52 protein-coding genes and 8 tRNA genes (1 of these 60 running past the window's edge) are annotated in these 56,495 nt (G+C 71.7%); 18 read left to right on the forward strand and 42 right to left on the reverse strand.

What is annotated here, in order from left to right:
• Positions 1-142 precede the first annotated feature (142 nt).
• Genes ruvX through ACGFWJ_RS28630 form a run of 4 tightly spaced genes read right to left on the reverse strand, consistent with a single transcriptional unit; the run spans position 143 to position 4,211 of the window.
• Positions 143-631, reverse strand: coding sequence for a Holliday junction resolvase RuvX (gene ruvX, locus ACGFWJ_RS28615; RefSeq protein WP_387642913.1), 489 nt, complete (start codon positions 629-631; stop codon positions 143-145).
• Positions 628-3,294, reverse strand: coding sequence for an alanine--tRNA ligase (gene alaS, locus ACGFWJ_RS28620; RefSeq protein ID WP_387642914.1), 2,667 nt, complete (start codon positions 3,292-3,294; stop codon positions 628-630). Before alaS ends, ruvX begins: the two co-directional genes overlap by 4 nt.
• A complete protein-coding gene (locus ACGFWJ_RS28625) occupies positions 3,294-3,728 on the reverse strand; it encodes a DUF6167 family protein (RefSeq protein WP_387642915.1) in 435 nt (144 codons plus the stop codon). Before ACGFWJ_RS28625 ends, alaS begins: the two co-directional genes overlap by 1 nt.
• Positions 3,729-3,734: 6 nt before the next feature.
• Complete coding sequence (locus tag ACGFWJ_RS28630; RefSeq protein WP_387861619.1) at positions 3,735-4,211, reverse strand: DUF948 domain-containing protein; 477 nt, start codon at positions 4,209-4,211, stop codon at positions 3,735-3,737.
• Between the two features lie 263 nt (positions 4,212-4,474).
• Between ACGFWJ_RS28630 and ACGFWJ_RS28635 the strand changes: the two genes are divergently transcribed.
• A complete protein-coding gene (locus ACGFWJ_RS28635) occupies positions 4,475-6,520 on the forward strand; it encodes an ATP-binding protein (protein ID WP_392954765.1) in 2,046 nt (681 codons plus the stop codon).
• Positions 6,521-6,577: 57 nt separating this feature from the next.
• On the opposite strand, the gene rpsD is transcribed toward ACGFWJ_RS28635, so the two are convergent.
• The 8 genes from rpsD to ACGFWJ_RS28675 form a co-directional block, all read right to left on the reverse strand.
• Positions 6,578-7,192: a 30S ribosomal protein S4 gene (rpsD, locus tag ACGFWJ_RS28640; RefSeq protein WP_035860039.1), complete on the reverse strand. Its 615-nt coding sequence runs from the start codon at positions 7,190-7,192 to the stop codon at positions 6,578-6,580.
• A gap of 306 nt (positions 7,193-7,498) precedes the next feature.
• Positions 7,499-8,848: a replication-associated recombination protein A gene (locus tag ACGFWJ_RS28645; RefSeq protein WP_387643039.1), complete on the reverse strand. Its 1,350-nt coding sequence runs from the start codon at positions 8,846-8,848 to the stop codon at positions 7,499-7,501.
• A 237-nt stretch (positions 8,849-9,085) separates the two neighbouring features.
• Entirely contained in the window at positions 9,086-9,697 is a 612-nt protein-coding gene (locus ACGFWJ_RS28650) for a hypothetical protein (RefSeq protein ID WP_392954768.1), read from the reverse strand.
• 73 nt (positions 9,698-9,770) lie between these two features.
• Positions 9,771-10,559: a polyphosphate kinase 2 gene (gene ppk2, locus ACGFWJ_RS28655; protein ID WP_387643040.1), complete on the reverse strand. Its 789-nt coding sequence runs from the start codon at positions 10,557-10,559 to the stop codon at positions 9,771-9,773.
• A gap of 150 nt (positions 10,560-10,709) precedes the next feature.
• On the reverse strand, positions 10,710-11,216 hold the full coding sequence (locus tag ACGFWJ_RS28660; protein ID WP_392954770.1) for a GNAT family N-acetyltransferase: 507 nt from the start codon (positions 11,214-11,216) through the stop codon (positions 10,710-10,712).
• Positions 11,217-11,382: 166 nt separating this feature from the next.
• On the reverse strand, positions 11,383-13,173 hold the full coding sequence (gene aspS / locus ACGFWJ_RS28665; RefSeq protein WP_392954772.1) for an aspartate--tRNA ligase: 1,791 nt from the start codon (positions 13,171-13,173) through the stop codon (positions 11,383-11,385).
• On the reverse strand, positions 13,170-14,441 hold the full coding sequence (hisS, locus tag ACGFWJ_RS28670; protein WP_392954774.1) for a histidine--tRNA ligase: 1,272 nt from the start codon (positions 14,439-14,441) through the stop codon (positions 13,170-13,172). The genes aspS and hisS overlap by 4 nt, the downstream gene beginning before the upstream one ends.
• Before the next feature lie 11 nt (positions 14,442-14,452).
• Positions 14,453-15,160, reverse strand: a complete 708-nt coding sequence (locus ACGFWJ_RS28675) for an MBL fold metallo-hydrolase (protein WP_392954776.1) — start codon at positions 15,158-15,160, stop codon at positions 14,453-14,455.
• Positions 15,161-15,385: 225 nt separating this feature from the next.
• Here ACGFWJ_RS28675 and ACGFWJ_RS28680 point away from each other — a divergent pair, with 225 nt between their 5' ends.
• Both ACGFWJ_RS28680 and ACGFWJ_RS28685 read left to right on the forward strand, forming a co-directional pair.
• Positions 15,386-16,135: a peptidylprolyl isomerase gene (locus tag ACGFWJ_RS28680; protein WP_392954778.1), complete on the forward strand. Its 750-nt coding sequence runs from the start codon at positions 15,386-15,388 to the stop codon at positions 16,133-16,135.
• A 205-nt stretch (positions 16,136-16,340) separates the two neighbouring features.
• Positions 16,341-17,570, forward strand: coding sequence for a DUF349 domain-containing protein (locus tag ACGFWJ_RS28685; protein ID WP_392954780.1), 1,230 nt, complete (start codon positions 16,341-16,343; stop codon positions 17,568-17,570).
• Positions 17,571-17,633: 63 nt separating this feature from the next.
• On the opposite strand, the gene ACGFWJ_RS28690 is transcribed toward ACGFWJ_RS28685, so the two are convergent.
• The 17 genes from ACGFWJ_RS28690 to pgsA form a co-directional block, all read right to left on the reverse strand.
• A complete protein-coding gene (locus ACGFWJ_RS28690; protein WP_392954782.1) occupies positions 17,634-18,425 on the reverse strand; it encodes a hypothetical protein in 792 nt (263 codons plus the stop codon).
• Positions 18,426-18,514: 89 nt separating this feature from the next.
• Positions 18,515-20,806, reverse strand: a complete 2,292-nt coding sequence (locus ACGFWJ_RS28695) for a RelA/SpoT family protein (protein ID WP_387642926.1) — start codon at positions 20,804-20,806, stop codon at positions 18,515-18,517.
• 202 nt (positions 20,807-21,008) lie between these two features.
• The gene (locus tag ACGFWJ_RS28700) at positions 21,009-21,563 is read right to left on the reverse strand and encodes an adenine phosphoribosyltransferase (RefSeq protein ID WP_387861608.1); all 555 of its coding nucleotides are present in this window, start codon (positions 21,561-21,563) and stop codon (positions 21,009-21,011) included.
• Between the two features lie 26 nt (positions 21,564-21,589).
• Complete coding sequence (secF, locus tag ACGFWJ_RS28705) at positions 21,590-22,690, reverse strand: protein translocase subunit SecF (protein ID WP_387642928.1); 1,101 nt, start codon at positions 22,688-22,690, stop codon at positions 21,590-21,592.
• 3 nt (positions 22,691-22,693) lie between these two features.
• Positions 22,694-24,478 carry a protein translocase subunit SecD gene (gene secD / locus ACGFWJ_RS28710; protein ID WP_392954785.1) on the reverse strand — a complete coding sequence of 595 codons (1,785 nt, stop codon included), beginning with the start codon at positions 24,476-24,478 and terminating at the stop codon, positions 22,694-22,696.
• Between the two features lie 154 nt (positions 24,479-24,632).
• On the reverse strand, positions 24,633-25,034 hold the full coding sequence (gene yajC, locus ACGFWJ_RS28715; protein ID WP_387642930.1) for a preprotein translocase subunit YajC: 402 nt from the start codon (positions 25,032-25,034) through the stop codon (positions 24,633-24,635).
• Positions 25,035-25,218: 184 nt separating this feature from the next.
• Positions 25,219-26,292, reverse strand: coding sequence for a Holliday junction branch migration DNA helicase RuvB (ruvB, locus tag ACGFWJ_RS28720; protein ID WP_387642931.1), 1,074 nt, complete (start codon positions 26,290-26,292; stop codon positions 25,219-25,221).
• 83 nt (positions 26,293-26,375) lie between these two features.
• Positions 26,376-26,987, reverse strand: coding sequence for a Holliday junction branch migration protein RuvA (gene ruvA, locus ACGFWJ_RS28725; protein ID WP_387642932.1), 612 nt, complete (start codon positions 26,985-26,987; stop codon positions 26,376-26,378).
• Positions 26,988-27,024: 37 nt separating this feature from the next.
• Positions 27,025-27,699 (reverse strand): crossover junction endodeoxyribonuclease RuvC, encoded by a 675-nt coding sequence (gene ruvC / locus ACGFWJ_RS28730; protein ID WP_392954788.1) that lies wholly within the window; start codon positions 27,697-27,699, stop codon positions 27,025-27,027.
• 121 nt (positions 27,700-27,820) lie between these two features.
• A complete protein-coding gene (locus tag ACGFWJ_RS28735) occupies positions 27,821-28,576 on the reverse strand; it encodes a YebC/PmpR family DNA-binding transcriptional regulator (RefSeq protein ID WP_014134592.1) in 756 nt (251 codons plus the stop codon).
• Positions 28,577-28,667: 91 nt separating this feature from the next.
• The gene (gene pdxT / locus ACGFWJ_RS28740) at positions 28,668-29,276 is read right to left on the reverse strand and encodes a pyridoxal 5'-phosphate synthase glutaminase subunit PdxT (RefSeq protein ID WP_387642934.1); all 609 of its coding nucleotides are present in this window, start codon (positions 29,274-29,276) and stop codon (positions 28,668-28,670) included.
• 123 nt (positions 29,277-29,399) lie between these two features.
• Complete coding sequence (pdxS, locus tag ACGFWJ_RS28745) at positions 29,400-30,311, reverse strand: pyridoxal 5'-phosphate synthase lyase subunit PdxS (RefSeq protein ID WP_073817016.1); 912 nt, start codon at positions 30,309-30,311, stop codon at positions 29,400-29,402.
• Positions 30,312-30,470: 159 nt separating this feature from the next.
• Entirely contained in the window at positions 30,471-31,016 is a 546-nt protein-coding gene (locus ACGFWJ_RS28750) for a hypothetical protein (RefSeq protein ID WP_387642935.1), read from the reverse strand.
• Between the two features lie 20 nt (positions 31,017-31,036).
• Positions 31,037-31,399, reverse strand: coding sequence for an isomerase (locus tag ACGFWJ_RS28755; RefSeq protein ID WP_387642936.1), 363 nt, complete (start codon positions 31,397-31,399; stop codon positions 31,037-31,039).
• Between the two features lie 27 nt (positions 31,400-31,426).
• Positions 31,427-32,599, reverse strand: a complete 1,173-nt coding sequence (locus ACGFWJ_RS28760; RefSeq protein WP_392954791.1) for a glycosyltransferase family 4 protein — start codon at positions 32,597-32,599, stop codon at positions 31,427-31,429.
• On the reverse strand, positions 32,596-33,501 hold the full coding sequence (locus tag ACGFWJ_RS28765) for a phosphatidylinositol mannoside acyltransferase (protein ID WP_387642938.1): 906 nt from the start codon (positions 33,499-33,501) through the stop codon (positions 32,596-32,598). The genes ACGFWJ_RS28760 and ACGFWJ_RS28765 overlap by 4 nt, the downstream gene beginning before the upstream one ends.
• Positions 33,498-34,154, reverse strand: coding sequence for a phosphatidylinositol phosphate synthase (gene pgsA, locus ACGFWJ_RS28770; RefSeq protein ID WP_387643041.1), 657 nt, complete (start codon positions 34,152-34,154; stop codon positions 33,498-33,500). The genes ACGFWJ_RS28765 and pgsA overlap by 4 nt, the downstream gene beginning before the upstream one ends.
• A 127-nt stretch (positions 34,155-34,281) precedes the next feature.
• Between pgsA and ACGFWJ_RS28775 the strand changes: the two genes are divergently transcribed.
• The gene (locus ACGFWJ_RS28775) at positions 34,282-36,297 is read left to right on the forward strand and encodes an elongation factor G (protein WP_392954794.1); all 2,016 of its coding nucleotides are present in this window, start codon (positions 34,282-34,284) and stop codon (positions 36,295-36,297) included.
• 4 nt (positions 36,298-36,301) lie between these two features.
• Here ACGFWJ_RS28775 and ACGFWJ_RS28780 read toward each other — a convergent pair whose 3' ends face one another.
• Complete coding sequence (locus ACGFWJ_RS28780) at positions 36,302-36,724, reverse strand: thiol-disulfide oxidoreductase DCC family protein (RefSeq protein ID WP_392954796.1); 423 nt, start codon at positions 36,722-36,724, stop codon at positions 36,302-36,304.
• A 165-nt stretch (positions 36,725-36,889) separates the two neighbouring features.
• Here ACGFWJ_RS28780 and ACGFWJ_RS28785 point away from each other — a divergent pair, with 165 nt between their 5' ends.
• Positions 36,890-38,533, forward strand: coding sequence for a hypothetical protein (locus ACGFWJ_RS28785; protein WP_392954797.1), 1,644 nt, complete (start codon positions 36,890-36,892; stop codon positions 38,531-38,533).
• Positions 38,534-38,607: 74 nt separating this feature from the next.
• Here the strand turns inward: ACGFWJ_RS28785 and ACGFWJ_RS28790 are convergent, their stop codons facing one another.
• Together ACGFWJ_RS28790 and thrS are read right to left on the reverse strand one after the other, a co-directional pair.
• A complete protein-coding gene (locus ACGFWJ_RS28790) occupies positions 38,608-39,165 on the reverse strand; it encodes an HIT domain-containing protein (RefSeq protein WP_043908607.1) in 558 nt (185 codons plus the stop codon).
• An 82-nt stretch (positions 39,166-39,247) separates the two neighbouring features.
• Positions 39,248-41,227, reverse strand: coding sequence for a threonine--tRNA ligase (gene thrS / locus ACGFWJ_RS28795; RefSeq protein ID WP_387861598.1), 1,980 nt, complete (start codon positions 41,225-41,227; stop codon positions 39,248-39,250).
• 257 nt (positions 41,228-41,484) lie between these two features.
• Between thrS and ACGFWJ_RS28800 the strand changes: the two genes are divergently transcribed.
• Positions 41,485-42,258, forward strand: coding sequence for a 3'-5' exonuclease (locus ACGFWJ_RS28800; protein ID WP_392954800.1), 774 nt, complete (start codon positions 41,485-41,487; stop codon positions 42,256-42,258).
• A gap of 62 nt (positions 42,259-42,320) precedes the next feature.
• Here ACGFWJ_RS28800 and ACGFWJ_RS28805 read toward each other — a convergent pair.
• Positions 42,321-42,392, reverse strand: a tRNA-Val gene (locus tag ACGFWJ_RS28805).
• A gap of 213 nt (positions 42,393-42,605) precedes the next feature.
• Positions 42,606-42,677 (reverse strand) — tRNA-Val (locus ACGFWJ_RS28810).
• Between the two features lie 398 nt (positions 42,678-43,075).
• Here ACGFWJ_RS28810 and ACGFWJ_RS28815 point away from each other — a divergent pair.
• The 3 genes from ACGFWJ_RS28815 to ACGFWJ_RS28825 all read left to right on the forward strand — a co-directional run bounded on the left by ACGFWJ_RS28815 (position 43,076) and on the right by ACGFWJ_RS28825 (position 44,876).
• Positions 43,076-43,489: an SsgA family sporulation/cell division regulator gene (locus tag ACGFWJ_RS28815; protein WP_030056266.1), complete on the forward strand. Its 414-nt coding sequence runs from the start codon at positions 43,076-43,078 to the stop codon at positions 43,487-43,489.
• Positions 43,490-43,748: 259 nt separating this feature from the next.
• Positions 43,749-44,330 carry a CGNR zinc finger domain-containing protein gene (locus ACGFWJ_RS28820; RefSeq protein WP_387642944.1) on the forward strand — a complete coding sequence of 194 codons (582 nt, stop codon included), beginning with the start codon at positions 43,749-43,751 and terminating at the stop codon, positions 44,328-44,330.
• A 57-nt stretch (positions 44,331-44,387) separates the two neighbouring features.
• A complete protein-coding gene (locus ACGFWJ_RS28825) occupies positions 44,388-44,876 on the forward strand; it encodes a DsbA family protein (protein WP_392954802.1) in 489 nt (162 codons plus the stop codon).
• Positions 44,877-44,930: 54 nt separating this feature from the next.
• On the opposite strand, the gene ACGFWJ_RS28830 is transcribed toward ACGFWJ_RS28825, so the two are convergent.
• From ACGFWJ_RS28830 to ACGFWJ_RS28840, 3 genes are all read right to left on the reverse strand, one after another.
• Complete coding sequence (locus ACGFWJ_RS28830; protein WP_392954804.1) at positions 44,931-45,773, reverse strand: GNAT family N-acetyltransferase; 843 nt, start codon at positions 45,771-45,773, stop codon at positions 44,931-44,933.
• 62 nt (positions 45,774-45,835) lie between these two features.
• Complete coding sequence (locus ACGFWJ_RS28835) at positions 45,836-46,654, reverse strand: aminotransferase class IV (protein ID WP_392954806.1); 819 nt, start codon at positions 46,652-46,654, stop codon at positions 45,836-45,838.
• Between the two features lie 20 nt (positions 46,655-46,674).
• Positions 46,675-47,691: a chorismate-binding protein gene (locus ACGFWJ_RS28840; RefSeq protein WP_387643042.1), complete on the reverse strand. Its 1,017-nt coding sequence runs from the start codon at positions 47,689-47,691 to the stop codon at positions 46,675-46,677.
• Positions 47,692-47,993: 302 nt separating this feature from the next.
• Between ACGFWJ_RS28840 and ACGFWJ_RS28845 the strand changes: the two genes are divergently transcribed.
• The 6 genes from ACGFWJ_RS28845 (at position 47,994) to ACGFWJ_RS28870 (ending at position 48,639) form a co-directional block, all read left to right on the forward strand.
• Positions 47,994-48,066, forward strand: a tRNA-Gly gene (locus tag ACGFWJ_RS28845).
• A gap of 65 nt (positions 48,067-48,131) precedes the next feature.
• Positions 48,132-48,205: transfer RNA gene (locus tag ACGFWJ_RS28850), tRNA-Cys, on the forward strand.
• Positions 48,206-48,242: 37 nt separating this feature from the next.
• Positions 48,243-48,314: transfer RNA gene (locus ACGFWJ_RS28855), tRNA-Val, on the forward strand.
• 35 nt (positions 48,315-48,349) lie between these two features.
• Positions 48,350-48,424 (forward strand) — tRNA-Val (locus ACGFWJ_RS28860).
• 33 nt (positions 48,425-48,457) lie between these two features.
• A tRNA-Val gene (locus ACGFWJ_RS28865) sits at positions 48,458-48,529 on the forward strand.
• A gap of 35 nt (positions 48,530-48,564) precedes the next feature.
• Positions 48,565-48,639, forward strand: a tRNA-Val gene (locus tag ACGFWJ_RS28870).
• A 240-nt stretch (positions 48,640-48,879) separates the two neighbouring features.
• Here ACGFWJ_RS28870 and ACGFWJ_RS28875 read toward each other — a convergent pair.
• Positions 48,880-49,062 (reverse strand): hypothetical protein, encoded by a 183-nt coding sequence (locus ACGFWJ_RS28875; RefSeq protein WP_387642948.1) that lies wholly within the window; start codon positions 49,060-49,062, stop codon positions 48,880-48,882.
• A gap of 471 nt (positions 49,063-49,533) precedes the next feature.
• Between ACGFWJ_RS28875 and ACGFWJ_RS28880 the strand changes: the two genes are divergently transcribed.
• The 3 genes from ACGFWJ_RS28880 to ACGFWJ_RS28890 all read left to right on the forward strand — a co-directional run bounded on the left by ACGFWJ_RS28880 (position 49,534) and on the right by ACGFWJ_RS28890 (position 52,491).
• Complete coding sequence (locus ACGFWJ_RS28880) at positions 49,534-51,438, forward strand: serine/threonine-protein kinase (RefSeq protein WP_392954808.1); 1,905 nt, start codon at positions 49,534-49,536, stop codon at positions 51,436-51,438.
• Between the two features lie 57 nt (positions 51,439-51,495).
• Positions 51,496-52,053, forward strand: a complete 558-nt coding sequence (locus ACGFWJ_RS28885) for a hypothetical protein (RefSeq protein WP_392954810.1) — start codon at positions 51,496-51,498, stop codon at positions 52,051-52,053.
• Positions 52,054-52,122: 69 nt separating this feature from the next.
• On the forward strand, positions 52,123-52,491 hold the full coding sequence (locus ACGFWJ_RS28890) for a hypothetical protein (protein WP_392954812.1): 369 nt from the start codon (positions 52,123-52,125) through the stop codon (positions 52,489-52,491).
• On the opposite strand, the gene ACGFWJ_RS28895 is transcribed toward ACGFWJ_RS28890, so the two are convergent.
• From ACGFWJ_RS28895 to cobT, 4 genes are all read right to left on the reverse strand, one after another.
• Entirely contained in the window at positions 52,488-53,303 is an 816-nt protein-coding gene (locus ACGFWJ_RS28895; RefSeq protein WP_392954935.1) for a hypothetical protein, read from the reverse strand. The genes ACGFWJ_RS28890 and ACGFWJ_RS28895 overlap by 4 nt on opposite strands.
• Positions 53,304-53,361: 58 nt before the next feature.
• Positions 53,362-54,165, reverse strand: a complete 804-nt coding sequence (locus ACGFWJ_RS28900; protein WP_387861591.1) for a TrmH family RNA methyltransferase — start codon at positions 54,163-54,165, stop codon at positions 53,362-53,364.
• Between the two features lie 213 nt (positions 54,166-54,378).
• On the reverse strand, positions 54,379-55,611 hold the full coding sequence (gene cobA / locus ACGFWJ_RS28905) for a uroporphyrinogen-III C-methyltransferase (RefSeq protein ID WP_392954814.1): 1,233 nt from the start codon (positions 55,609-55,611) through the stop codon (positions 54,379-54,381).
• Between the two features lie 101 nt (positions 55,612-55,712).
• Positions 55,713-56,495: the 3' end of a nicotinate-nucleotide--dimethylbenzimidazole phosphoribosyltransferase gene (cobT, locus tag ACGFWJ_RS28910; RefSeq protein WP_392954816.1), read on the reverse strand. It continues 3,042 nt past the right edge of the window; only the last 783 of its 3,825 coding nucleotides appear in the window; its start codon lies off the right edge, out of view — the gene reads right to left on this strand; it ends in the stop codon at positions 55,713-55,715.

A 56,495-nucleotide genomic window follows, 5' to 3' on the forward strand; every position in this document is an offset into this window, starting at 1 on the left:
GGGGGCGCTGTGGGGGCGGGGGGGGTGTGGGGGGGCGTTGTTGGGGGGGGTCTGGGTGGGGCCCCCGGGGGGGGGCAAACGTCGGGGGCCGGGGCGGCGGCGCGCCCGCCCGGGCCCCGATCGGGAACCTAGACCTGGCCGGTCAGGCCACCGGCTCGACACTCTCGCCGGGTGCGCGTCCGCTCACCCGTTCGGTCTCAAGCGCGGACTGGAGGATCACCACGGCCGCGGCCTGGTCGATCACCGAGCGGCCCTTCTTCGAGGACCGGCCGGAGGCGCGCAGCCCGGCGGCGGCGGTGACGGTGGTCATCCGCTCGTCCACCAGCCGCACGCCGACCGGGTAGGTCAGCATGGCCAGCCGGCCCGCGTACTCGCGGACCTTGGCGGCGGCCGGGCCTTCCTTGCCGCTCAGTGAGCGCGGCAGGCCGACGACGACCTCGATCGCGTCGTACTCCTCGACGATCGCCTTGAGCCGGGCCTGCGAGCGGCCCCCGGCGGGGACGGTCTCCACGGGTGTGGCGATCAGCCCGTCGGGGTCGCAGACCGCGACCCCGATCCGGGCGTCACCCACATCGACGGCGATCCGCCGGCCGCGCCGGAAGACCTTCTCTTCGGTGTGCTCCTCGCTCACGCGCGCTCGGCCACCAGTGCCCGGACGGCCTCGATCGCCTCGCCGACGGCGGCCGGGTTGGTGCCGCCGCCCTGCGCCACGTCGTCCTTGCCGCCACCGCCGCCGCCGAGCGTCTTCGCCGCGGTGCGGACCAGCTCGCCGGCCTTGATGCCGCGGGCGCGGGCGTCCTCGCTGGTGGCGATGACGGTCAGCGGGCGGTCATTGGCGACGGTGAACGCCGCGACCACGGCCGGGCGGTTGCCGAGCCGGGCGCGGACGTCCAGCACCAGCTTGCGCAGCTCGTCCGCACCGGTGCCGTCACCGACGCGGGCGGCGACCAGGGCCACGCCCTTGACGTCCTCCGCGCCCTCGGCGAGGCCCGCGGCGGCCTGCAGCACCTTCTCGGCGCGGAACTTCTCGATCTCCTTCTCGGCGTCCTTGAGCTTGGCGAGCATGCCGGAGATCTTCTCCGGGAGCTCCTCCGGACGGCCCTTGACCAGCTCGGTGAGCTGGGAGACCACGGTGTGCTCGCGGGCCAGGAACTTGTACGCGTCGACGCCGACCAGCGCCTCCACGCGGCGCACGCCGGAGCCGATCGAGGACTCGCCGAGCAGCTTCACCAGGCCCAGCTGGGCGGTGTTGCCGACGTGCGTGCCACCGCACAGCTCCTTGGAGAAGTCGCCGATGGTGACCACGCGGACCGAGTCGCCGTACTTCTCGCCGAACATCGCGATGGCGCCCTGCTTGCGGGCCTGGTCCATCGTCATGACCTCGGCGGTGACGTCCAGCTCGCGGGTCAGCACGTCGTTGATCTTCTGCTCGACGTCGACCAGCACGCTGCCGGGCACGGCGGCGGGCGAGCCGAAGTCGAAGCGGAAGCGGCCCGGCGCGTTCTCGGAGCCGGCCTGGGCGGCCGTCGGGCCGAGCGCGTCGCGCAGCGCCTGGTGGGTCAGGTGGGTCGCCGAGTGGGCGCGGGCGATGGCCCGGCGGCGCTCGGTGTCGATGGTGGCGTACGCGGACGCGCCGAGCACCACCTCGCCGAACAGCACCCCGCCGGAGTGCACGATGACGCCCGGCACCGGCTGCTGCACGTCGCGGATCTCGACGACCGCGCCGGAGTCCAGCCGGATCCGGCCGTGGTCGGCGAGCTGGCCGCCGCCCTCGGCGTAGAACGGGGTGCGGTCGAGGATCAGCTCGACCTCGTCGCCCTCACTGGCGGCCGGCGACGGGACGCCGTCCACCAGCAGGCCGACCACGGTGGCCTCGCCCTCGGTGTGGTTGTAGCCGGTGAAGACGGACGCGCCGGCGCTGTCGGCGACCTCGCGGTACGCGGCGACGTCGGCGTGGCCCATCTTCTTCGCCTTGGCGTCGGCCTTGGCGCGGTCCCGCTGCTCCTGCATCAGGCGGCGGAAGCCGGCCTCGTCGACCTGGAGGCCCTGCTCCTCGGCCATCTCCAGGGTCAGGTCGATCGGGAAGCCGTAGGTGTCGTGCAGCTTGAACGCCTGCTCGCCGGAGAGCACCACGCTGCCGCCGGCCTTGGTCTCGGTGACGGCGGCGTCCAGCAGGTTGGTGCCGGAGCGCAGGGTCTGCAGGAAGGCGTTCTCCTCGGCGACCACGACCGTCTCGATGCGCTTGCGGTCGGTCTCCAGCTCCGGGTACTGCGGGGCCATCGCCTTGATCGAGATGTCGATCAGGTCCTTGGCGACCGGCCCGGTGGCGCCGAGCAGGCGCATGTTGCGGATCGCGCGGCGCAGGATGCGGCGCAGCACGTAACCGCGGCCCTCGTTGCCGGGGGTGACGCCGTCACCGACCAGCATCAGCGCGGTGCGGAAGTGGTCGGTGACCACGCGCAGCGAGACGTCCGACTTGTGGTCGGCGCCGTAGGTGTGGCCGGTGAGCTCGGCGGCGCGGTCGAGGATCATCCGGCTGGTGTCGATCTCGAACAGGTTGTCGACGTCCTGCAGGACGGCGGCGAGGCGCTCCAGGCCGAGGCCGGTGTCGATGTTCTTGCTCGGCAGGTCGCCGAGGATCTCGAACCCGTCCTTGCCGTCGCCGTGGCCGCGCTCGTACTGCATGAAGACCAGGTTCCAGATCTCCAGGTAGCGCTCGCCGTTGACCGCCGGGCCGCCCTCCTCGCCGTACGCGGGGCCGCGGTCGTAGTTGATCTCCGAGCACGGGCCGCACGGGCCGGGAACGCCCATCGACCAGAAGTTGTCCTTCATGCCCAGGCGCTGGATCCGCTCGGACGGGACGCCGATGACGTCACGCCAGATCTGCTCGGCCTCGTCATCGTCCTTGTAGACGGTGATCCAGAGCTTCTCGGGGTCCAGGCCGTAGCCGCCGTCCGCGACGGAGCTGGTGAGCAGCTCCCAGGCGAACTTGATGGCGCCTTCCTTGAAGTAGTCGCCGAACGAGAAGTTGCCGCACATCTGGAAGAACGAGCCGTGCCGGGTGGTCTTCCCGACCTCCTCGATGTCCAGGGTGCGGACGCACTTCTGCACGCTGGTGGCGCGCGAGAACTGCGGCTTGACCTCGCCGAGGAAGTACGGCTTGAAGGGCACCATGCCGGCGTTGACCAGCAGCAGGGTGGGGTCGTCGGCGACCAGCGAGGCCGACGGTACGACGGTGTGGCCGCGCTCCTCGAAGAAGCGCAGCCAGCGGCGGCGGATCTCTGCCGACTCCATCAGTGGGGGTCCTTCCGATCGGTCGTGCTGCCCGGCAGCTCGCGCTGACGGGGCTTGGCAACGATTGTCTGGGGGGTGGTGCGGCGGGTGCCGCGGGACGTGGGCAGGGCGGCGGCCGGGGAGCCCGGGGCCGCCGAGATAGCTCGGCCACCGCTCGACCCGGCCGCGCCGCTGAGCGTGCGGCGGCGGGGCGGCTCGACGACCGCGGTGCCGTCCAGGCCGAGGTCGGCGCGCAGCTGCTGCTCGCGCTCGGCCATGCCGGCCTTCACGTCGCGGGCGAACTGCCGGGCGGCATCGCCGAGTTGGAGCGCGCCGCGGGCGGCGGTGCCGGACAGCGAGTCGGGCGTGAGGCGGTGCACCGCCTCGTTGGCCTTGTTCATGGCCCAGACGGTGGCGCCCGCGCCGACCGCCATCCAGAAGATTCTGCGCACCATCGCCGCTCAGCCCCTCACGGCCCGGCGGACCCGGGCCAGCAGCCCGCCGCGCGGCGCGGTCGCGGCCCGGACCTCGGCCCGGATCAGCCGGGCCAGCTCCTCGCGCTCACCGCTCTGCTGCGGCACCACGGGCCCGGCCTGCTGCCGGTTCACGGCCCGGCGCACGCCGTAGCTGAACGCGGCCAGCTTCACCAGCGGCCCGCCGACGGTGGCGGCCACCGTCGAGGACAGCGCCTTGGCGTCGGCCGCCGCGTCCTGGACGTTGGCGGTGATCTCGTCGACCCGCTCCAGCTGCTCGTGCGCGCTGCGGACGGCGGCGTTCGCGTCCTGCAGCAGCGGCACGGCCTGCTCGGTGACGGCGGAGACCAGGACGGTCGCCTCCCGCAGCACCTTGGACAGCCGGACCAGGACCACGGCGAGCAGGGTGACCAGGACCGCCCAGAAGACGGCGACCAGCAGCCCGGCCAGCTCTCCCACGGACACCTTCGCGCGCTCCCTCGCCTGTCGCTGCGACACTCTTGCAATCCGGGGTTGCGCAACTATCACAATCCCAGAGCTGAACCCTACCGTGGCGGCCGACCGCTCCCCGACCGGATATCGGCAGGTACGCCCGCCCCCGAACCGGTCGGATGTGCGAACACCGCGCGTAACCTACCGCCCGGTCACCTCGTTGGTGAGTTGGCTCGCGGAAGCGCGCGCCCACCGGTGAACGGGTTCCTAGCGACGGGGGCGTCCCTATGGATGGCATGGCGGCAGCGCCGAGAGAACCGGGCCGACTGCCCGCCGAAGCCACCGCGTTCATCGGCCGGGCCGCCGAACTCGAGTCCCTGACCGCCCTGTTGGGCCGCTCCCGGCTGGTCACCGTGACCGGCCCGGGCGGGGTCGGCAAGTCCCGGCTGGCGCTGCGGGCCGCCGCCCGGCTCGCCCCCGATTTCCCGGACGGCACGCGCCTCGCCGACCTCGCGCCGGTCCGTGATCCGCTGCTGCTCGGCCCCGCCGTACGGGCCGCCCTGGACCCCACCGGCCGGTTGCCGCTCGCCGAGCGCCGCGTGCTGCTGGTGCTGGACGGCTGCGAGCACCTGGTCGACGCCTGTGCCGAACTGGTCGACTCGCTGCTGCGCGCCGCGCCCGGGCTGCGGGTGCTGGCCACCTCCCGCCAGTCGCTGCGGGCGGCCGGCGAGCACCTGCTGCCGCTGGCCCCGCTGCCGGTCGAGCCGGGAGGCGGCGGGGCCGACTCGGAGGCGATGCGGCTGTTCGCCGACCGGGCCGCCGCCGCCCGGCCCGGCTTCCGCCTGGCGGGCGCCAACCGCGCCGAGGTGGCGCTGCTCTGCCGCCGCCTGGACGGCCTCCCGCTGGCCCTGGAGCTGGCCGCCGGCCGGTTGCGCGCGCTGTCCGTGGAGCAGCTGCTGGCCCGGCTCGACGACCGCTTCCGGCTGCTCACCGGCGGCGGCCGCACCGCCCCGTCCCGGCACCGGACGATGCGCACAGCGATCGGCTGGAGCCACGAACTCTGCACCATGCAGGAACGTTTACTCTGGGCCCGCCTGTCGGTCTTCGCCGGCGACTTCGACCTGGACGCCGCCGAATACGTCTGCGGCGGCCACGGGCTCGACCTCGACGACGTCCTCGCCCTGCTCGACTCGCTGGCCGACAAGTCCGTCCTCGAACGCCACGACGGCGAACCCGCCCGGTTCCGGATGCTCGACACCCTGCGCGACTACGGCGGCCACTGGCTGCGGGCCGGCGACGACCACCGGCGGCTGCTGCGCCGCCACCGCGACTGGTACCTGGGCGTCGCCACCTGGGGCGAGGTCGAGTGGTTCGGCCCCCGGCAGGCCGAGACCGCCGAACGCACCCGGCTCGCCCACCCGAACCTGCGCGCCGCCCTGGAGTTCTCGCTCGCCGAACCCGGCGAGGAACAGCCCGCCCTCACCCTGGCCGGCGCCCTCTGGTACTTCTGGCTCGGCACCGGCCTGCTCGGCGAGGGCCGCCACTGGCTCGACCGCGCCCTCGCCCGCGCCCCCGAACCCACCGACGCCCGCGCCAAGGCCCTCTGGGTCACCGGCCACCTCGCCACCCTCCAGGGCGACCCGGCCCGCGCCCGCCCCGCCCTCGACCGGTGCCACCGCCAGGCCCTGGCCACCGGCGACCGCCGGGCCCTCGCCCACGCCGTCCACCGCCAGGGCTGCGCCGCCCTGATCGGCGACGACCCGGCCCGCGCCGCCGAACTCCTCGACGAGGCACTGCGGCACTACACCGCCCTCGGCGAGCTCGACACCCACGTCCTGATGGCCATGGCCGAACTCGCCCTGGCCCACCTGTTCCTCGGCGACGGCCCGGGCGCCGCCGCCTGGGCGGAGCGCGTCCGGCAGACCTGCGAGGCGCACGGCGAGCAGTGGGCGCACGCCTACGGCCTGTACACGCTGGCCCACGCCCGCCGGCAGTCCGGCGAACCGCGGGCCGCCCGGGGCTTCGCCCGCGACTCGATCCGCCTCACCCACCCGCTGGGCGACCCGCTCGGCCTCGCCCTCGCGATGGACCTGCTGGCCCTGCTCACCACCGAGGACCCCGCCCCCGACCCGTACGAGGCGCGCGTCCTGCAGGGCGCCGCCCACCGGCTCTGGACGGCCCTCGGCACCCCGTTCCTCGGCTCCCGCACCTTCCGCGGCCCGCACCGCACCTGCGAGCAGCGCGCCCGCGCCGCCCTCACCGCGCAGCAGTACGAGGAAGCGTTCCGGCTCGGCACCCGCCTCGACCTGGACACCGCCGTCCACCGCGCCCTGAACACCTGACCGGAAACGGGAAACGCCCCCGCGGTCCGAAGACCGAGGGGGCGTTCCGCTCGCGGGTCAGCGCGAGTAGTACTCGACGACCAGCTGCTCGTCGCAGACAACCGGAACCTCGCGGCGCTGCGGCGCGCGGTCCAGGCGGAAGGCCAGGGCCTTCAGGTTGACCTCGAGGTACTTCGGGGTCTGGCCCTCGCCGGCGTTGCCACCCTCGCGAGCCACCTGGAAGGGGACCTTCTCCTTGGACTTTTCCTTCACCGTGACGACGTAGCCCGGCTTCATCTGGAACGACGGCTTGTTGACCTTCGAGCCGTTGACCTCGATGTGACCGTGCACGACCATCTGGCGGGCCTGGTAGATGGTGCGGGCGATGCCCGAACGCAGAACCAGGGCGTCGAGGCGGACCTCCAGCAGGGCGACGAGCGCCTCACCGGTCTTGCCCTCGACCTTCTTGGCGGCCTCGAAGGCACGCGCCATCTGCTTCTCGCTGAGGTCGTACTGCGCGCGCAGACGCTGCTTCTCGGTCAGACGGACCTTGTAGTCAGAGTTCTGCTTGCGGCCACGGCCGTGCTGGCCGGGCGGGTACGGGCGGGCCTCGAAGTACTTGACGGACTTCGGGGTCAGCGGAACGCCGAGAGCACGGGCGATCTTGACCTTGGGGCGCTTCTGGTTCGCCATGTTTCCTTTTCCTGTTCAGATACGGCTGTCACCAGGTGTTGACGGAGGACGCTTCTCGCGGCCCGGAGAAAAACCGTCCGTCGCCGGATGGTCAGCCGCTCTCCGCGACCGGGCACTATGTGCTTGCACACGAGACGCCCACCGACCGGGAAAGGTGGTGGGCTGCCCGCGACACCGAAAACCGGTGCGCGCCGCTCCTGGAGAACTCCCTTGCGGGAGGCCTCCGTTGGTTGCCCCGCTGGTGCGGCCGGTCGTTCCTCGCGGAACCCCGGGCCCGGGACACACTGCGGACAGTCTACAGGCTGTTCACTCGCCCTTGAGCCGGGCCCTGGTCCACTCCGCGATCTCCGCGTACCGGGCCTCGCCACCCCGCCTGGTCGGCTTGTAGTACTCCTTGCCGTGCACCGCGTCCGGCGCGTACTGCTGCGCCGCGATGCCCTCCGCCAGGTCGTGCGGGTACTGGTACCCCTTGCCGTGCCCGAGCTTCTTCGCCCCGCCGTAGTGCGCGTCCCGCAGATGCGGCGGCACCGCGCCCGCCAGCCCCTGCCGGACGTCCGCCAGCGCGGCGTCGATCGCCAGGTACGCGGCGTTCGACTTCGGCGCCAGCGCGAGCGCGATCGCCGCCTGCGACAGGATGATCCGCGCCTCCGGGAACCCGATCAGCGCCACCGCCTGCGCCGCCGCGACCGCCGTCGACAGCGCGGTCGGATCGGCCAGCCCGATGTCCTCGCTCGCCGAGATCATCAACCGGCGCGCGATGAACCGCGGGTCCTCCCCCGCCTCGATCATCCGCGCCAGGTAGTGCAGCGTGGCATCCACATCACTGCCCCGGATCGACTTGATCAGCGCACTCGCCACGTCGTAGTGCTGATCGCCGTCCCGGTCGTACCGCACGGCCGCCTTGTTCACGGCCGTCTCGGTCGCCGCCAGCGTCAGCACGCCCCCGCCCTGCTCCAGCGCCGCCCCCGCCGCCGCCTCCAGCATGGTCAACGCCCGCCGGGCATCACCCCCGGCCAACCGCACCAGGTGGTCCTCCGCCTCCTCCGCCAGCTCCACGCTCCCGCCGAGCCCGCGCTCGTCGGTGGTCGCCCGGCGCAGCAGGACGCGAATGTCCTCGTCGGTCAGCGACTCCAGGGTCAGCAGCAACGACCGCGACAGCAGCGGCGAAATGATCGAGAAGTACGGGTTCTCGGTGGTCGCCGCGATCAGCGTCACCCACCGGTTCTCCACCGCCGGGAGCAAGGAATCCTGCTGCGCCTTCGAGAACCGGTGGATCTCGTCCAGGAACAGCACCGTCTCCCGCCCGGTCATCCCGACCGCCCGACGCGCCCCCTCGATCACCGCCCGGACTTCCTTGACCCCGTGCGTGATCGCCGAAAGCTCGACGAACCGCCCCTCCACCGCCTGGCTGATCACATGTGCCAGCGTGGTCTTCCCCGTCCCCGGCGGCCCCCACAGAATCACCGAACTCGTCGCCGCCGGCCCCTTGGCACCCGCCACCAGCCGCCGCAACGGCGACCCGTCCTTCAACAGCTGCTGCTGCCCCGCCACCTCGTCCAACGTCCGCGGCCGCATCCGCACCGCCAGTGGGGCGCGCCCCGGCTCGGCACTCTGGCGTTCCTCGGCTGCATGCGTGAAAAGGTCGGGCTCGTCCACGGAACGCAACCCTATACGGTGCGAAATCAGGGGCGCGGGGAACTGCGCGAAGGGGAACGCGCCCACCAGCCAGATCGCGACGCAGGACAGCCACTTGCACGTGATCGCGACCTCGCGGACGTGATGTGCGCTTGTCGCGCAGTTCTCCCCCAGCCCTAGCGGGCCGGGAGGTACCCCCACGCGCCCCTGTTCTCGCGCCCCTCCGGATCGCGCCGGTCTCCCCGCGCCCGCCTGCTCTCAGCCCTCCGGCGGCCGGTGAAGCAGGACGACGTCGAACTCCTCCATCCCGTAGATCACTGTCCCCGAAGCCTTGCTCGCCGCCGCGCGCACCGCCGCCTGCGCCCCGCGCGAGGCCTCGAACGCCCCCCGGTCCGCGAAGATCGTCCCGACCACCCCTACCGACCGCCCGCGGTCGATGAGCATGGCGGCGCCCACATACCCGTCGATCTCCCTGATCGCCGGGAGGCCGCTCTCCTCGAAGCCCTTCACCACCCCGTCCAGCCCGGCCGCGTCGTACGCGAAGCGAGTCAGCCGGAAGCCCCCGTTCTCCACCGCGGGCCCGGGTTCCGCCGCGACAACGTCCCAGCGGTTGACGGCAACGGTCGCGGCGAACGGCACCAGCAAGGTGTCCCGCCGGTCGGCCAACGCAGTGTCACTCGCGGCTTCGTGTTCGGGGCTGTCCCACCAGGAGCCCATGGTGAGCGTGCCGAGCGCCCGGTTGGCGAACAGCCCGTAGCCGCGGTAGCCGGGCTGGGTGGAGAGGAGTTCGACAGCCTCGCCGCGCAGCGCGTCGAGGCTGTCCTCCAACAGGGCGGGGTCTCCGGTGGCGTAGACGGTACGGACATACATGGGAGTGCCTCCAGCCGTTGCGGGATCCCCTCCATCGCACGCCCGCCACGTCGGCCGGGTCAACCGGGGGCGGTCACCGGGCGAGCAGTGTCGCGGTGTGGTCGAAGACGTACTTCTGGAGGTCGCGCGGCGGCCGCTGGTACCCGCGCGGTTCGGGCCGGGCCGGAAGTGTGATCGCCGGGCGGACCACCTCGTGGTACGGGACGGAGGACAGCAGGTGGGCGATCATGTTGAGCCGGGCGCGGCGCTTGTCGTCGCTGTCGACGACGTTCCACGGGGATTCGGGGATGTCGGTGTAGACGAACATCTCGTCCTTGGCCCGCGAGTAGTCCTCCCAGCGGGTGATGGATTCGACGTCCATCGGGGAGAGCTTCCACTGCCGCATGGGGTCGTCGAGGCGGTCGCGGAAGCGGCGTTCCTGTTCGATGTCACTGACCGAGAACCAGTACTTGCGCAGCACGATGCCCGCTTCGATGAGCATCCGTTCGAAGGTGGGGCACTGGTGGAGGAACTGCCAGTACTCCTCCTCGGTGCAGAATCCCATCACCTTCTCGACGCCGGCCCGGTTGTACCAGGACCGGTCGAACAGCACCATCTCGCCGGCCGCCGGGAGCTGCTCGACGTAGCGCTGGAAGTACCACTGACCGCGCTGGCGTTCGGTGGGGGCGGGGAGGGCGACGATCCGGGCGATGCGGGGGTTGAGGTATTCGGTGACGCGTTTGATCGCGCCGCCCTTGCCGGCGGCGTCCCGGCCCTCGAAGATCACGACCATCCGGATGCCCTCGCTGCGCACCCACTCCTGCATCTTGACCAGCTCCTGCTGGAGCCGGAGCAGTTCGGGTTCGTAGATCCGCTTGGGGATGCGCGGGGCGCTCTTGGCGCCGCGGGGCTTCCTGCCTCGCTTGGGGTCCGCCACTTCATGTGCCTTTCTCACCGTGCCGCCGACGAGCACTCACGCTACGGGCCGCCGGTGGTCGACGCAGGTCGGCCGACGGCCAGTGGCGGGCGTCGGTCAGACTTCGTCGAACGGCGCCGCGTAGCGGCAGACGCCGTGCGGGGCGCTGTCCGCGCCGGACAGCAGGAGTGCCTGGAAGTACACGTCAGGGACGTCGTACGGGCCGCTGATGCGGTGTCCGGAGGCGGGCGCGAAGCCGAACCGCCCGTAGTAGCCGGGGTCGCCGAGGACCACCACGACGCGCTCGCCGGCTTCCGCGGCGGCGGTCAGCGCGGCCCGGACCACGGCGGTGCCGACGCCCTTGCGCTGCCATTCGGGGGCGACGGCGACGGGGGCGAGGGCGAGTCCCTTGCCGTTGCCGATCTTCAGCCGGGTGAGCAGGGCGTGGCCGATGACGACCTCGCGGTCGTCGACGGCGACCAGGGAGAGTTCCGGCAGCCAGGCGGGGTCACGGCGCAGCGCGTCCACCAGGTCCGCCTCTTCGGGGCCTGGGAAGGCCGCCATGTGCACGCGCCGGGTCTCGGCGGTGTCGGTGGGGAGTTCAACTCTGGTTCGTACGGTCATCCTTGACCCCTCTTGCGCCCTGCACCCCGTCGTGCAGCGTTCCGGCCCCGGGCGGTGCGAGCCTACTCCTGGTAGGCGGGCACCGGCCGGGGCCGGAACGAATCGTGATCTTTGTGATGTGCCGTCAGTTTTCGACGGTGCGTCAGACGATGCGTCAGACGGTGGGTCAGGCGGTGGGCTCGGCCTCCGCCTTGGCGCCGTCCTTGGCCTTCGGCTTGGCGTCCACGCCGGCCTCCCGGCGCTGGGCCGGGGTGATCGGGGTGGGGGCGCCGGTCAGCGGGTCGCCGCCGGTGGAGGTCTTCGGGAAGGCGATGACGTCCCGGATGGTGTCGTAGCCGCCCAGCAGGGTGACCACGCGGTCCAGGCCGAGCGCGATGCCGCCGTGCGGCGGCGGGCCGTAGTTGAAGGCGTCCAGCAGGAAGCCGAACTGCGAGGCGGCCTCCTCCTCGGACAGGCCGATCGCGTCGAACGCCCGCTTCTGCACGTCGCGCTGGTGGATACGGATCGAACCGCCGCCCAGCTCCGAGCCGTTGAGCACCAGGTCGTACGCGTTGGAGAGCGCGCTGCCCGGGTCGGTGTCGAAGGTGGCGAGCGACTCGGCGGTGGGCGCGGTGAACGGGTGGTGCACCGCGTGCCAGCCCTGGAACTCGCCCTTGTCGTCCTCGATCGGCTCGAACATCGGGAAGTCCACGACCCAGAGGAAGGCCCACTGGGACTCGTCGATCAGGTTGCAGCGGCGGCCGATCTCCAGGCGGGCGGCGCCGAGCAGCTCCTGCGAGGCGGTCTTGTTGCCGGCCGCGAAGAACACCGCGTCGCCGGGCTTGGCGCCGGCGGCGGCGGCCAGGCCGGCCAGGTGCTCCTCGGACAGGTTCTTGGCGACCGGGCCGCGCAGCTCGCCGGTCTCGGCGTCCACCAGGACGTACGCGAGGCCGCGGGCGCCGCGGGCCTTCGCCCAGTCCTGCCAGGCGTCGAGCTGCTTGCGGGGCTGCGAGGCGCCGCCGGGCATCACGACCGCGCCGACGTACGGCGCCTGGAAGACCCGGAACTCGGTGCCCTTGAAGTACTCGGTCAGGTCGGTGAGTTCCTGGCCGAAGCGGACGTCCGGCTTGTCGGAGCCGTAGCGCGACATGGCGTCGACGTACGTCATCCGCGGCAGCGGGTTGGGGATCTCGTAGCCGTGCACCTCGCGCCAGATCGCGGCGATGACCTTCTCGCCGAGGGCCAGGATGTCCTCCTGGTCGACGAACGACGCCTCGATGTCCAGCTGGGTGAACTCCGGCTGCCGGTCGGCGCGGAAGTCCTCGTCGCGGAAGCAGCGGGCGATCTGGTAGTAGCGCTCCATGCCGGCCACCATCAGCAGCTGCTTGAACAGCTGCGGGGACTGCGGCAGGGCGTACCAGTGGCCGGGCTGGAGGCGGACCGGGACCAGGAAGTCGCGGGCGCCCTCGGGGGTGGAGCGGGTCAGGTACGGGGTCTCGATGTCGAGGTAGTCGTTCTCCTCCATCACCGTGCGGATGATGTGGTTGACCTTCGAGCGCAGCCGCAGCGCGCGGGCCGGGCCCTCGCGGCGCAGGTCGAGGTAGCGGTAGCGGAGCCGCACCTCCTCGTTGACCGAACCGGGCTCGTACTCGGCGACCTGGAACGGCAGCGGCGCGGCCTCGGACAGCACCTCGATGGACTCGACGACGACCTCGACGGCGCCGGTCGGGATGTCCGGGTTCTCGTTGCCCTCGGGGCGGACCCGGACGTCGCCGATCACCTTCACGCAGTACTCGGAGCGCAGCCCGTGCACCGACTCCAGGTCGCGAACCACGACCTGCACGGTGCCGGAGGCGTCCCGCAGATCGATGAAGGCCACGCCGCCGTGGTCACGGCGGCGGGCCACCCAGCCGGCCAGGGTGACGGTGGTGCCGGCGTGCTCCGGTCGGAGCGTGCCCGCGTCGTGCGTGCGGATCACAGCTGCTTCTCCTTCAGGGTGGTGACGAGCGCCTCGAGGGCGACGGGGGTCTGCTCGCCGGACTCCATGTCCTTGAGCTGGACCACGCCCTCGGCGAGGTCCCGGTCGCCCGCGATCAGGGCGAAGCGTGCTCCGGACCTGTTCGCGGACTTCATGGCGTTCTTGATGCTCTTGACGCCGAACGCGAGGTCGGTGGCGACGCCGGCCCGGCGCAGCTCGACGGTCTTCGCGAACAGCACGTTCTTGGCTTCCTCGCCGAGCGCGACCGCGTACACCTCGGTGGTGACGGGCAGGTCGAGCTCGATGCCTTCGGCCTCCAGCGCGAGGAAGGTGCGGTCCACACCCAGGCCCCAGCCGACCGAGGGCAGCGCCGGGCCGCCCAGCATCTCGGACAGGCCGTCGTAGCGGCCGCCGCCGCCGATCGCGGACTGCGAGCCGAGGCCGCCGTGCACGAACTCGAAGGTGGTGCGGGTGTAGTAGTCCAGGCCGCGCACCAGCTTGGGGTCGTCGACGAACGCGACCCCGGCGGCGGTGAGCAGCTCGCGGACCTTCTCGTCGTACGCCTTGCAGTCCTCGCACAGGTAGTCGCGCAGCATGGGCGCGTCCACCAGCTGGGCCTGCACCTCCGGGCGCTTGTCGTCGAGGACGCGCAGCGGGTTGATCTCGGCGCGGCGGCGGGTGTCCGCGTCCAGCTCGAGGCCGGAGAGGAAGTCCACCAGCGCGGTGCGGTAGACCGGGCGGCACTGCTGGTCGCCGAGCGAGTTCAGCAGCAGCTTGTACTCGCGCAGGCCGAGCGAGCGGAAGGCGTCGTCGGCGAGGATGATCAGCTCGGCGTCCAGCGCCGGGTCCTCGGCGCCCAGCGCCTCCGCGCCGACCTGCGAGAACTGCCGGTAGCGGCCCTTCTGCGGGCGCTCGTAGCGGTAGAAGTTGCCGGAGTACCAGAGCTTGACCGGCAGGTTGCCGAGCTTGTGCAGGTTGGCTTCCAGCGTGGCGCGGACCACCGACGCGGTGCCCTCGGGGCGCAGCGCGAGGTCCTCGCTGCTCTCGGGGCGCTTGGCGAGGGTGAACATCTCCTTGGTGACGATGTCGGTGGACTCGCCGACGCCGCGGGAGAACAGCTTGACGTCCTCGAACACGGGGGTCTCGACGTAGCCGTACCCGGCGCGGCGCAGCGGCGCGGACAGCCGCTCGCGGATCGCCAGGTAGGCCGCGGAGTTGACCGTGGGCAGCAGGTCGTAGGTGCCCTTGGGGGCGGTGAAGGTGCTCAACTTCTCTTCCGTCACATTCCTCGTCGCGGGAAAGCCTGGGCGCCGACCGCCCCTGCTGCCTGCTGGAGGTAGGGGTTGGTGGCGCGCTCTCGGCCGATGGTGGTCTGCGAGCCGTGGCCGGAGAGCACCACGGTCGCGTCGTCGAGGGGCAGGCACACCCGGGCCAGTGAGCGCATGATCGCGCCGCTGTCTCCGCCCGGGAGGTCGGTACGCCCGATGGAGCCGGCGAACAGCAGGTCGCCCGAGAACAACACCGGCGGGATGTCCGGTGTGGCGGGCGTCCTGAACGTCACCGACCCCTTGGTATGGCCGGGGGCGTGGTCGACGGTGAGCTGCATGCCCGCGAGTTCCAGCACGCTGCCGTCGGTCAACTCGCGGACCTCGTCCGGTTCGCCGACGGTGATCGAGCCCATCAACTGCTGCCCGAGGGAGCGCCCGAGGCCCTTCTCGGGGTCGGCCATCATGTACCGGTCCTCGGGGTGGATCCAGGCCGGGACACCCTGCGCGCCGCAGACCGGGACCACCGAGGCGATGTGGTCGATGTGCCCGTGGGTGAGCAGCACCGCGACCGGCTTGAGCCGGTGCTCGCGGATCAACTCCTCGACGCCGCTTGCCGCTTCGTGCCCGGGATCGACGATCACGCACTCCTCACCTGCGGCGGGAGCGACCAGGTAACAGTTGGTGCCCCAGGCCCCGGCGGGGAATCCGGCGACGAACACGCGAGTCCTTCGTTTCGTAACGGTGGCGGTCTTGTTTCCCCCGCAGCCTACCGGCGGCACCGGGCCGCGGGCGAACCGGTTCCCGCGCGCGTTCAGGCCTTTCTCATGTGGCACTGATCCCCTGCTGACGCGCGGGGTCCCTACACTTGGCCGCCGACGGGTGCGACGATGCGCACACGACAGTCACAAGTCCCTCGCCCCACAGCGCATTAGGAGACACGTCCGGTGGTCAGCAGCGAACAGCGTCGGCGACAGCTCGCCCGCGAGAAGTACGAGCGCCAGATGCAGGCGCGCGCCGAAGCGGCGACCAAGCGCAAGAAGCGCAACGTCGTGGTGGCCTCGGTGGCGGCCCTGGTGGTGCTGGCGGGCATCGGAGCGACCGCGGCCGGTGTGTTCAGCTCGGACAAGAAGGACGACAAGAAGGCGTCCGCCGCGCCGACTCCGTCCGAGAGCGGCAAGAAGTGGGCGGCCGAGCCGGCCATGTCGATCGACGCCGCGTCCCCGTACACCGCGACGCTGGACACCTCGGTGGGCAAGGTGACCCTCTCGCTGGACGCGAAGAAGGCGCCGCACACCGTCAACTCCTTCGTTTTCCTGGCGGGTCAGCAGTACTTCGACGGCTCCACCTGCCACCGGCTCACCACCGACGGCATCTTCGTCCTCCAGTGCGGCGACCCGACCGGCACCGGCCGCGGCGGCCCCGGCTACCAGTTCCAGGACGAGAACCTGACCGGCGCGACCTACCCGGCGGGCACCGTGGCGATGGCCAACGCCGGCGCCAACACCAACGGCAGCCAGTTCTTCCTGGTCTACAAGGACACCCAACTGCCGCCCCAGTACACCCCGTTCGGCAAGATCACCGGCGGCCTGGACGTGCTCCAGAAGGTCGCCGAGGCCGGCGTCAAGGGCGGCGCGACAGACGGCCCGCCGGCCACCCCGGTCGACCTCAAGGCCGTCACCGCGACCAAGGGCTGACCCGCCGCGAAAATCGACCGGCGCCGGATGCGGACAGCACCGGCGCTGGTCGCCTATGTTGCTGTTGTATAGGGTGCCCAGACCGTCGGCCGTCACCCTCGGCACGACAACGACGGCTCGGGACGGCGGACTCCATCGGTCCGCCGCACATCAACTGTGGACGACGCTCCCGCCCGTGGGCGTGGCGTCATGTGGAGGAGGCGCTGTGAGCAGCGACCCGTGGGGCCGTGTCGACGAGCAGGGGAACGTCTACGTGAGGACGGCCGACGGCGAACGCCAGGTCGGCTCCTGGCAGGCCGGCTCTCCCGAGGAGGCCCTCGCCTACTTCGAGCGCAAGTTCCAGGGCCTGGAGGCGGAGACCGCCCTCCTGGAGCACCGGGTGCGCAAGACCGACCTGGCCGCCAAGGAGGCGCAGGCCGCGCTGGAGCACCTGCGCGCGCAGGTCGTCGAGGCGCACGCGGTCGGCGACCTGGAGTCGCTGGCCAAGCGCCTGGACACGCTGGCCGGCGAGATCGAGACCCGGCAGACCGAGCGCAAGGCCGCCCGGGCGAAGGCCCAGGAGGAGACCCGCACCGCCAAGGAGGCGCTGGTCGCCGAGGCCGAGCAGCTCGCCGACTCCAACCAGTGGCGGGAGGCCGGCGACCGGCTGCGCGCCCTGGTCGACAGCTGGAAGGCGCTGCCGCGCCTGGACCGCAAGAGCGACGACGAGCTGTGGCACCGTTTCTCGCACGCCCGCTCGGTGTTCTCCAAGCACCGCAAGGCGCACTTCGCGGCCCTGGACTCGGAGCGCGACCACGCCCGCGTGGTCAAGGAGAAGCTGGTCGCCGAGGCCGAGCAGCTCGCGAACTCCACCGACTGGGGCCCGACCGCGGCCGCCTACCGCGACCTGATGACCCGCTGGAAGGCCGCCGGCCGCGCCCAGCGCGAGGCGGAGGAGGAGCTGTGGGCCCGCTTCCGCGGCGCCCAGGACGTCTTCTTCCAGGCCCGGTCCGCGGTGTTCACCGAGCGTGACGCCGAGCAGGGCGAGAACCAGAAGGCCAAGGAGGCGCTGCTGGTCGAGGCCGAGGCGATCCTGCCGATCACCGACCTGAAGGCCGCCAAGGCCGCGCTGCGCGAGGTCTCCGAGCGCTGGGAGGCGATCGGTCACGTCCCGCGCGACGCCCGTCCGAAGCTGGACGGCCGGCTGGCCGCGGTGGAGCGCGCCGTCCGCGAGGCCGAGGAGGCCGAGTGGCAGCGCTCCAACCCGGAGGCCCGCGCCCGCGCCACCGGCATGACCGCGCTGCTGCAGTCCGCCGTCGACAAGCTGCAGTCCGACCTGGACAAGGCCCGCTCGGCCGGCAACACGTCGAAGGCCGCCAAGCTGGAGGCCGAGCTGGCGGGCCGTCAGGCGCTGCTCGACCAGGCGCAGAAGTCGCTGCAGGAGTTCAGCTCCTGACGCTTCGTCGAGGAAGGGGCCCGGTCGCCGTCACGGCGGCCGGGCCCTTCTGCGTGCGGGCGCTCAGACGGTGGTCGGGCTGGCCTCGGGCTGGAGCTGGTCGATGTCCACGCTCTGGTCGGGGCCGGGGGTGGCGGAGGGCACCGGGGTGCCGAAGTCGCTGAAGTCGACCGCGCCGACGGACTGTTCCAGCCGCAGCGGCACCGGCGGGCCGGAGGTGGCCACGTACAGGGTGGCGGTGCCGCTGTCGGTGCTGCGGGTGAGGGCGACCGCCGGGCGGCCCTGGACGGTGCTGGTGGCGCCCTTGGCGAGGTCGCTCGCCGCGCTGCCGAGCTGGTCGGCGAGGGCGCCGAGGTCGCACAGGCCGGCGATGTCGCCGAAGTCGGGGTCGTCGCTGGTGGTCTTCAGGTAGCGGTCGCCGACGGCGTCGGCCAGCGCGGATCCGCCGTGGCTCTGCCAGAACGCCTGGTCGGGTTTGACCCACAGCTGCTGGCCGGCCTTCACCACCTGGAAGCTGCCCACGCCGCTCTGGCCCAGCGTGCCGGTGCAGTTGCCCGCGGTGTCCAGCCGCAGGTCGATGGTGATCGCCTGGCCCTCGCCGCCGACCGTGCCGACCGCCCGTACCGCGTGGGCGTCGGTGAGGGCCTGGACGGACTGCCGGAGGATCTCGTCGGCCGGTCGGCCGGCCACCCCGTTGTCGGTGCCGGGTGCGGGGGCGGTGGCGGTCGCGGTGGCCGCCGCCGGGCTGCCGGCGGCGCCCGGTCCGGTGGAGTGGCCCGAGCCGCAGCCGGCCGTCAGGGCCGCGACGGCCGCCGCCGCGCCGGCCATCGCCGTCGTCGTCCGAATCGCGTGCACGGTGCCTCCGGGAATGAGCGGGCCGCCCCCACCCGGCCAGTGTCGGCGGGGCGGGGGCGGCCTGCACCCGGAGGGCCAGGCGCGGAGGGCTACTTGTTGCGGGCCGAGGTGACCCGGTAGACGTCGTACACGCCTTCGACGCCGCGGACGGCCTTCAGGACGTGGCCGAGGTGCTTCGGGTCGCCCATCTCGAAGGTGAACCGGCTCATCGCCACCCGGTCGCGGGAGGTCTGCACCGCCGCGGACAGGATGTTGACGTGCTGGTCGGAGAGCACCCGGGTGACGTCCGACAGCAGTCGGGAGCGGTCCAGCGCCTCCACCTGGATGGCCACCAGGAACACCGAGGACTGGGTGGCCGCCCACTCGACGTCGATGATCCGCTCGGGCTGCTGCTGCAACGACTCGACGTTGACGCAGTCCGCGCGGTGCACCGAGACGCCGTTGCCGCGGGTGATGAAGCCGACGATCGGGTCGCCGGGCACCGGCGTGCAGCAGCGCGCCAGCTTCACCCACAGGTCGTCGACGCCCTTGACGATGATGCCCGGGTCGCCCTTGGCCCGGCGGCGCATCGAGCGCGGCTGGTGGGACGGGGTGGTGGTCTCGACGAGGTCCTCGACCGCGCCTTCCTCGCCGCCCATCGCCTGGACCAGCTTCTGCACGATGGCCGGCGCGGCGACGTGGCCCTCGCCGATCGCCGCGTACAGCGAGGAGATGTCCGGGTAGCGCATCTCGTGGGCCAGCGTGACCAGCGAGTCCCCGGTGAGGATCCGCTGGATCGGCAGGCCCTGCTTGCGCATGGTCCGGGCGATCGCCTCCTTGCCCTGCTCGATCGCCTCCTCGCGGCGCTCCTTGGAGAACCAGGCGCGGATCTTGTTCCGGGCCCGCGGCGACTTGACGAAGTTCAGCCAGTCCCGGGACGGGCCGGCGTTCTCCGCCTTCGAGGTGAACACCTCGACCGTGTCGCCGTTCTCCAGCGTCGACTCCAGCGGCACCAGCCGGCCGTTCACCCGGGCGCCGATGGTCCGGCAGCCGACCTCGGTGTGCACCGCGAACGCGAAGTCCACCGGGGTGGCCTTCGCGGGCAGCGCTATCACGTCGCCCTTCGGGGTGAAGACGAACACCTCGTTGCTGGACAGGTCGAAGCGCAGCGACTCGAGGAACTCGCTGGGGTCCTCGGTCTCCTTCTGCCAGTCCAGCAGCTGCCGCAGCCAGGCCATCTCGTTGACCGCGTCGGCCTTGTCGTGCTGCCGCTTGTGGGTCGGGGTGTCGGTGCGCACCTTGGACGCGCCGGCCACCGCCCGCTGCTTGTACTTCCAGTGCGCGGCGATGCCGTACTCGGCGCGGCGGTGCATGTCGAAGGTGCGGATCTGGAGTTCGACGGGCTTGCCGCCGGGACCGATCACCGTGGTGTGCAGCGACTGGTACATGTTGAACTTGGGCATCGCGATGTAGTCCTTGAACCGCCCCGGCACCGGGTTCCACCGCGCGTGGATGGTGCCCAGCGCCGCGTAGCAGTCGCGGACGGTGTCGACCAGGACCCGGATGCCCACCAGGTCGTAGATCTCGGCGAAGTCCCGGCCCCGGACGATCATCTTCTGGTAGACCGAGTAGTAGTGCTTCGGGCGGCCCGTCACCTGCGCGGTGATCCGCGCCCCGCGCAGGTCGCCCTGCACCTGGTCGATCACGGTCGCCAGGTACTCGTCGCGCTTCGGGGCGCGCTCGGCCACCAGCCGGACGATCTCGTCGTACATCTTGGGGTAGAGGATGGCGAACGCCAGGTCCTCCAGCTCCCACTTGATGGTGTTCATGCCCAGCCGGTGCGCCAGCGGGGCGTAGATCTCCAGCGTCTCGCGGGCCTTCTTCTCCTGCTTCTCCCGCTTCAGGTAACGCATGGTGCGCATGTTGTGCAGCCGGTCGGCGAGCTTGATCACCAGGACCCGCGGGTCCTTGGCCATCGCGACGACCATCTTGCGGACGGTCTCCGCCTGCGCCGCCTCGCCGAACTTCACCCGGTCCAGCTTGGTGACGCCGTCGACCAGCAGCGCCACCGAGTCACCGAAGTCGTGCCGCAGCGTCTCCAGGCCGTAGTCGGTGTCCTCGACGGTGTCGTGCAGCAGCCCCGCCATCAGCGTCGGCGCGTCCATCCCCAGCTCGGCCAGGATGGTCGCCACCGCCAGCGGGTGCGTGATGTACGGGTCGCCGCTCTTGCGCTTCTGCCCGCGGTGCCACTTCTCGGCCACCGCGTACGCCCGCTCGATGTCCTTGAGCAGGGCCGGGTCGGCCTTCGGGTCGTTGGCCCGGATGGTCCGGAACAGCGGTTCCAGCACCGGGTTGACCATCGAACTGCGCTGTCCGCCCAGCCGAGCGAGGCGAGCCCGCATCCCGCCGGGGGAAGGGCGGGAACTGGCAGTCGCAGCCGTGGGCACAACCTCGTCGGGCAAGGACACTCCTACGTGCAGACGGATCAATCTTCATCGTACCGGCGGCGCGACGGGCTTCCGCGCCCGGCCGACCCCACATGTGCGGAAAGCCGCCCGGGAACAGGATCTGTTCCCGGGCGGCTTCCGAAAGCGGTCTTCCCGCTCAGACCACGACCAGGGTCTCCAGCGGCGCACCGTGCAGGTGCGGCTCCAGGCGCTCACGCCCCGTCAGGAACCCGAGTTCCATCAGCACCACGACGCCCACCAGCTCGGCGCCGGCCTCCTGGACCAGGTCCAGCGAGGCGGAGATGGTGCCGCCGGTGGCCAGCACGTCGTCCACCACCAGCACCTTCTCGCCGGGGGCGAACGCGTCGCACTGCACCTCCAGCGTCGCCGACCCGTACTCCAGGTCGTACGAGCGGGAGAACACGTCGCCGGGCAGCTTGCCCTTCTTGCGGATCGGGACGAACCCGAGTCCGGCCGCGACCGCGGCGGGCGCGGCCAGCACGAACCCCCGCGCCTCCAGGCCGACCACCTTGGTGGCGCCGAGTTCCTTCGCCCGCTCGGCCAGCGCCCGGGTCAGCGCGCCGAACGCCTCGGCGTCGGCCAGCAGGGGGGCGATGTCCTTGAACAGGACGCCCGGCTTCGGGTAGTCCTGCACGTCCCGGATCCGGCTGTTGAGCAGCTCGGACAGGGCGGGGTCGGTGGTGGAGGTCACGGGGGTTCCTTAACTGACAGCGGGGTTCAGCGCTTGCCGGACGGCCGTCCCTTGCCCCGGGAGCGGCTGGTCGGCTGGTTGCGCTGTCCGACCATACCTGCCGCGAGCTCCTCGTCGATCATCCCGTCCTCGCCCCGGGCCTCGGCCTCCTCGGCCGCCTTGGCCTCGGACGCCCGGCGCTGCAGGACGCGCTTGGCGAGCGCCTTCATCTCCGGGGTCTGCTCCTTGAGCTGCGCGAGCAGCGGGGTGGCGACGCAGATCGAGGAGTAGGCACCGGCGGCGAGACCGATGAACAGCGCCAGCGAGATGTCGTTGAGGGTGCCCGCGCCGAGCAGGCCGCCGCCGATGAACAGCAGGGCGGAGACCGGCAGCAGCGCGACGACCGTGGTGTTGATGGAACGCACCAGGGTCTGGTTGAGGCCGTGGTTGGCGGCCTCGCTGTAGGTCCGGCGCGACTGCTTGGTCAGGCCGTTGGTGTTCTCCTTCACGGTGTCGAAGACGACGACCGTGTCGTAGAGCGAGTAACCGAGGATGGTCAGGAAGCCGATCACGGTACCCGGAGTGACCTCGAAGCCGACCAGCGCGTAGACACCGATGGTGATCAGCAGGTCGTGGATCAGCGCGACCAGCGCGGCCAGCGCCATCCGCCACTCGAAGGCGATCGCCAGGTAGACGGTGACCAGGACCATGAAGATGACCAGGCCGGTCAGCGCCTTCTTGGAGATGTCCGAACCCCAGGAGGGGCCGATCACCTGGGCGTTGATGTCCTTCTCCTCGACGCCGACGGCCTTCGAGAACTCCTTGGTGAAGGTCGCGGCCGGCACCGACTCCTCGGCGCTGATCTGGACCCGGACGTCGCCCTTGTCCGTGGTCTGCACCAGCGCGGTGTTGGAGCCGGTGATCTTGTTCGCGACGTCCTTCGCCTGGGACACCGTCAGTCCGGGCTTGTGCACGGTGTAGACCGAGCCGCCCTTGAACTCGATGCCCAGGTGCAGGCCCATGGCCAGGCCGATCGCGGCCACCAGGACGATCACCGCGGAGATCGAGTACCAGATCTTCCGCTTGCCGACGAAGTCGAACGAGACCTCGCCCTGGTAGAGGCGGTGACCGATGTTGCGGAGCGACATGGGTCAGACCTCCTGGGTCTGCTGGGAGGGGGCGGGACGGCGGCGCGAGCCGCGGATCGGCGGACGGGCGCCGAGCCGCTTCGGGTCCAGGCCGGACCACGGGTGACCGCTGGAGAAGAACTTCGTGCGGGCCAGCAGGGTGATCAGCGGCTTGGTGAACAGGAAGATCACCACGACGTCCAGCAGGGTGGTCAGACCCAGGGTGAAGGCGAAGCCCTGCACCTTGCCGACCGACACCAGGTACAGCACCGCGGCACACAGGAAGGACACGAAGTCCGACACCAGGATGGTGCGCCGGGCCCGCGGCCAGGCACGCTGCACGGCCGGACGCAGCTGGGCGCCCTCGCGGACCTCGTCACGGATGCGCTCGAAGTACACGATGAACGAGTCGGCGGTGATACCGATCGCGACGATCGCGCCACAGACCGCGGGCAGGTTCAGCGCGAAGCCGACGCCGGCGCCCAGCAGGCTCATGATCGACCAGGTCAGGACCGCGGAGACCACCAGGCCGGCGATCGAGATCAGGCCCAGGCCGCGGTAGTAGACCAGCGAGTAGACGACCACCAGGACCATGCCGATCAGACCGGCGATCAGGCCTGCCTTCAGCTGGTCGGAGCCGAGCTGCGGGGAGACGGTGGTGACGTCGCTCTTCACGAAGTCCAGCGGGAGCGCGCCGTAGCTCAGCACGTTGCCCAGCGACTTGGCGTCGGCCTGGGTGAAGGTGCCGGAGATGACCGCGCTGCCACCGGTGATCGACTCGGAGACGTACGGGTGCGAGACGACCGCGCCGTCCAGCACGATGGCGAACTGGTTGCCCGGGGACTGCTGGGTGGCGAGCTTGCCGGTGGTGGCCGCGAAGGCCTTCGAGCCCGCGTCGTTGAACGACAGGTCGACCATCCAGCCCTTGGCGCTCTGGGTGTCGTACACGGCCTGCGCCTTGGTGACGTCCTGGCCGTTCACGGCGACACCACCGAGCGCGAACTTGTACCAGAGGCCCTGCTCGGCGTCGTACGAGCAGGCCACGGTCGGCTGGGCCGGGTCGCTGGACTGGTAGTTCTTCCGCTGCTCCTTGACCGAGCAGTCCAGCGCGGTGAACTGCTTCTGCAGCTCGGCCGGGGCAGTGCCCTGGGTCAGCGCGGCAGTCATGTCGGGCTGGTCGGCCGGGGCGCTGGCGCCGGCGCTCGGAGCGGCCGAGCCGGTGGCCGGGGCCGAGGCGGAGCCGCTCGCGGCGGAGGTCGGGTCGGCCTGCAGGGCGCCGGAGACGGCGCGGCCGGCCTTGCTCGCCGAGGAGCTCGGCGAGGCGGGCGCGGAGGCGCTGCCCGAGGCGGACGGGCTGGCCGAGCCGCTGGGCGCCGACGACGGCGACCCGCTCGGCTGCGGCTGGGCGCTCACACCGCTCGGCGCGGCGGCCAGGACCGGGCGGAAGTACAGCTTCGCGGTGTCACCGACCTTGTCGATGGACTCCTGCGTGTTACCACCGTCGGGGATGTTGACGATGATGTTGCTGTTGCCCTGGGTCTGGACCTCGGCCTCGGAGACACCCATGCCGTTGACGCGCTTCTGGATGATGCCGACCGCGGTGTCAAGGTTTGCCTTGTTGATCGCGGAAGGATCGTCCGACTTGGCGGTCAGCGTGACGCTGGTGCCACCGGCGAGGTCGATACCGAGACGCGGCTTGGTGTAGCCCGTCCCGAACATGAGGGCCACCAGGCCGACGGTGACCACCAGGATGAGCGCCAGCGCCCTCCCCGGGTATCCGTCGCGCGACCGCGACTTGGGTGTTGCCACCTTGTTCGTTTCTCCCTGTCCATGCCGCCCGGCGGCCGGCCCCGGACCCCGCACAGGGCGGGGCCCGGGAGAGACGGACGCACGGCGGCCCAAGAGGTCCTGTGGGCTTGCGGCGGATGCCGCTGGTCGGGGAAGAGAGGCCCCCCCGGCCGTACTACTTGCTCTCGGGAGCCTCGGCGCCGACCTTCGCCTCGTCCTTGGACAGGCTCAGCGGCTTCTCGTCGGCGTCCGTGCCCTCGGCGGCCTCGACCACGTCGTCCTCCGACTCGTCCTCGGCGGGACGGCCGTTGATGATCGCCTCGTACTCGAGCGGCTCCAGGACCGCGGCGATGGCGCCCTTGGTGTAGTGCGCCACCACACCGGGAGCGACCTCGAGCTCGACCGTCTCATCGTTGATCGCCTTGACCAGCGCGTACATGCCGCCAATGGTCCGGACACCCGAACCCGGCTGCAGCGCGGACTGCATGGTCTGCATCTGCGCCTGCCGCTTCTTCTGCGAGCGGAACATCAGGAAGATCGCGAGGAGCGGGAGGACAAGAATGATGTATTGAGACACAGCCAGGGTCCTTAGTCGGTCACCGGTCAGGTGGCCAGTGCGTGTACGTCGGCCCGTCGGGCGAGAGGGGCGGTCCGGCGGAGTCTAGGCGACCCGCACTCAACGGACAACGCCAAGCATGCCAGTGCGGCGCCGAAAGTGGCGAGCCTTGGCATGGACATAAACCCCCGATAAGGCAGCCCGGTCAGGCCTGGCCGTCCGCCCACAGTTCGGGCTGCGCCCCGCGGGGCGCCCGGGCCGGCTGCGGCGGAGTGAGACCCAGGTGCTGCCAGGCCGCCGCCGTCGCGATCCGCCCGCGCGGGGTGCGCGCGAGCAGCCCTTCCCTTACCAGGAAAGGCTCGGCGACCTCCTCGACGGTCTCGGACTCCTCCCCGACGGCGACCGCCAGGGTGGACAGGCCGACCGGTCCGCCGCCGAAGAGCTTCAGCAGCGCCTCCAGCACCGCGCGGTCCAGCCGGTCCAGTCCGCGCGCGTCAACCTCGTACACCTCGAGCGCCCGGGCGGCGATTTCCCGGGTGATCAGACCGTCGTGACGGACTTGGGCAAAATCCCTCACCCGGCGCAACAACCGGTTGGCGATGCGGGGCGTGCCACGGGAGCGGCCGGCGATCTCCGCCGCGCCCGCCGGGTCGATCTCGACGTCCAGCAGACCCGCCGAACGGTGGACCACCCGCTCCAGCTCGGCGGGCGCGTAGAACTCCATGTGGCCGGTGAAACCGAACCGGTCGCGCAGCGGCGGCGGCAGCAGACCGGCCCGGGTGGTCGCCCCGACCAGCGTGAACGGCGGCAGCTCCAGCGGGATCGCGGTCGCCCCCGGCCCCTTGCCGACGATCACGTCGACCCGGAAGTCCTCCATCGCCATGTACAGCATTTCCTCGGCGGGCCGGGACATCCGGTGGATCTCGTCGAGGAACAGCACCTCGCCCTCGGTCAGCGAGGACAGGATCGCCGCCAGGTCGCCGGCGTGCTGGATCGCCGGGCCGGAGGTGATCCGGATCGGCGCGTTCAGCTCCGCCGCGATGATCATCGACAGCGTGGTCTTGCCCAGCCCGGGCGGGCCGCTCAGCAGCACGTGGTCCGGCGCCGCGCCGCGCTGACGGGCCGCCTGCAGCACCAGCGACAGCTGCTCACGCACCCGCTCCTGACCGATGAACTCCTCGAGCATCCTCGGCCGCAGCGCCGCCTCCACCGCCTGGTCCTCGCCGTCGGCGGACGCCGTCACCAGGCGGTCAACGGGCTCGGACTCGTACGGATTCATCGGAAAACGGCTCCCCATCGGCTGGTCGTCGGTCGTGTCGATTGTCGACTTGGTGACGGATCGTCAGATTGCTCTGACGCCGGTCAGCGGGCGCGGTTCAGCCCGCGCAGCGCGAGGCGCAGCAGCGCGCCCACGTCCGGCGTGCCCTGCGCGTCGGCGTCCGGCGTCACCCGGGCCACCGCCTCGTCCGCCTCCCGCGGAGCGTAGCCCAGGCCCACCAGCGCCGAATGCAGCTGCTCGTGCCACGGCGCCGGGCCGGTCGCGACCGGCTTCTGCGCCGGCACCGTCCCGTGCGGGGCGCCCAGCTTGTCCTTGTACTCCAGCAGCAGCTTCGCCGCCTTCGCCTTGCCGATCCCCGGCACCGCGATCAGCGCCTTCTCGTCACCGCCCGCCACCGCGACCCGCAGCGCCTCCGGCGAGTGCACCCCCAGGATCGCCTGCGCCAGCTTCGGCCCCACGCCCGGCGCCGCCTGCAGCACCTCGAACGTCGCGCGCTCGTCGTCGTCCGCGAAACCGAACAGCGTCAGCGAGTCCTCACGGACCACGAGAGACGTCGCCAGCCGGGCCACCTCCCCCACCCGCAGGGTCGCCAGCGTGTTCGGCGTGCACTGCACCGCCATCCCCACTCCCCCGACCTCCACCACGGCCACCCCGGCCCCCACAACGGCAACGGGCCCCTGCACAAAGGCGATCACGTGACGTCGTTCCTTTCCTTGCTGTACTAAGCACCCGTCAGGGGCGCGTGGAAGTGCGCGACCGGCCAGGCACTCTGCCGTACGCCGCCCGGGGTGCAACTGGCTGCTGCTCGGGCGGATCTTGCCCGATGCCGTCTTCCGCTTCGCGCAGCTCCCCGCGCCCCTGACTGCGCACCCCTCCGCCGCTGTGCCACTTTCCGCTCTCGTGCGCGCGGATGGCCGCCGTCAGGCGGTTGGTGGTGCCGCCGCGCCAGATGTGGCAGATGGCGAGGGCGAGGGCGTCCGCCGCGTCGGCGGGCTTGGGTGGGGCGTCGAGCCGGAGGAGGCGGGTGACCATGGCGGTGACCTGGGCCTTGTCGGCCCGGCCGGAGCCGGTGACGGCGGCCTTGACCTCGCTGGGGGTGTGCAGGGTGACCGGGATCCCGCGGCGGGTCGCGCACAGGACGGCGACGGCCGAGGCCTGCGCGGTGCCCATCACCGTGCGGACGTTGTGCTGCGCGAAGACCCGCTCGACGGCAACAAGTTCGGGCGAGTAGCGGTCGAGCCACTCCTCCAGCCCGCGTTCGACGGCGAGCAGTCGCGGCCCGAGGTCGTCCCCCGGCGGCGTCCGTACGACGCCGACGCCGAGCATCGTCAACTGCCGCCCGGGCAGCCCCTCGACGACTCCGACGCCGCACCTGGTCAGCCCAGGGTCCACACCCAGTACTCGCACGAGCCCTGCCCCACCTCTCTCCGACCCGGGAAGGCTACCCCTGGCCACGGACAACCGTCCCCGGACACGCTTCCGCCCGGCGGCCGCGAGCAGCCACCGGGCGGGGAAAGCGGAGCGGGACTCAGGCGTCCAGCTCGGCCATGATCTCGTCCGAGACGTCGAAGTTGGCGAAGACGTTCTGCACGTCGTCGCTGTCCTCCAGCGCGTCGATCAGCTTGAAGATCTTGCGGGCGCCGTCGGCGTCCAGCTCGACCTGCATGCTGGGAACGAAGTTGGCGTCGGCGGAGTCGTAGTCGATACCCGCGTCGACCAGGGCGGTGCGGACCGCGACCATGTCGGTGGCCTCGGACATCACCTCGAAGGCCTCGCCGAGGTCGTTGACCTCTTCGGCGCCGGCGTCCAGCACGACGTCCAGGATCTTGTCCTCGTCCACACCGTCGGCCTTGGGGACGATGACGACGCCCTTGCGGTTGAACAGGTAGGACACCGAGCCCGGGTCCGCCATGTTGCCGCCGTTGCGGGTCATCGCGACGCGGACGTCGGAGGCCGCGCGGTTGCGGTTGTCGGTGAGGCACTCGATCAGGACGGCCACGCCGTTCGGGCCGTAGCCCTCGTACATGATCGTCGAGTAGTCGGCGCCGCCGGCCTCCGCACCGGAGCCGCGCTTGACGGCCCGGTTGATGTTGTCGATCGGGACGGAGCTCTTCTTCGCCTTCTGGATGGCGTCGTAGAGCGTCGGGTTGCCCGCGGGGTCGCCGCCGCCGGTACGAGCCGCCACCTCGATGTTCTTGATCATCTTGGCGAAGAGCTTGCCGCGCTTGGCGTCGATCGCGGCCTTCTTGTGCTTGGTGGTAGCCCACTTAGAGTGGCCGGACATCGCCAGCTCCTTTTCGTCGCCAATGGGAAATGAACAGGGGAGATCTTACCGGTGCCGCACGGGGAGGTGGCACACGGTCACCACGTCGCGCCTAGCGCGCGGCGGCCTCGACCATGCGGACGAAGTACTCGTGGACGCGGTGGTCGCCGGTCAGCTCCGGGTGGAAGGAGGTGGCCAGCAGGTTGCCCTGGCGGACCGCCACGATCCGGGCGTCCGGACCGTCGGCGGCCGGCACCTCGGCCAGCACCTCGACGCCCGCGCCGACCGACTCGACCCAGGGGGCGCGGATGAACACGCCGGTGACCGGCTCGGCCATGCCGGCGAACGGGATGGCGGTCTCGAAGGACTCGTTCTGCCGGCCGAAGGCGTTCCGGCGGACCGTCATGTCGATGCCGCCGACGGTCTCCTGGTCGTCGCGGCCGTCCAGGATCTTGTCCGCCAGCATGATCATGCCGGCGCAGGTGCCATAGACCGGCATGCCGGCCCGGACCCGCTCGCGCAGCGGGTCCATCACGTCGAACAGCACGGCCAGCTTGGAGATGGTGGTGGACTCTCCGCCGGGCATCACCAGGGCGTCGACCTCGGCGAGCTCCTCGGGGCGGCGGACCGGCCGGGCCAGCGCGTCGGCGGCGGCCAGCGCCACCAGGTGCTCACGGACGTCGCCCTGCAGGGCGAGGACACCGATGGTGGGGGTGCTCACGGTTTGTCACTACCTCTTCATCTCGAACTACGGGCCGCAAAAGCCCACGGAGCGGCCCGCCGCGCCGATTGCTCGCGCGGCGGGCCGGAGCCGGGAGGCACGGGCCGGGCAGGCCCGCGAGTCTTACCAGCCGCGGTTGGCGTAGCGCTCGGACTCCGGCAGGGTGTCGCAGTTGATGCCGACCATGGCCTCGCCCAGGTTGCGGGAGGCGTCCGCGATGATCTTCGGGTCGTCGAAGAAGGTGGTGGCCTTCACGATGGCGGCGGCGCGCTTGGCCGGGTCGCCCGACTTGAAGATGCCGGAGCCGACGAACACGCCCTCGGCGCCCAGCTGACGCATCAGCGCGGCGTCGGCCGGGGTGGCGACGCCACCGGCGGAGAACAGCACGACCGGCAGCTTGCCGAGCTCGGCGACCTCGCGGACCAGCTCGTACGGGGCGCGCAGCTCCTTGGCGGCGGCGTACAGCTCGTTGTTGTCGAAGCCGCGCAGCTTGGCGATCTCGTTCTTGATCTGGCGCAGGTGGCGGACGGCCTCGACCACGTTGCCGGTGCCGGCCTCGCCCTTGGAGCGGATCATGGCCGCGCCCTCGGCGATGCGGCGCAGGGCCTCGCCCAGGTTGGTGGCGCCGCAGACGAAGGGGGTCGTGAAGGCCCACTTGTCGGAGTGGTTGATCTCGTCGGCCGGGGTCAGCACCTCGGACTCGTCGATGTAGTCGACGCCGAGCGACTGCAGGACCTGGGCCTCGACGAAGTGGCCGATGCGGGACTTGGCCATCACGGGGATGGAGACCGCGTCGATGATCTCTTCGATCATGTTCGGGTCGGACATCCGGGCCACGCCACCGTCCTTGCGGATGTCGGCGGGCACGCGCTCCAGGGCCATCACGGCGACCGCGCCGGCGTCCTCGGCGATCTTCGCCTGCTCGGCGTTGACCACGTCCATGATCACACCGCCCTTGAGCTGCTCGGCCATGCCGCGCTTGACCCGGGCGGTACCGATCTGCGGCTGGTCTGCGGTGGTGGGGGTGGTGGACACGTAAGACCTCACTCAGAGATGAACCGGTGCTATCGACCTATCGTAGGCCCGAGGGGGTCCGGACCCATACGCCACATGGTCCAGCGCAAAACACGGCATACGACAAACAGGCCAGAGCACGACGGGCGGGTAACAGTGGGGGGATCAGCGCCACCCAGCCTACGCGGGAGCCCCCTCCGGGGTGAGCGCGGTCGGCGGTTCGTCGTCCATCTCGAAGGCCATCGGGAACGGCGCCCGGCCCGCCAGCCGGAAGTAGCGCACCAGCCGGTGCTCGCGCACCGCGCGGGCCGCCCGCACCGCGTCGTTGTGGAAACGCCGCGCCATCGGCACCCGGCGCACCGCCTCCACCAGGTCGCGCACCGCCTCCTCGCCGCCGGGCGCCGCCCGCAGCGCCGCCACCTGCGCCGGCTCGTCCAGCACGGCGCGCAGCGCGATGCTCAGCTCGCTCTCGGCCACCTCGCGCTGCTCGTCCTGCGCCTGCCGCGCCCCGTGCGCGGCCTCCAGCAGCAGGATCGACGCGGCCGGGTCGAGCAGCGAGGAGGTGGCCAGTTCCATGGCCACCGAGGCCCGGCGCAGCAACTGGGCGTCCAGCGAGGCCCGGGCCGCGTCGATCCGGGCATGCAGGCGGTCGAGCCTGCCCGCCGTCCAGCTCAGGTAGACGGCGAACAGTACGACGGCCGCGAGGCCCCAGATCCAGTTAGTCACGGGGCGTTACGGTACCCGGCTCAGCCGCCGAAGACCGCCGAGCGGTAGGAGTCCGAGTCGGTCTCGGTGACCGACACGGCCGCCTGCACCGCCCCCGGATCCGCCCCCAGGTACTCGGGCAGCGCGGCCACCGCCGCCTCGGCGAGCGCCGCCTTGGCCTGCGCCGAACGCCCCGGGAAGATCTCGAACTCGATCACCACCAGCGCGAACGTCTCGGCGTCCGCGCCGACCACCGCCTCCTCGGTCCGCCGGAAACGGGTCTTGCAGGCCTCCGGCTTGGCGTCGATCAGCTTCACCGCAAGCCGGTTCAGGGCCAGCCCGAAGCCGCGCCGGTCCAGGCAGTCGGCGAGCCGGTCGGTGTAGTCGACGGTGATCAGCGGCATGGTGGTACCTCTCGCGAGCAGGGTGGTTCAGCGACCAAGACGCGTACGCCAGCCGGACGGTTCGGCCTCGGCGACCGGAGGACGACCGTCGGTGACCGTCTCGTACACCGACAGCACCTCCGCGCCGACGGTCTCCCAGTCGAAACGCCGCACGTGCCGGGACGCGGCCTCGCGCAGCGCCGCCAGCCGTTCCGGACTGCCGAGCAGTTTGACCGCGGCGGCGGCCAGCGCGTCCGCGTCCTCCACCGGGAACAGTTCACCGGCCGCGCCGCCGTCCAGCACCTGGCGGAACGCGTCCAGGTCACTGGCCAGCACCGGCGCACCCGCCGACATCGCCTCGACCAGGATGATGCCGAACGACTCGCCGCCGGTGTTCGGCGCCACGTACAGGTCGACACTGCGCAGCAGCCGGGCCTTGTCCCGGTCGGAGACCATGCCGAGGAACTCGATCTGGGCCCGCACCTCGGCGGGCAGACCGGCCACCGCCTCCTCCTCGTCGCCCTTGCCGGCCACCAGCAGCCGCACCCCGGGGCGCTCGGCGAGGATCCGCGGCAGCGCCGCCAGCAGCGTCGGCAGGCCCTTGCGGGGCTCGTTGATCCGGCCGATGAAGCCGATGGTGCCCGGCCCGCCGTCGGCCGCGCCGCCCTGCCACTTCGGGTCCGGCTCGGCGTCCGCGAAGAACCGCACATCCACACCGTTCGGAATCACCACCGCGTCGCCGCCCAGGTGCTCCACCAGGGTGCGCCGCGCGTACTCCGACACCGCGATCCGGCCCGACATCTTCTCCAGGCCCGGCTGCAGGATCGGCGAGGCCGCCAGCATCGCCCGCGAGCGCGGGTTCGAGGTGTGGAACGTCCCGACCATCGGCCCGGACGCCGCCCAGGCCGCCAGCATCGACAGCGACGGCGAGTTCGGCTCGTGCACGTGCAGCACGTCGAACCGGCCCTCGCGCAGCCAGCGCCGCACCCGCGCCGCCGACAGAATGCCGAAACTCAGCCGCGCCACCGACCCGTTGTACGGCACAGCGACCGCCCGCCCCGCGGACACCACGTACGGCGGCAGCGCCTCCTCGTCCTCCGCCGGAGCCAGCACCGACACCTCGTGACCGAGCCGGATCAGATGCTCCGCCAAGTCCCGGATGTGGAACTGCACACCGCCCGGCACGTCCCAGTCGTACGGGCAGACCACGCCGATCCTCACGACTCGGCCCTCCGCGGCCTCAGATCCGACAGCCACAGCTTCTGCAGCATGTGCCAGTCCACCGCGTGCTCACGGATCGACTCCGCCCACACATCGGCCATCGCCTGCGTCATCACCGCGACCTGCTCCTGCCGCTCCCCCTCGCCGGACGGCACCACCTCCGGGTGCACCTCCGCACGCAGCATCGGCCCGTCGTACCAGAGCGTCACCGGGAACAGCGCCGCACCCGTGCGCTGCGCGAGCGCCGCCGGGCCGGCCGGCATCCGGGTCGGCTCGCCGAAGAAGTCCACCTGGATCCCGGCATCCGACAGATCCCGGTCACCGACCAGGCACACCAACTTGCCCTCGCGCAGCCGCCGCGCCAGCGTCCCCACCACCGACACGCTGGAGCCGGTCAGCGCCAGCACCTCCATGCCGAGACTCTCCCGGTACGCCACGAAACGGTCGAACAGCGACTCCGGCTTCAACCGCTCCGCGACCGTGGTGAACGGGAACCCGCCCGCCGACGCGATCCACGCGCCCGCCAGGTCCCAGTTCGCCATGTGCGGCAGCGCCAGCACCGCGCCGCGCCCCGCCGCCATCGCCTCGTTCAGCTGATCCAGGTTCTTCACCGTTATCGCCTGCGAGACCCGCTCCCGGCTCCAGGTCGGCAGCCGGAACGACTCCATCCAGTACCGCATGTACGACCGCATCCCGGCCCGGGACAACTCCCGCAGCAGGGCCGCGTCCGCACCCGGCCGGACCCGGGCCAGGTTGGCCTCCAACTGCCGGACCCCCTTGCCCTGCCGCCGCCACGCCACATCGGCAATGGTGTTGAACAGGCCGCGGGCCATCGGCTCCGGCAGATGCTTCAGCCCCGCCCAGCCGGCCGCGTAGGCCGCGTCGACCAACCGCTCCTTCATTCGCCCCCCTTGACGGCGCCCGCCGCCTCCAGCTCCGCCGACTCCCGGCGCACCGTCAGCATCCGCTGCGCCACCGTCACCAGGCTGCCCACCGCGACCACCCACAGGGCTACCGGCAGCAGCCACTCGATGTACGGCACCCCGAACTTGTGCAGACCCGCGAAACCGGCCGCCACCAGGCTGATCACCAGCCGCTCGGCCCGCTCCACCAGCCCCGACACGTTCACCGGGAAGCCCAGCGACTCACCGCGCGCCTTCGTGTACGACACCACCTGGCCACTGGCCAGACAGAACATCGCCACCGCGCACAGCACGTTGTTGTCGCCCTTGCCGGCGTACCACATCGCCAGACCGCCGAAGATCGCCGCATCGGCGACCCGGTCGAGCGTGGAGTCCAGGAACGCACCCCACTTGCTGGACCGGCCCGCCTGGCGGGCCATGTTGCCGTCCACCAGGTCGGAGAAAATGAAAAGTGTGATGGTGACCGTGCCCCAGAAGAACTCCCCGCGCGGGAAGAACACCAAGGCGCCGGCCACCGAACCGGCCGTTCCGATCAGCGTGACAGCATCCGGACTGACACCCCACCGCAGCAGCATCGCCGCGAACGGGGTGAGGACACGTGTGAAGAAGCCACGCGCGTACTTGTTGAGCATGGCCTTCCGGTCCGCTCCGCTCTTCGGATTGGCACCCGCGAGCCGCTTGCCCGCCGGGCGGCCGCGCGGATGGCCCCGCCCGGCTGGACAATGGTATCCACGCTGATCGAGCGGCAGGAGGCCAGCCATGCCGGACCGGACAGCCCACTCTTCCACTACGCCCGCCGACCGACCCGGCCGGCTCCGCAACCTCGCCCTGGTCGGGGCGGCCGGAGCCGGCAAGACCACCCTCGCAGAAGCCCTCGCCGTCACCGCCGGCGCCCTGACCAGGCCCGGAACCGTCCCCGACGGCACCACCGCCGCCGACTGGGAGGACATCGAGCACCAACAGCAGCGCTCCGTCCAGTTCGCGCTGCTCCCGCTGCCCTGGCAGGACCTCACCGTCAACGTGCTCGACACCCCCGGCTACGCCGACTTCGCCGGCGAACTCCACGCCGCCCTGCGCGCCGCCGAAGCCGCCGTGTTCGTCCACTCCGCCGCCGACGAGACCGTCGCCCGACCCGTCCAGGCCCTGTGGCAGCAGTGCGAGGCCGCCCACCTGCCGCGCGCCCTCGCCCTCACCCACCTCAACACCACCCGGGTCCGCCTCGACGACGTCCTGCGGATGCTCCAGGACACCCTCGGCACCCCCGACACCGTCCGCCCGCTCCACCACCCCGACCTGCGCGACGGCCACCTGCACGGCACCACCGAGCTGCTCACCGGCCGCACCTACGGCCGCCCCGACGACCCCGGCGACCTCACCGCCGAACGCGCCCGCCTGGTCGAAGCCCTGGCCGGCGAGGACGACGCCCTGATGCAGCGCTACCTCGACGGCGCCGACCTCGACACCGCCGCCCTCACCGCCGGACTCCGCCGCGAATTCCTCGCCGGCACCCTGCACCCCGTCCTCGCCACCGCCCCCGACGGCACCGGCTGCGACGCCCTCCTCGACCTGGTCGCCACCGCCTTCCCCACCCCCGCCGACCGCGCCGACGGCCTCCCCGCCGCCGACCCCGACGCCCCCTTCACCGCCCAGGTCGTCCAGACCGGCGAGGACCCCTACCTCGGCCGCCTCAGCCTGCTGCGGATCTTCACCGGCACGCTGCGCCCCGACACCACCGCCCACCTCCCCGACGGCACCGACGAGCGCCTCACCGCCCTGCACAGCCCCTTCGGCCACCAGCTGCGCCCCGTCCCGCAGGCCGTCGCCGGCGACCTCGTCACCGTCGCGAAACTCGGCACCGCCCGCACCGGCGACACCCTCGGCACCGACCACACCGTGCTACCGCCCTGGCCGCTGCCCGAAGCCCTGCTGCCCACCGCCGTCCAGGCCCGCTCCAAGGCCGACGAGGACAAGCTCTCCCAAGCCCTCGGCCGGCTCACCGCCCAGGACCCGGCACTGCGCGTCGAACAGAACCCCGACACCCACCAGCTCGTCCTGTGGTGCACCGGCGAGGCCCACCTCGCCGTCACCCTCGACCGGCTCGCCGGCCGGCACGGCGTTCACGTCGAGACCGTCCCCTACGAGGTCGCCCTGCGCGAGACCTTCGCCGCCCCCGCCAGCGGCCACGGCCGGCACGTCAAACAGTCCGGCGGCCACGGCCAGTACGCGATCTGCGACCTCACCGTGGAACCCCTGCCCGGCGGCGGCTTCGAATTCGTCGACCAGGTCGTCGGCGGCTCCGTCCCGCGCAACTTCATCCCGTCCGTCGAGAAAGGCGTCCGCGCCCAACTCGCCCACGGCCTGCACGGCCACCCGATGACCGACGTCCGGGTCACCCTCACCGACGGCAAGGCGCACTCCGTCGACTCCTCCGACGCCGCCTTCCAGACCGCCGCCGCACTCGCCCTCAAGGAAGCCGCCGACCACACCGACGTACGGGTCCTGGAACCCGTCGACGAAGTCCGGGTGCTGCTCCCCGACGAGTACCAGGGCGCCGTCCTCACCGACCTGTCCGCCCGCCGCGGCCACGTCCTCGGCACCGAGATCGGCGGACCGGGACTCAGCCTGGTCCGCGCCGAAGTCCCCGAACTCGAACTCACCCGCTACTCGCTCGACCTGCGCTCGCTGTCGCACGGAACCGGCCAGTTCACCCGCAGCTACCTGCGCCACGCCCCGATGCCCACGCACCTCGCGGCCCAGCTCGCCACGACGGGGTGACGACTCAGGAACGGCGCGGCAGCGCGCACGCCTTGGTGCCGCCGGGCATCTGGTGCCGGTGCCGCGCCACCCAGCGGTACGCCACCTCCGCGAGCGGCCGCACCGGGGCCAGCGCCAGCAGGCCGCCCGCCCAGGCCCACAGCCCGCCCGACCGCATCAACAGCCGCGCCACCGCCTGCGCGCCGCCGTACACCTTGCGGTCCGGCGTGATCCACAACACCTCGCGGGCGGCCCGCTCCTCCGTCACCTGCCCGCCGGTGAACTCCGACAGCGCGTCCAGATCCGCGAACTGGAACGCCACCGCCTCCCACCCGGCCGAGGACAGGCTCTGCCGCGGGTAGCGCTCGGCCCACCGCACACAGCTCGAGCAGAACGCGCAGTCACCGTCGAAAACCAGCACCGGCTCCGGTGCGAAGGCACTCGTCATGGCGCGATCCTAAACCCGTGCGTCGAAGTCCCCGCCGCGGGGCAACATCTCCCCGAAACCGGCTTTCACGGCCGAGATGTGACCCAGGATCAGTTGATGATCCGCACGGGCAGGCCGCTACGCGGTAACCTGCCGCAGACCATCAGGGGAGGAGGAGCTGCTCAGGTGACTCAGCTCGACATGACGCCGGGCGCACAGGTACCACGGACGGACGTCGGTCATCAGACCGCGGTCACCCAGGCGTTCTCCTCCGCCGCCTACCGCACCGGCGACTACAACGAACTGGAAGCGCTCGCCGGAGTCTCGGTCAAGCCGGGCAAGTTCGCCCTGTTCCGGCCAAGTGCCGGCGAGGCGTTCAGCCGCGCCCTGATCGACCGCACCCTCGGTGGCGGCCGCAAACCGATAGTGCCCTCGCACGGCACCGATGTCCGCATGGTCGTCGAGCACTGCCTCGCCGCCCAGGACCTGCGCGAGGCCCGCGACCGCCGGCTCGCCACCCTCACCGCGGTCTGCGGCCTGCTCTTCCTGCCCGGCACGCTGGTCTGGCTCGCCGCGTACCAGGCCCGCGCCTGGCTCGGCACCAAGAAGTCCGCTGCCAAAGACGGGCTGATCGGCACGCTCGCCCTGCTGGTCGCCGCCGGTCTCACCGTGTTTCTGGCGATCCGCCCGCCGGCCCACGGCCTGCTCGGCCTGTACTGCCGTGTGGTGATGATCGGCCCGGTCCTCGGCTGGTACCTCGCCAGGCGCACCGTGATCACCTCCGTGATGCAGCAGCGCGCCCGCTGGGGCGACCTGGTCGGCGGCAGCGCGGTGGCCGCGATCGTCCCCAAGGCCGTCCCCAAGGACGACCTCGACAAGAAGGCGAACGAGCTCCGGGCCGGCCTCGAGCGCCTCTCCCGCGAACAGAACACCAACGTCCAGCACTACGCCAACACCAAGGGCATCCTCGGCATCGGCGCCCGCTGGGGCGAGTGGTCGCTGCGCGAGGACCTCCGCCCCGCCGAGGGCCACCCCGACTTCCGCACCTTCCACGTCTGGGACCTCGCCCGCCGGATCACCGACCGCCTCGGCGCCCTCAGCGGCAGCGACGTCCCCAACGGCGGCCTGCCCAAGCCGCAGATCAGCCACTGGGCGGTGCTGGACATCGGCGAGGGCGCCGACGAGATCGGCCGCCCCTCCGGCGCCGAGATGGACGGCGACCGGATGCGCGACTTCGCCGTCTCCGAACTCGCCAACAAGCAGAGCGTCGGCAACGACACCCGGCACCGCATCGCCGTCCAATTCGTGCTCCACAAGGGCCAGTTGGTCACCACCGTGGTGGTCAGCATCATGGTCCTCTCGCACAGCCTCCAGGTCACCGCCACCGCGCACGCGCTCGGCCCGATCGCCGGCTACTTCGGCTCCAAGCCCAAGACCCCCGAGAAGGACGTCCCCAAGACCCTCCGGTTCTGGGAGAACCGCACCGTCCAGCTCCCCGTCGTCACCGACGACGAGATCGTCCGGCAGGCCGTCCGCGCCCCGTTCCACAAGATCCCCAGCCTGCAGAAGTGGCTCGGCGGCTCCATCGGCCTCCCCGAACCCCTGTGCCTGCGCCAGGCCTGGGCCGACCCGGCCTGGAACAGCCGCTTCAAGTCCGACGACGCGCTGTACATCCCCACCCCCGTGGTCGGCCTTATCCACGCGGCCGTCGTCGAGTTCCTCGACGAGCACGACGTCGCCACCGACCGGATCGCCGGCCGCTCCAACATCATCCGCGCCGAAATGCAGGGCACCCGCCCGTTCCGCGCCGACAAGTACGACGCCGGATAACCCCGGACACACAGACGGCAGGGGCCGTGCGGGAGTTGCTCCCGCACGGCCCCTGCCGTTCGTCCGTCACCGCATCAAACCGGCCACACCTCGGCCAGCACCTTCCGGGTGTCCGCCAGCAGTTGCGGCAGCACCTTGGTGTGCCCCACCACCGGCATGAAGTTGGTGTCCCCGCCCCAGCGCGGCACCACGTGCTGGTGCAGGTGCGCCGCGATCCCGGCCCCCGCCGCCGCACCCTGGTTCATCCCGATGTTGAACCCGTGCGCCCCCGACGCCGCCCGCAGCGCCGTCATCGCCTTCTTGGTGAACTCCCCGAGCTCCGCCGTCTCCGGCCCGTCCAACTCGGTGTAGTCCGCCACGTGCCGGTACGGCACCACCATCAAGTGCCCACCGTTGTACGGGTACAGGTTCAGCACCGCGAACACCGACTCGCCGCGCTGCACGATCAGCCCGTCCTCGTCGCTCAGCTTCGGGATCGAACAGAACGGGCAACCGTCGTCCGGAGCCGGCCCGGTGGGCTTGTTCTCCCCCTGGATGTACGCCATCCGATGGGGTGTCCACAGGCGACGGAAGCCGTCCGGCTCCCCCACGCCCCGCTGCAGTTCCGGCTCACTCGTCATGCCCGCCAGCATATGCTCCGCACCTCGCGAACCAAGCAGTACGGGGCAGACTCCCGAAGGAGACTGCCCCGCAGGTCACATCGGCTTACCGGTATCAGACCTGGACCCGGCTCCGCACCGCTTCAACGATCTCGGCGATCGCTTCGTCACGGGGTACGCCGTTCTTCTGCTCGCCGTTGCGGTAGCGGAACGACACCGCGCCCGCCTCCACGTCGTCGTTGCCCGCGATCAGCATGTACGGGACCTTCGACTTCTGGGCGTTGCGGATCTTCTTCTGCATCCGGTCGTCCGAGGTGTCGACGTCCACCCGGATCCCGTGCTTCTTCAACTCGGCCGCCACGTCCAGCAGGTACGGCACGTGCTCGTCGGTGATCGGGATGCCGGTCACGGTGACGGGGGCCAGCCACGGCGGCATGGCGCCCGCGTAGTGCTCCAGCAGCACCGCGAAGAAGCGCTCGATCGAACCGAACAGCGCACGGTGGATCATCACCGGCCGCTGCCGCGAGCCGTCCGCCGAGGTGTACTCGAGCTCGAACCGCTCCGGCAGGTTGAAGTCCAACTGGATGGTCGACATCTGCCAGGTGCGGCCGATCGCGTCCCGCGCCTGGACCGAGATCTTCGGGCCGTAGAAGGCCGCGCCACCCGGGTCCGGCACCAGCGGCAGGCCCTGCTTCTCGGCCACGCTCGCCAGCACGGCGGTGGCCTCTTCCCACGCGTCGTCGCTGCCGACGAACTTCTCCGGGTCCTTGGTGGACAGCTCCAGGTAGAAGTCGTTCAGACCGTAGTCGCGCAGCAGGTCCAGCACGAAGGTCAGCGTGCGGTCCAGCTCGTCGGCCATCTGCTCGCGGGTGCAGTAGATGTGCGCGTCGTCCTGCGTGAAGCCGCGGGCGCGGGTCAGGCCGTGCACCACGCCGGACTTCTCGTACCGGTACACGGTGCCGAACTCGAAGAGGCGCAGCGGCAGTTCACGGTACGAGCGGCCGCGCGCGTCGAAGATCAGGTTGTGCATCGGGCAGTTCATGGGCTTGAGGTAGTAGTCCGTGCCCTCGTCGAGCTGCATGGGGGGGTACATGCCGTCGGCGTACCAGTCGAGGTGGCCGCTGGTCTCGAACAGCTTCCCCTTGGTGGCGTGCGGGGTGTAGACGAACTCGTAGCCCTCTTCCTCGTGCCGCTTGCGCGAGTAGTCCTCCATGGTGCGGCGGATGATGCCGCCCTTGGGGTGGAAGACGGCGAGGCCGGAGCCGATCTGCTCGGGGATGGAGAACAGGTCGAGCTCGGTGCCGAGCTTGCGGTGGTCGCGCTTGGCGGCTTCCTCGAGGAAGTCGAGGTGGGCCTTCAGCTCTTCCTTGGTGGGCCACGCGGTGCCGTAGAGGCGCTGCAGCATGGGGTTTTTCTCGCTGCCGCGCCAGTACGCGGCGGCGGAGCGCATCAGCTTGAACGCCGGGATGTGCCGGGTGCTGGGCAGGTGCGGGCCGCGGCAGAGGTCGCCCCAGCAGACCTCGCCGGTCTTCGGGTCGAGGTTGTCGTAGATGGTGAGTTCGCCGGCGCCGACCTCGACGTCGGCGCCCTCGCCGGCGGTGGCGGCGGAGCCCTTGAGGCCGATCAGCTCGAGCTTGTAGGGCTCCTTGGCGAGCTCCTCGCGGGCGGCCTCGTCGGTGACCACGCGGCGGGAGAACTTCTGTCCCCGCTTGATGATCTCCTGCATGCGCTTCTCGATGGTCTTGAGGTCGTCCGGGTGGAACGGCTTCTCGACGTCGAAGTCGTAGTAGAAGCCGTCGCGGACGGGCGGGCCGATGCCGAGCTTGGCCTCGGGGAAGACCTGCTGGACGGCCTGGGCCATGACGTGCGCGGTGGAGTGGCGCAGGATGTCGAGGCCGTCGGGGCTGGAGATCTCGACGGGCTCGACCTCGTCGCCGTCCTGGACGGCGTAGGCGAGGTCCTTGAGCTGGCCGCCGACGCGGGCGGCGATCACGGCGCGGTCGTCGGCGAAGAGCTCGGCGGCCGTAGTGCCCGTGGTCACCACGCGCTCTTCCCGATCGGGTTCGCGGTTGATGATGATCCGGACGTCCGTCACCGGTCTCTCCTGACGTTCTGGCTATGGGGCGCAGCACAACCGCTGCGTTGTGCATGGTACCGAGCCGGGCCGGGTCCCTGTCGCCGAGGCCCGTGGCGGCCGCGGTGATCGTTCGATCACTTTCTGCCACGAAGGGGGTGTCCGGGACGGTTGACTTTCCGTCAACTGCGGTATCACTTGGACACGGCGCGGCGCTCCGCTGGTCCTCGGTGGCAGCGCCGCCCGGCAAGGGTTCGCGCGGCGTCTGAGGGGGCGTCATGCAACAGCTCCGTTCCTGGTTTCACGGTCCGCTGGCGTCCTTCGACACCGAGACCACGGGTGTGGATGTCGAGCGGGATCGGATCGTCTCGGCCGCCCTGGTGGTGCAGTCCGCCCCGGGCGGGGCGGCCGCCGTCCGCAGCTGGCTGGCGAATCCGGGTGTGCCCATCCCGGAGCAGGCCCGGGCCGTGCACGGCATTTCCGACGACCGGGTACGGGCGCACGGCCGTCCGCCGCGGACGGTGGCGGTGGAGGTGGCGCTCGCGCTGGCCGAGCAGTCCCGCGCGGGGGTGCCGCTGGTGGTGATGAACGCCCCGTACGACCTGACGCTGCTGGACCGGGAGTTGCGTCGGCACGGGGCGGGTTCGCTGACGGAGGTGCTGGGCGGCGCGGAGCTGCTGGTGCTGGATCCGCGGGTGCTGGACAAGCAGGTGGACCGCTACCGCAAGGGCCGGCGCACGCTGACTGACCTGTGCGGGCATTACGGGGTTTCGCTGGTGGGTGCGCACGACGCGGCGGCGGACGCGTTGGCGGCACTGGAGTTGGTGCGGGCGGTGGCGTCCCGGCACTCGGAGCGGTTGGGCGGGCTGTCCCCGGCGGAGCTGCATCTGCGGCAGGCAGTGTGGCACGCGTCGCAGGCCCGCGGTCTGGAGCGCTGGTTCGAGCGGGCGGGTACCCCGGAGCGGGTGGACACGGCGTGGCCGTTGCGGCCGGCCCGATGCCGGTGCGGCGAGCGCCTGGAGCCGGGCCACGCCTGCGAGTTGGCGGCCTGACGGGACGACAGCAACGCGGAAGGCCCCGACCTGGTGGTCGGGGCCTTCCGCATTGTGCTCGGTGGGCGATACTGGGATCGAACCAGTGACCCCTTCGGTGTGAACGAAGTGCTCTCCCGCTGAGCTAATCGCCCGGGCAACGAGATGAACAGTAGCACCACTTGGGCCCAGGCATCCAATCCGTTCCCCGACGGCCCCCCAGATCCCGTGCCGGGCACGTCCGTTGAATGGCTTCCGTGCCGGGCGGGCCCGTTGAATGCCCGTCAGAACTCGGGCCGGGGAACGCGGAAAAGGCGCGGGGCCCCGACCTGATAAACAAGTCGGAGCCCCACGCCTTTGCATTCCGGTGGGCGATACTGGGATCGAACCAGTGACCCCTTCGGTGTGAACGAAGTGCTCTCCCGCTGAGCTAATCGCCCGGGTGCAGAAAGAACATTACCCCATCTGCGCGGGTGCTCCGACCACCCCGCCTCCCGTCGCGCCCGGTCCGCGTCCCGGGCCCCGACCAGCGGAGTCGGCGGGCCGGCCGGTGAAGGTCGTGGACGGGGCGACGCTCCGGGCGGGTCCGGCGGCAGCAGCTTCGTGTGTTCCTCCAGCCGTCCGGCCGCAGGTCCGGTGCGACCGCCGGTAATCCGTGGCGTTACCGGGCCGGTCGGCAGCCGGTCGGGCCGTTCGGGGGATTCCGCAATGCGCCGGAAGGGGTACGACTCGCACCGGAATCGGGACAGACGGGTTTACACCGGGCTTTCAGGTGGGATGGTCCGTTCGCCGACGTGCGATTCCCCGAGCGCACACTGAGCGAAAGGCCCTGGCGCTTATGAACACCACGGTCAGCTGCGAGCTGCACCTGCGCCTCATCGTGTCCAGCGAGTCCTCACTGCCCGTCCCCGCGGGCCTGCGCTACGACACTGCCGACCCCTATGCCGTGCATGCGACGTTCCACACCGGAGCAGACGAGACCGTGGAGTGGGTGTTCGCCCGCGACCTCCTCGCGGAGGGGCTGCACCGACCGACCGGTACCGGCGACGTCCGGGTGTGGCCGTCCCGCAGCCATGGTCAAGGCGTGGTTTGCATCGCCCTGAGCTCTCCGGAAGGAGAGGCACTGCTGGAGGCCCCGGCCCGGGCGCTTGAGTCCTTCCTCAAGCGGACGGACGCCGCGGTGCCGCCCGGCACCGAACACCGTCACTTCGACCTCGACCGGGAGCTGTCCCACATCCTCGCCGAGAGCTGAACCCGAACGAGTTACGGCCCGCCGTCGCGCGGCGGCGGGATCGCCTCGATGCGCACCGTCCTACTCGGGGGCACGGTCGCAGTTCACTGCCGCCCGCCGGCGGCCTCGGGGCCCGGCCCCGGGCGTTCCCTCCTACCGGAGCGGACGTCCGGGGCTAAGCCGCGTCCAGGGCCCGAACGGCGGCCCGGGCCGGTAGAGTCGGGCCCCGCGTTGACCGACGCGGCGGTCCACGGGCCGCCGCCGCGTGAGGAGTTCCCACGTGCTGATCACCCATGACACCGAGTGCGCGCTGAGCATCCTGGTGGAGCTGCTGAACACCGCGCCGGAGGCCTGCGGCAGCGAGCAGCTACCCGATGTGGCGGCTCTGAGCGGCTTCGTGGTCCGGCAGGAGATCAGCGAGATCGACTCGCTCGGTCCGGCCGACCTGGCCTCGGTGCACGAGCTGCGCGACCGGCTGCGCGAGGTGTTCTCGGCCGGCACGGTCGAGCAGGCCGCGGAACTGGTCAACGCGCTGGTCGCCGACGCCGGGACGACGCCGCGGCTGACCAACCACGACCACCACGGCTGGCACATCCACTACTTCGCGCCGCACGCCGCGGTCGGCCGGCACCTGGCCGCCGAGCTCGGCATGGCGCTGGCGTTCATCGTGATGGCGGGCGAGCTGGAGCGGCTGCGCCGCTGCGAGGCGCCGGACTGCGCCCGGGTGTTCGTCGACCTGTCCCGCAACCGCTCCCGCCGCTACTGCGACAGCCGCACCTGTGGCAACCGGCTGCACGTGGCCGCGTACCGGGCCCGGCAGCGCTCGGCGGAGGCCGGGGCGGTGGCGGCGGCCGGACGCTGACGTCCGCCCGGGCTGGTCGGGGCCGGGGTCGGGGTGTGGACCTGGGAGACTTGGGGCATGAGCGATTCCCCCCTGCCCCGTGTCGAATTCTGGTGCGACCTGCTGTGCCCCGACTGCCGTACCGCGCTGGCGGACATCCGCGTGCTGCGTGACCGCTTCGGTGACGCGCTGACCGTCGAGCTGCGGCACTTCCCGCTGGAGAAGCACAAGTTCGCGTACCCGGCGGCGGAGGCCGCGACCGAGGCGTTCGAGCAGGGGCGCGGCTGGGAGTTCGTCGAGGCGCTGCTGGCCCGGATCGAGGACGTGGAGCGCGGCGGGGCGCAGGTGCTGGTGGAGATCGCCGGGTCGGTCGGGCTGGACGCGGACGAGGTCGACACCGCGCTGATCGACGGCCGTCACATGCTGCTGGTCGACTCGGACGTGGCCGAGGGCCGGGCGATCGGTGTTTCGGGCACCCCGACGTACGTGGTGGCCGGCAAGCGGCTGGACGGCGGCAAGTCCCAGGACGGGCTGCGCGAGCGCATCGTCGAGCTGCTGGGCGGCTGACCGCCCCGGCGTCCGTGACGGCGGGGCGGTCGGGCTTTCCCGGAGCGGCCGGGCTCAGAGCAGTGACTTGCTGAGCCTGCGCAGGGTGACCCGGTAGCCGAGCGATTCGTAGAGCGCGACCGCCACGCCGTTGTCGGAGAACACGTTGAGCCCCAGGTCGTGAACGCCTGCGGCGAGGCACTCGCGTTCGGCGAGGCGCATCAGGGTGCGGCCGTGGCCGTGGCCGCGCTGCTCGGGGGCGACCTCGACCAGCATCACCCAGGCCAGCGGGCGGCCGTCCGGCAGGCTGTTCAGGCGGAGGGCGACCCAGAGGCAGCCGAGCACGTTCCCGTCGGCGTCGAGGAGTTGGCGCAGCGCGGTGTCCGGGGTGTCCGGGCCGTCCGGCAGGGCGCGCTGGTGGTCGTGCTCCGATTTCGCGGTGGCTTCGGCGGCGCCGAGACCGGAGTCGATCAGGTCCTGCCGGTAGCCCGCGACCGCGGCCTGCTCCCAGGCGGGGTACTGTTCCGGGCCGATCCGGCGGTCCGTCAATCCTGCTGGCAGCTGCGGGAGTTCGTCGAGCGGCTTGATCATGTTGCGCATCCGCTCGGTGTAGCCGAGGGCGTGGGCCAGCCGCAGGCCGGCCTCCGCGTCGGCGGGCACCGTGATGTCGACCCGGGTGCAGCCCCAGGAGCGCAGCACTTCTTCGGCGGCGAGCGCGGCGACGGTGCCGCGGCCGCGACGCCGTCCTTCGGTGACCTCGAGTTCGCTGATCTCGCCCGGGCAGAACCCTTCCCCGGGCCAGACGGTCGTCCGCAGGCCGCCCACCGGGTGTCCGTTCACCATGATGTGCCAGCGCCGCGTCCGCCCGTCGTTGGCCGCGGCCTCCTCGGCCCCGTCCGGTCGCAACGTGGTTGTCATACCAGCCCCCTTCCCTCCCCCACTGGCTTCTACCGTCCCACACTGCCCGCCGGGAATGTGCTTCAGACGGGGTCGGTGTTCCGGGCCGCGTGGTCGGCGAAGATCTCCATCGCCTTGCGGGTCACCGGGCCGATGGCGGGGAGGGTGCGGGAGTCGACGCGGGTGACGGCCTGGACGTCGCGGAGGGTGGAGGTGAGGAAGACCTCTTCGGCCTCGGCGAGGGCCTCGAGGGGGACGTCGGTCTCTTCGGCGCCGGTCCAGTCGATGACGAGTTGGCGGGTGATGCCGGCCAGGCAGCCGGAGGAGAGGGTGGGGGTGAGGAGGCGACCGTCGAGGACCAGGAAGACGTTGGAGCCGGTGCCTTCGCAGAGTTGGCCGGCGGTGTTGGCGAGGAGGGCTTCGCTGGCGTCGGCGCGGTGGGCGGCGGCGAGGGCGATGACGTTCTCGGCGTAGGAGGTGGTCTTCAGGCCGGTGACGGCGGAGTGTTCGTTGCGGCGCCAGGGGACGGTGACGACGGCGGTGGTGTCGGGGCGGCGCTCGGCGGAGCCGAGGGCGACGACCAACGTCGGTGCGCCGTCGCCGCGTTCGGAGCCGAGGGGGGCGCGGCCGCCGGTGTAGGTGATGCGCAGGCGGCCGAGCGGGAGCGGCTTCGCGGCGAGGACGGCGGCGCAGGCCTCGCGGACCTGGTCGTGGTCGGGGTCGGGGAGGCCGAGGCCGCGTGCGGAGCGGGTGAGGCGGTCGAGGTGGCGGGTGAGTGCGAAGAGTTGGCCGTGCTCGGCCTTGACGGTTTCGAAGACGCCGTCGCCGACGGTGAGTCCGTGGTCGAGGACGGAGAGGGTGGCCTCGTCCTCGGTGGTGAGGGTTCCGTTGACCCAGATCATCGGCGTCGTACTCCTTGCGCTCAGGCGGGGCTGCCGGTGGAGGCTATCGCCACCAGCCTGGCGGCTTTGAGCTCGGTTTCGTGCCATTCGCGGTCCGGGTCGGAGTCCCAGGTGATTCCGGCGCCGGTACCGAATTTGAGGACGGGCCGGCCGCTGTCCCGTTCGATCCAGAACGAGCGGATGCCGACGGCGAGTTCGGCCTCGCCGCGGTCGGCATCGACCCAGCCGATGGCGCCGCAGTAGGGGCCGCGGGGGGCGGTCTCCAGGTCTCGGATGATGCGCAGCGCGCTGCTCTTGGGGGCGCCGGTGACGGAGCCGGGCGGGAAGGTGGCGTCGAACAGTTGCGGCCAGCCCGCGTCGGCGCGCAGACGTCCTTCGACGGTGGAGACGAGGTGGACCAGGCCGGGGTGCTTCTCGACGGCGCACAGGTCGGGGACGGTGACGGTGCCGGTGTCGCAGACCTGGCCGAGGTCGTTGCGGACCAGGTCGACGATCATCACGTTCTCGGCGTGGTCCTTGTCGAGCAGGTCGTGTTCGGTGCGGCCGGTGCCCTTGATCGGGCCGGAGCGGACGGTGCGGCCGTGCCGGCTCAGGTACAGCTCGGGTGAGGCGGTGGCGATTTCGATGCCGTGCTCGGGGAGCCGGATCGTTCCTGCGTACGGCGCGGGGTTGTGAGCGGCGAGCAGGCCGGTGAGGGCGTCGATGTCGGTGCGCCCGGGGTCGGGCAGGGGTGCGCTCAACACCCGGCAGAGGTTGGCCTGGTAGACCTCGCCGGCGGCGATGTGTTCGCGGATGCGGCGCACTCCGGCGCGGTAGGCGTCGGCGTCGAGGGAGGTGTGCCAGCTGTCCGGAGCGGGGCCGTGCCAGTTGTGGGTGGCCGGCGGGGCCGGGTCGGGGCGGACGTCGTCAAACCGGGCGCAGGTGAGCCGGCCCTCGAAGTCGTGGGCGACGGCCCAGAATCCGCCGCGGTCGAGGGCGGTGGGGTCGTGGGTGACTTCCCGCAGGCCGGTGGCGAGGCGTCCGGCGAAGCGGGCCATCGGCTGGTGGGGGCTGAGCGGGGCGGTGCGGCCGGACACGGTTCTCCTGCGCGGATTGCGGTGCTGCCCGTTGCGCCCGCGCGGGCGCGGGCGTGGGCGCCGGGGGATCGCCCCGGTACCGAAAGTCTAGGTCGGAGGCCTGCTGGAACGTTCCGGCCGAGCCCGACGCTTGGGCATCCGGCGGCCACCCCCGCGCCACGCTGCGGGAACGGATTTTTCAGCTGGGCCGGGGATCCGCTAGAGTTCAACACGTCGCCAGGGAGCGCAGCCGGGAAAAACCGGAAGAGCTTCCAGGGAGACAGGCGGACGTGGCTCAGTTGGTAGAGCATCACCTTGCCAAGGTGAGGGTCGCGAGTTCGAATCTCGTCGTCCGCTCGACGGAGAACAGGTAAGGTCGTTCTCCAAGAGGAACAGGTAAAATCGTTCCTCGCATGTTGCCTGGTGGAGTGGCCGAGAGGCGAGGCAACGGCCTGCAAAGCCGTGTACACGGGTTCAAATCCCGTCTCCACCTCCAAGAGGTACCGCCCGGTTTCGACCGGGTGGTCCTCCCTGCGCGATTAGCTCAGCGGGAGAGCACTACCTTGACACGGTAGGGGTCACTGGTTCAATCCCAGTATCGCGCACTGATCTTCGGATCTTTGATCTTCGGATCATCCCCGCGCGATTAGCTCAGCGGGAGAGCACTACCTTGACACGGTAGGGGTCACTGGTTCAATCCCAGTATCGCGCACCACAGGCAAGGCTCCTCGGAGCGCCTGACACCCCCGCGCGATTAGCTCAGCGGGAGAGCACTACCTTGACACGGTAGGGGTCACTGGTTCAATCCCAGTATCGCGCACTGATCTTCGGATCTTTGATCTTCGGATCATCCCCGCGCGATTAGCTCAGCGGGAGAGCACTACCTTGACACGGTAGGGGTCACTGGTTCAATCCCAGTATCGCGCACCAGGCATGAGAGCCGCCGTCCGATATTCGGACGGCGGCTCTCGGCATTTGCGGCAGCAGGCAGGTACGGCAACAGCCGGGCGTGGAAGCGGACATGGGTATGGCCGGGAACAACACGCCCTCACCGACGTGTTGTTCCCGGCCACCGGGTGAGCCGGAGCTGCAGCCTGCGCCACTCATTTCGTCCGTCCACGACTTGATGAGGGTTGCTCCGGCCGGCGAAGACCCCTACCCCATTGGGGGTCAGCGCCCGATCAGGTCGGCGACCGCTTGGGTCTGCGTCGCCAGTTGGTCCCACGCCCCGAACAGGGCCATCAGCAGGATCGCGCAGGGCAGGGCGATGGCAAGGGCGACCATCGGGTGCCGGGTCTCCGCGGGGTGCGGGGACAGGGGCCGGCGGCGAGGGGCTCTGTTGAGCGGTGCCATGTCTGCTGTGCTCCTGCCGGGCTGCGGTGCTGCGGTCGGGTCGGGGACGGGTGGTGCTGCTTGGCAGCGAGGACGGTCATTCTCGGGGGACGAGCGGGGCCGTCCTCGCTGTGAACAACGGTAGGCGGGACGGCTTTCCGGGTCGTCATGCCGTCGTACTGTTCCGATCGCCTCCGCTGGTAGGAGGAGGGATGGGGCGGTGTACGCCTGGAGGCGGAGACGGGAGTACGCCGACCCCTTAGGCGACCCTGACAGCGTCCCTTGGGGGACGGCCGGATTGCCGGTGGAGCAAGGGATTTGGGGGTGCGCCAGCGACCCTGATCTGACAATCCGACCGGCGGTTCCAGTGTTGCGTGTCGGCACGGGGCCGCTACCAGTCCGTAAGCTGTGCCGAGACAGTTGTCTGACGATGCCCCAAATCCGACGGGGCCTCACCCCACAGGCTGACGGAACGGGAACGGGTACGGGCAAATGGCAATGATGCGGCTGCGGCGTGAGGACCCCCGCATCGTCGGCCCGTACCGGCTGCACCGGCGGCTGGGTGCCGGCGGGATGGGCGTGGTCTTCCTCGGTTCGGACCGGAAGGGGCAGCGGGTCGCGCTGAAGCTGATCCGCGCCGAACTCGCGGAGGACGCCGAGTTCCGCACCCGGTTCGCCCGGGAGATCGCGGCGGCCTCCCGGATCCGCGGCGCCTGCACGGCCCGGGTGATGGGCTCCGACATCGAGGCCGACCGACCGTGGCTGGCCACCGCGTACGTGCCCGGGCCGTCGCTGTACAAGCAGGTCTCCGAAGAAGGCACGCTGGCCTGGCCGGACGCCGCGCGGATCGGCGCGGCGCTGGCCGACGGGCTGGTGAAGGTGCACGAGGCAGGGGTGGTGCACCGCGACCTCAAACCGTCGAACATCCTGCTCTCCCCCAAGGGCCCGCGAATCATCGACTTCGGCATCGCCTGGTCGCGCGGCGCGTCCACCCTCACGCATGTCGGCACCGCCGTCGGCTCGCCGGGCTTCCTGGCGCCCGAGCAGGTGCGCGGCGCGGCCGTGACACCCGCCACCGACGTGTTCGCGTTCGGGGCGACGCTGGCCTTCGCGCTGACCGGGGAGTCGCCGTTCGGATCGGGCGCCTCCTCCGAGGTGATGCTGTACCGGGTGGTGCACGAGGAACCGGACCTGACCGGGATTCCGCCGGTGCTGGCCCCGGTGGTGCGGGCCTGCCTGGCCAAGGAGCCGTCCGAACGCCCGCCGGCGGCCGCGCTGCACGAGCGCCTGAGCGAACTCGCCGCGCGCGGCCCCGGCGGCCGGGCCGCCAGGGCCGCGGCCCTGGCCGAGGAGCAGGCCGCGCCCGCGCCCGCCGCCCCGGCCGGAAACCCGGCGGGCGGACGGCCGGACGGTGCGCCGGTGCGCCGCGCGGCCGGTCCGCAGGGCGCCCCGGTGCCCGGCGCGGGCCGGCGGCCCGCCGACCCCGCACGTGCCTCGGCCGGTGCGCCGCCCGTCCGCCCGGCGCCCGCCCCGGCGCCGAATGCGGACGGTGCGGCAGTAGCGGCCGCGATGCCCCGGCCGGAGGTGCATCCGGACGCCCGCACCGAGCGGGTGCGGCGCCCGGTCCGGGACGGCGACACGGTGCGCGAGCGCCGGCCCGCCGCCCCCGCCGGGCGGGAGCGCACCCCCGTGCCCGGCCGCGACCGCACTCCCCCGCCCGGGCGCCCCGCGGGCCCCGCCCGGCCGACCGCGCGTCAACGGCTGATGCGCCAGCGGCTGGTGGTGTTCGTCACCGTGACGCTCGGGGTCGCGCTGGCCATCGCGGTCGCGCAGGGCTGCGAGAGCCGTGCCACCCACAGCCTCGGGCCGACGCCGACCGCGACCGCGCCCGTGAAGCCGACCTCGGGCGCGACGCTGTCGGTGGACGGCGTGAACACCGTCGGCCACAGCGGCTCGGGTCTGGGCCCGGCGCTCGGCAGCCCGCCGCCCGTGGACTGGCTCAACCGCAGCTACCACGACCCGTCCGGCGGCCCCGGGATCCAGCTGCGCGACGGCCACTCGACCGACGCGGGAGCGCCCGTCACGCTGACCGCCGTGCTGCCGGCCCGCTTCCGGGACGCCCAGGCGACGCTGGTGGTGCTGCGCCGAGGCGAGGGCTCCGTCCCGACCGACCTGGTGCAGCTGTACGGCTTCACCGGCGACGCCCCGGTGCTGATCGCCGGCCGGACGTCCGCCGCCAACCCGGAGGCCGGGGCGGTGTGGCGGGTGGAGAACGGCGCGCTGATCCGCGAGGAGCGGGTGGACCGCACCGGCGCGGTCTCCTCGACCCGGTACACCGTCCGCCCGGACGGCAGCCTGGAGGAGTCCTTCCCGGGCGCGGGCGTCTCCGGGAACTGAAGCCACCGCTCAACTGCCGGTGACGGTCTGTCAGTGCCCGGCGGGAGCATGTGCCGCATGATGTGGACGACCGACGCGATGCACGTCGCGTACTGCCAGTATTTCCTGTACGGCCCGGAACTGCCGGACGGCTGGGACGCGCACGCGCTGGCCCGGCTGTTCCACGGCAACGGGGTGGCGGCCGGGTGCCCTGACCACCTGACGGTGCTGTGCGGCACCCACACCGGGCTGATCCGGCTCGGCGTGGAGCGCGCGGTCGAACGGCCCGCGGAGCCAGGGCCGGAGTGGGAGAGCGCCGTGGAGCTGTCGCTGTACAGCAGCGGCGAGCTGCGGCTGCGGGCCTGGGACGGCGTGGACATCGCCGAGGCCGGCAACCTGGCGCACGCCGGCCGCGGCTGGTACCGGGTCCGGGTGCAGACCCGGGGCCGCGACCGCGGCCGGGAGACCGACACCGCCGCCCGCCCCGTCGAGGAGCACCGGCTGACGGTCTGGCCCGCTCCCCCGGCCCCCGACCTGGTGCTGCGGGTCGGCGACCTGACGGGCCGCCGCCACCACAACCCGCGGCGGCCCGCGCCGCAACCGATATCGCCTCCGGCGGCGCGTCGTGCGGCCTGACCGGTCATCGGGCGGCCTCGGCGGATAATGATCCGCGGAAATCGGGCGAGACCGGGAGGTACGGGAGCAATGGCGCTGGTCGCAGGTGTGCGGGTCAAGTTGGTGACGGAGCTGGCGCTGGGAGACGCGTCCGGGGACGGGGAGACGGTGGGACTTCTCCTGCTGGGGGCGGGCGTCGAGGGCACCGTCGAGCACGTGGTCGGGGAGGTGACGGCGCCCGAGGAGGTCCGCGAGTACGAGCGGCTGCGGGCGCTGCACGACGACTACGGGCACACCATGCCCACGGAGAGCCTCAAGCAGTTGGAGAACGAGATCGCCAAGCTGGTACCGCACTGGGAGGCGTTCCAGGTGCGGGGGCCGCGCTCGTCGGTCCGGGTCCGCTTCGACAACGGGTTCGTGCTGGACGGGGCCGACGAGGCGGTACTGACGGCTCTCTAGAACCGGTCGTTCTCCTCCCAGTCGTACCAGCCATCACCCATCGGGATGTAGTAGCCCTTCTTGGCGGGCGGGGTGGTGCCGGGCGGGAAGTACGCGTAGCCGTGGGGGGCGAACGCGCCGGTGCCGCCGATGGCGAACCTCACGCCGCCGCCGGTGAACTCGGTCCCGATGACGTGGTAGCCCGCGATCCAGCCCCGGTCGGCCGTGCCGGTGGCCAGGGCGTGCTCGGCCCAGTCGGTGAGTGCCGGGCGGGCCAGCGCGAACCGGGCCTCGGCGGGGTCGGTCTGGGTGACCGTCAGCACGGTGGCGGCGAGCAGCAGCGGCGCCACCGCCCAGCGCCAACGGCCGGACGGGGACTCGGCGTTGCGGGCGACGGGCCACTGCTGCCACAGCAGCCAGGCGAACGGCAGGCCGACCAGCGTCAGCCCGCCGACGCCGAGCAGGCCGTAGTCCCAGCCCGGGAGGGTGAAGCCCAGCACGACGGCGGTGCAGCCCAGCGCGAGGCCGAGCATCGCGCTGGCGCCGGGGCGGCGCGGGCGGGTGAGCGGCCTTTCGACCGTCGCTCCGATCACCACGACGGCGATCAGTAGGACCGGGAACGCGAACGGCAGCATGGCCAGGGGTGCGGCCAGCGGAGCCACCGCAAGCCCCGACAGGAACATTCCGCCCACCACCGCTGCGAGTTTCATCGCGCGGTGCAGTCCTCCCTCGGGCAGCGCCACGAGGGCGGCCAGCAGGGCCGCCAGCAGCAGTGGGCCGCGGTAGCCGGGGAGGGTGAGTCGGCGCAGCGCCACGGTGCGGTCGGTGATCATGGCGGCATGTCTACCGGAGAACCGTGCTGAGTCTCAACTCCCCTGGCAGGGGCGGGAGTCAGCCGTGGTTCACCGCGTAGAACGCGATCGCGGCGGCGGCGCCGACGTTGAGCGAGTCGATGCCGTGTGCCATCGGGATGCGCACCCGCTGATCGGCGGCGGCGAGGGCCTTCGGGGTGAGGCCGTCGCCCTCGGCGCCCAGCATCAGGGCCGCCCTGGGGAGGAGATGGGACTTGGCGACCGTGAAGTCCTCGGCGCCGGACGGGGTGAGCGCGAGCAGTTCGAAGCCGGCCTCGCGGACGGCAGCGAGAGAATCCGGCCACGGGTCGAGGCGGGCGTACGGGACGGAGAACACCGCGCCCATGGACGTCTTCACGGCGCGGCGGTAGAGCGGGTCGGCGCAGTCCGGGGAGAGCAGCACGGCGTCCATGCCGAGAGCGGCCGCCGAGCGGAAGATCGCGCCGAGGTTGGTGTGGTCGACCAGGCCCTCCAGCACCGCGACGCGGCGTGCGCCGTCGAGGACTTCGGCGGCGGTCGGGAGGGGCTTGCGTTCCATCGAGGCGAGGGCGCCGCGGTGCACGTGGTAGCCGGTCACCTGCTCGGCGAGGGCGGGTTCGACGAGGTGCACGGGTGCGTCGGTCTCGGCGATCACGTCGCCCATCACGCCGAGCCACTTCGCGGTGAGCAGCATCGACCGCATCCGGAAGCCCGCGGCAAGGGCGCGGCGGATCACCTTCTCGCCTTCAGCGATGAAGAGGCCTTCGGCCGGTTCGCGGCGGCGGCGCAGCTCGACGTCGGTGAGGTCGGTGTAGTCGCTCAGCCGGGGGTCGGCGGCGTCGGTGACGGTGATGGGCTCGGACACGGAATGATTTTCGCACGAGGGGGTGAGCACTCAGGGGCCCGTGGGGGGGCAGGGGTAGGTCGTGACTGCGGCTGGTCAAGGACGGGGACCGGAAACGGCAGGACCTTTCCGCGCCCCGTTGATCACTCGCAGACTTGGCCCCGCCGTTCCCCGGGCCCCTGAAGGGCCCTCCGGGCCCCTGGTTTCGCACCCATCAGCCCCCTGAGGGGGCTCTCACTCCCCCAGGACGTTGACCACGTCGCCGATGACGATGACCGCCGGGGGCTTGATGCCCTCGGTGTGGACGGTTTCGCCGATGGTGGCGAGGGTGGCGTCGATGCGGCGCTGGGCGCTGGTGGTGCCCTCCTGGACGACGGCGACCGGGGTGTCTACGGGGCGCCCGTGCTTCAGCAGCTCCGCGGCGATCGTGGCGATCTTGTCGACGGCCATCAGGAGGACCAGGGTGCCGGTCATGCCGGCGACGGCCTGCCAGTTGGTGAGGGAGCGTTCGCCGGGGCCGACGTGGCCGGAGATGACGGTGAACTCGTGGGTGAGGCCGCGGTGGGTGACGGGGATGCCCGCGGCGGCGGGGACGCTGATCGAGGAGGAGATGCCGGGGACGACGGTGACGGGCACGCCGGCGTCCAGGCAGGCGAGGAGTTCTTCGCCGCCGCGGCCGAAGACGTACGGGTCGCCGCCCTTGAGGCGGACCACGAACTTGCCGGCCTTGGCGTGTTCGATCAGCGTCGCGTTGATCGCCTCCTGGGCCATGTAGCGGCCGTAGGGGATCTTGGAGGCGTCGATCACCTCGACGTGCGGCGGGAGTTCGGCGAGGAGTTCGCGCGGGGCGAGCCGGTCGGCGACGACGACGTCGGCGTCGGCGAGGAGGCGGCGGCCGCGGACCGTGATCAGGTCGGGGTCGCCGGGGCCGCCGCCGACCAGGGCGACGCCGGCGCCACGGGCGCGGTACTGGCGGGCGGCGAGGGAGCCGTCGCGCAGGCCCGCGACGATGGAGTCGCGCAGTGCGGCGGAGTGCCGGGGGTCGCCGGTGAGGACGGCGACGGTCGCGCCGGCGTCGTGGCCGGAGGCGGGCGTCCAGGCGGTGGCGGAGGAGGCGTCGTCGCTGCGGGAGCAGAACACCCGCAGGCGCTCGGCCTCGGCGGAGACGGCGGTGTTGACGTCCGGGTCGTCGGTGGCGACCAGCACGTACCAGGTGTCGGCGAGGTCGCCGTCCGCGTACGGGCGCTGGTGCCAGGTGAGTTCACCGGCGTCGGCCATCGCGGAGACGGCCGGGGTGGTGGCCGGGGATATCAGGTGCAGGTCGGCGCCGGCGGCGATCAGCGCGGGCAGGCGGCGCTGGGCGACCTGGCCGCCGCCGATCACGACGACGCGGCGGCCGGCCAGTAGCAGCCCGACGGGGTACGGGGTGAGGCCCTGGGTGGACGGGTGCGGGTGCGGCGCGGTCATCGGCGGAGCTCCTGGGTGGGCGGCGGTGCGAGTCCCGTACCGGGCCGGGGTACGGGCCGACGGGCCGCCCCCTGGGTGCGAGGGGCGGCCAGTCCGGTGGGTCAGGCCTTCTCGGTGACTCCGGCGGAGTCGAAGGTGGCTACATCGTGCATCGCCCGGGCGGCGCTCTGCACCAGCGGCAGGGCGAGCAGGGCACCGGTGCCCTCGCCCAGACGCAGGTCCAGGTCGATCAGCGGACGCAGGCCGAGCCTGGCGAGCGCGGTCTGGTGGCCCGGCTCGGCGGAGCGGTGGCCCGCGATGCAGGCGGACAGCACCTCCGGCGCGATGGCCTTGGCGACCAGCGCGGCCGAGCCGGCGATCACGCCGTCCAGGATCACCGGGATGCGCAGCGAGGCCGCGCCGAGCAGGAAGCCCGCCAGCGCGGCGTGCTCCAGCCCGCCGACGGCGGCGAGCACGCCGATCGGGTCGGCCGGGTCCGGCTTGTGCAGCTCCAGGGCCTGCCGGACCACCTCGACCTTGCGGGCGTGGGTGGCGTCGTCGATGCCGGTGCCGCGCCCGGTCACCTCGGCCGGGTCGGTGTCGGTGAACACCGAGATCAGCGCGGCGGAGGCGGTGGTGTTGGCGATGCCCATGTCGCCGGTGATCAGCACCTTGTTGCCGGCCGCGACCAGGTCGCGGGCGGTCTCGATGCCGACCTCGATCGCACGCACCGCCTCGTCCCGGCTCATCGCCGGGCCCTGCGTCATGTCGTCGGTGCCGGGCTTGACCTTGCGCGGCAGCAGGCCGGTGGTGCGGCCCTGCTGGATGGCGTCCGGGAGTTCGGCCGCGACGCCGACGTCCACCACGCACACCTCGGTGCCGACCTGCGCGGCGAACGCGTTGAC

Origin of the sequence: Kitasatospora sp. NPDC048407, from assembly GCF_043200475.1 — a bacterium.
Taxonomy (GTDB): Bacteria; Actinomycetota; Actinomycetes; order Streptomycetales; family Streptomycetaceae; genus Kitasatospora.

Excerpts from the sequence above, each read along its gene's own strand:
- ACGFWJ_RS28755 (WP_387642936.1), bottom strand. The coding sequence starts at position 31,399 with ATGCCGCTGATCACCGTCGACTACACCGACCGGCTCGCCGACTGCCTG.
- ACGFWJ_RS28765 (WP_387642938.1), bottom strand. The coding sequence starts at position 33,501 with ATGAAGGAGCGGTTGGTCGACGCGGCCTACGCGGCCGGCTGGGCGGGG.
- ACGFWJ_RS28635 (WP_392954765.1), top strand. The coding sequence starts at position 4,475 with ATGGCGGCAGCGCCGAGAGAACCGGGCCGACTGCCCGCCGAAGCCACC.
- ACGFWJ_RS28840 (WP_387643042.1), bottom strand. The coding sequence starts at position 47,691 with ATGGCCCGCTTCGCCGGACGCCTCGCCACCGGCCTGCGGGAAGTCACC.
- alaS (WP_387642914.1), bottom strand. The coding sequence starts at position 3,294 with ATGGAGTCGGCAGAGATCCGCCGCCGCTGGCTGCGCTTCTTCGAGGAG.
- ACGFWJ_RS28895 (WP_392954935.1), bottom strand. The coding sequence starts at position 53,303 with ATGATCACCGACCGCACCGTGGCGCTGCGCCGACTCACCCTCCCCGGC.
- ACGFWJ_RS28835 (WP_392954806.1), bottom strand. The coding sequence starts at position 46,654 with ATGATCTGGGTCAACGGAACCCTCACCACCGAGGACGAGGCCACCCTC.
- ACGFWJ_RS28660 (WP_392954770.1), bottom strand. The coding sequence starts at position 11,216 with ATGACCGTACGAACCAGAGTTGAACTCCCCACCGACACCGCCGAGACC.
- rpsD (WP_035860039.1), bottom strand. The coding sequence starts at position 7,192 with ATGGCGAACCAGAAGCGCCCCAAGGTCAAGATCGCCCGTGCTCTCGGC.
- ACGFWJ_RS28650 (WP_392954768.1), bottom strand. The coding sequence starts at position 9,697 with ATGTATGTCCGTACCGTCTACGCCACCGGAGACCCCGCCCTGTTGGAG.
- ACGFWJ_RS28875 (WP_387642948.1), bottom strand. The coding sequence starts at position 49,062 with ATGGCACCGCTCAACAGAGCCCCTCGCCGCCGGCCCCTGTCCCCGCAC.
- ACGFWJ_RS28890 (WP_392954812.1), top strand. The coding sequence starts at position 52,123 with ATGGCGCTGGTCGCAGGTGTGCGGGTCAAGTTGGTGACGGAGCTGGCG.
- ACGFWJ_RS28825 (WP_392954802.1), top strand. The coding sequence starts at position 44,388 with ATGAGCGATTCCCCCCTGCCCCGTGTCGAATTCTGGTGCGACCTGCTG.
- ACGFWJ_RS28695 (WP_387642926.1), bottom strand. The coding sequence starts at position 20,806 with ATGCGGGCTCGCCTCGCTCGGCTGGGCGGACAGCGCAGTTCGATGGTC.
- ACGFWJ_RS28735 (WP_014134592.1), bottom strand. The coding sequence starts at position 28,576 with ATGTCCGGCCACTCTAAGTGGGCTACCACCAAGCACAAGAAGGCCGCG.
- ACGFWJ_RS28885 (WP_392954810.1), top strand. The coding sequence starts at position 51,496 with ATGATGTGGACGACCGACGCGATGCACGTCGCGTACTGCCAGTATTTC.
- ACGFWJ_RS28800 (WP_392954800.1), top strand. The coding sequence starts at position 41,485 with ATGCAACAGCTCCGTTCCTGGTTTCACGGTCCGCTGGCGTCCTTCGAC.
- pgsA (WP_387643041.1), bottom strand. The coding sequence starts at position 34,154 with ATGCTCAACAAGTACGCGCGTGGCTTCTTCACACGTGTCCTCACCCCG.
- ruvB (WP_387642931.1), bottom strand. The coding sequence starts at position 26,292 with ATGAATCCGTACGAGTCCGAGCCCGTTGACCGCCTGGTGACGGCGTCC.
- ACGFWJ_RS28780 (WP_392954796.1), bottom strand. The coding sequence starts at position 36,724 with ATGACGAGTGCCTTCGCACCGGAGCCGGTGCTGGTTTTCGACGGTGAC.
- cobA (WP_392954814.1), bottom strand. The coding sequence starts at position 55,611 with ATGACCGCGCCGCACCCGCACCCGTCCACCCAGGGCCTCACCCCGTAC.
- ACGFWJ_RS28790 (WP_043908607.1), bottom strand. The coding sequence starts at position 39,165 with ATGCTGGCGGGCATGACGAGTGAGCCGGAACTGCAGCGGGGCGTGGGG.
- ACGFWJ_RS28880 (WP_392954808.1), top strand. The coding sequence starts at position 49,534 with ATGGCAATGATGCGGCTGCGGCGTGAGGACCCCCGCATCGTCGGCCCG.
- secF (WP_387642928.1), bottom strand. The coding sequence starts at position 22,690 with ATGTCGCTCCGCAACATCGGTCACCGCCTCTACCAGGGCGAGGTCTCG.
- ACGFWJ_RS28815 (WP_030056266.1), top strand. The coding sequence starts at position 43,076 with ATGAACACCACGGTCAGCTGCGAGCTGCACCTGCGCCTCATCGTGTCC.
- ACGFWJ_RS28625 (WP_387642915.1), bottom strand. The coding sequence starts at position 3,728 with ATGGTGCGCAGAATCTTCTGGATGGCGGTCGGCGCGGGCGCCACCGTC.
- ACGFWJ_RS28775 (WP_392954794.1), top strand. The coding sequence starts at position 34,282 with ATGCCGGACCGGACAGCCCACTCTTCCACTACGCCCGCCGACCGACCC.
- ACGFWJ_RS28830 (WP_392954804.1), bottom strand. The coding sequence starts at position 45,773 with ATGACAACCACGTTGCGACCGGACGGGGCCGAGGAGGCCGCGGCCAAC.